Source organism: Nocardioides sp. zg-1308 (genome assembly GCF_013155375.1).
Lineage (GTDB): Bacteria > Actinomycetota > Actinomycetes > Propionibacteriales > Nocardioidaceae > Nocardioides > Nocardioides renjunii.
Genome location: NZ_JABJQY010000002.1, coordinates 450,358 through 505,423, shown reverse-complemented (window position 1 = coordinate 505,423; position 55,066 = coordinate 450,358). Strand labels below are relative to the sequence as shown.

Below are 55,066 nucleotides of genomic sequence, written 5' to 3'. Positions count from 1 at the left end.
TTGCTCCACGAGCACGGGCGCAGCGTCACCACCAAGCAGATCGCCGACGCCGCGGGGGTCGCCGAGGGCACCATCTTCCGCGTCTTCGACTCCAAGGACGACCTGGTCACCGCGGCCGTGGAGAAGGCCATGGACATGGAGCCGTTCCTCGCCGACCTCGAGTCGATCGACCTCGACCAGGACCTGCGTGGTCGGCTCACCGAGCTCTGCACCCACCTGCAGGACCGGTTCCGCGGCATGTTCCTGCTGATGAGCGCGATGGGCATGGTCGGACCGCCCAAGGCGCACCGGCACATGGAGGACGGTCGCCGGCGGGCCGAGAAGATCATGGTCGCCGTGGTCGAGACCGACGCCGACCACCTCACCTGCACCCCGGTCCAGCTCGTCCACATGCTCCGGATGCTCACCTTCTCCGGCACCCACCCCCACATCAGCGACGGCCACGTCCTCACGCCCGCCCAGATCGTCGGGACGCTGCTCGACGGCGTGCTGAAGAAGGAGTCCTGATGCTGCTGCGTCTCGTCCGCACCTACCTGCGGCCCTACGCCGCTCCGCTCGCCGCCGTGGTGGGGCTGCAGTTCGTCGGCACGATGGCCGCGCTCTACCTGCCGAGCCTCAACGCCGACATCATCGACCGTGGCGTCGTCACCGGCGACACCGCCTTCATCATCAGCCACGGCGGGCTGATGCTGGCCGTCTCGCTGGTGCAGATCGTCTGCTCGATCGCCGCGGTGTGGTTCTCGGCGCGCAACGCGATGGGCTTCGGCCGCGACCTGCGCGCGGCGATCTTCCACCGGGTCGGCACCTTCTCGGCCCGTGAGGTCCAGCAGTTCGGTGCGCCGTCGCTGATCACGCGCGAGACCAACGACGTCCAGCAGGTGCAGATGCTCGTGCTGATGGGCGGCACGCTGATGGTCTCGGCCCCGATCATGATGGTCGGCGGGATCATCATGGCCGCCCGCGAGGACCTCGGCCTCTCCTGGCTGGTGCTCGCCGTCGTGCCGGTCCTCGGCCTCTCGATCGGCTTCATCGTCCGCCAGATGGTGCCGAGCTTCCGGCTGATGCAGGAGCGCATCGACGAGGTCAACCGGCTGCTGCGCGAGCAGATCACGGGCGTACGCGTGGTGCGGGCGTTCGTCCGCGAGGAGCACGAGGCGCGGCGCTTCGGCGACGCCAACGCGCAGCTCACCGACGTGGCGATCCGGGCCGGTCGCTGGCAGGCCGCGGTGTTCCCGACGGTGATGATCGTCGCCAACGTCGCCACGGTCGCGGTCGTCTGGTTCGGTGGGCACCGCGTCGAGGGTGGCCACATGGAGGTCGGCGCGCTGACCGCCTACATCTCCTACCTGATGCAGATCGTCATGTCGGTGATGATGGCGATGTTCATGCTGATGATGGTGCCGCGGGCCGCCGTCTGCGCCGAGCGCATCACCGACGTGCTCGACACCGAGTCGTCGGTCGTCCCGCCGGCCGACCCGGTCGGCGAGCTGCCCGAGCGGCTCTCCCTCGAGCTCGACGGCGTGACGTTCTCCTATCCCGGCGCGGAGGAGCCCGTGCTCCGCGACGTCCGGCTGACCGCCCGGCCCGGCGAGACGGTGGCCGTGGTCGGCTCGACCGGCGCCGGCAAGTCGACGCTCGTCAACCTGGTGCCCCGCCTGTTCGACGCCACCGGCGGTGCCGTCCGCATCGGCGGCGTCGACGTGCGCCGCATCGAGATGGAGACGCTGTGGTCGCGCCTGGGGCTGGTGCCGCAGAAGGCCTTCCTCTTCCGCGGCACCGTGGCCGACAACCTGCGCTACGGCAAGCCCGACGCCACCGAGGAGGAGATGTGGGCGGCCCTCGAGATCGCCCAGGCGCGGGAGTTCGTGGAGGCCATGCCCGACCGCCTCGACGCCGAGATCTCGCAGGGTGGCTCGAGCCTCAGCGGCGGCCAGCGCCAGCGCATGGCGATCGCCCGGGCGGTCATCCGCCGTCCCGACATCTACCTCTTCGACGACTCGTTCTCCGCGCTCGACCTGACGACCGACGCCCGGCTGCGGGCGGCGCTGAGACCGGTCACCCGGGACGCGACGGTGGTGATCGTGGCGCAGCGCGTCGCGACCATCCGCCACGCCGACCGGATCGTGGTGATGGAGGACGGCGCCGTCGTCGGCACCGGCACCCACGAGGAGCTCCTCGAGAGCTGCTCGACCTACCAGGAGATCGTCCGGTCCCAGCTGACCGCGGAGGAGGTGGCATGAGCACAGACGCAGAGGCCAAGCCCGGCACCCAGCCCGGCACCCAGCCCGGCACCCTGAAGGAGACCGAGCGCGTGCAGTCCGGTCCCGGGCCCGGCCGGGGACCGATGGGCGGCGGCATGATCGGGCAGAAGGCCGACACGTTCTGGCCCTCGCTCAAGCGGCTGCTCGCCCGGTTGCACCCCGAGCGCCACAAGTCGTACGCCGTCCTGGTCCTAACGGTGCTCAGCGTCGCCGCCACCGCCGTGGGTCCCTGGATCCTCGGGCGGGCCACCGACCTCGTCTTCGCGGGACTCATCGGCAAGGACGTCCTCGCCGGCGGCGCCACGCAGGAGCAGGCCGTCGAGGCGCTCCGCGCGCAGGGCGAGGACGACCGTGCGGAGATGCTCGAGTCGATGACGCTGACCGACGGCGTCGACTTCGCCGCCGTCGCCGACGTGCTGCTCGTGGTGCTCGCGGTCTACGTCGCCGCGTCGCTGCTCGCGTGGCTCGGCGGCTACCTGCTCAACGACGTCGTGCAGGGCACCGTCCTGCGGATGCGCTCGGAGGTCGAGGACAAGGTCCACCGGCTGCCGCTGGGCTACTTCGACAAGCAGCCGCGCGGCGAGCTGCTGAGCCGCGTCACCAACGACATCGACAACATCAGCCAGACGCTCCAGCAGACGATGAGCCAGATGCTCAACTCGCTGCTGACCGTCGTGGCGGTGCTCGGGATGATGTTCTGGATCTCGCCGCTCCTCGCGATGGTGGCGCTCGTGTCGGTGCCGATCTCGATGGTCATCACCGCCGCGGTGATGAAGCGGTCCCAGGGGATGTTCATCCAGCAGTGGCGCCGCACCGGGACGCTCAACTCCCACATCGAGGAGACCTTCTCCGGGCACGCCATCGTCAAGGTCTACGGCCGGCAGGCGGAGTCCGAGCGGGTGTTCGCCGAGCAGAACGACGAGCTCTACGAGGCGTCGTACGGCGCCCAGTTCGTCAGCGGGCTGATCATGCCGATCATGATGTTCGTCGGAAACCTCAACTACGTCGTCATCGCGGTGCTCGGCGGGCTCCGGGTCGCCAGCGGCACGATGTCGCTGGGTGACGTCCAGGCGTTCATCCAGTACTCCCGCCAGTTCACCCAGCCGCTGACGCAGGTCGCCTCGATGCTCAACCTGCTGCAGTCCGGTGTCGCGTCCGCCGAGCGGGTCTTCGAGCTGCTCGACGCCCCGGAGGAGTCGGCCGACGCCGACGGCCTGCCCGCCACCGGCGCCGCGGCACGGGGTGAGGTGCGCTTCGAGGACGTCTCCTTCTCCTACGACCCGGAGCGCCCGCTCATCGAGGGCCTGTCGCTGGTGGCCCGACCGGGCAGCACCGTCGCGATCGTGGGCCCGACCGGGGCGGGGAAGACGACCATGGTGAACCTCGTCATGCGGTTCTACGACCCCCAGGCCGGCCGGATCCTCATCGACGGCGTCGACATCACCTCCGTCCCGCGCGGCGTGCTGCGCAGCCGGATCGGGATGGTGCTGCAGGACACCTGGCTCTTCGCCGGGACGATCCGGGACAACATCGCCTACGGCCGGCCCGACGCGACGGAGGAGCAGATCCTCGAGGCGTCGCGCGCCACGTTCGTCGACCGCTTCGTGCACTCGCTGCCCGACGGCTACGACACGGTCATCGACGAGGACGGCTCGAACCTGTCGGCCGGCGAGCGCCAGCTGGTCACCATCGCGCGAGCCTTCCTGTCCGACCCGGCGCTGCTGATCCTCGACGAGGCGACCTCGTCGGTGGACACCCGCACCGAGCTGCTCCTGCAGCGGGCGATGGCGGCCCTGCGCTCGGACCGCACGTCGTTCGTGATCGCGCACCGGCTCTCGACGATCCGCGACGCCGACCTGATCCTGGTCATGGAGGACGGCTCGATCGTCGAGCAGGGCTCGCACGACGAGCTGCTCGAGGCGGGCGGCGCCTACGCCCGGCTGCACCGCTCCCAGTTCGAGGCCCCGGCCGAGGAGGCGGTGGGCTGAGGCCCGCGCGAATATCCCATTGAGTGGCCCCGCTCGGCGACGTACGGTGGTGGCACACGGAAAGGAGGTGGTCCGAAGAATGAGTTCTTTTCGGATGAGTGAGGTGGCTGCCCGCTAGGCAGCCCCGGCATCGCCGACAGCTGCCGGCGAATCCACTGCAGCCACCCGACCCGCAGGCCCCCGGTGTCATCCCCCGGGGCTCCTCACCCGAGGAGCAGCAGGCCTGCGGGTCGCTGCATGTCCGGAGGACGTACACGCTCCTCGCCCGCCCTCCGCCCCGTCGCCCGCCTCCGAGTATGCCGCGACACGCCCGGACTACGCGTTGAGTCTCTGGGCGACTCAGGGCCGAGGGAACGCCGCGACACCCCCGGGCTACGCGTTGAGTCTCTGGACGACTCAGGGCCGAGGGAGCGCGGCGACACGCCCGGACTGCACGTTGAGTCTCTGGGCGACTCAAGGCGTAGGACGGCCCCAACGGTGTGTCCCAGGTCTCGCCGAAGTCGGCTGGCGGTGCCGCGACGACAGGCATATAGTTGTTGAATACAACCATTGCGGTACGCAACCACTATCGAAGGAACGCAGTGACCCAGGCTCCCACCGTCAGCGCCGAGCAGAACGGCGTGATGACCCACCGCCAGGTGCTCGAGGCCCTGAGCGGCCTCCTCCTCGCGATGTTCGTCGCGATGCTCTCCAGCACGATCGTCAGCAACGCGCTGCCGACCATCGTCGACGACCTCGAGGGCAGCCAGACCGGCTACACCTGGGTCGTCGTCGCGACGATGCTCGCGATGACCGCGACCACCCCGATCTGGGGCAAGTTCGCCGACCTCTTCGACAAGAAGCTGCTCGTGCAGTCCGCGCTGGTCATCTTCTCGATCGGCTCGCTCATCGCCGGCTTCGCGCCGTCGATGGAGGTGCTCATCGGTGCCCGCGTGGTCCAGGGCCTCGGCGTCGGTGGCCTCACCGCGCTCGTCCAGGTCGTCATCGCCACGATGGTCTCCCCGCGCGAGCGCGGCCGCTACAGCGGCTACATCGGCGCCGTGTTCGCGCTCGCCACGGTGAGCGGCCCGCTCGTCGGCGGCGTGCTGGTGGACACCGTCGGCTGGCGCTGGTGCTTCTTCGCCGGGCTCCCAGTCGCCGCTCTCGCCTTCGTCGTGCTCCAGAAGACGCTGCGCCTGCCGGTGGTCAAGCGTGACGTCTCCATCGACTACCTCGGTGCCTTCCTGCTCGTCGGCGGCATCTCGATCCTGCTGGTCTGGGTCTCGCTCGGCGGTCAGAGCTTCGACTGGGTCTCGTGGACCAGCGGCCTGCTCGTCGCCGCCTCGATCGTCGTCATCGGCGCTGCCGTGCACGTCGAGGCCAACGTCGCCACCGACCCGGTCATCCCGCTGCGGCTCTTCCGCGACCGCACGCTGACCCTCGCCACCGTCGCGTCCGTGCTGATCGGCCTCGCGATGTTCGGCTCGACGGTCTACCTCAGCCTCTACTTCCAGCGCGCCAAGGACATGACCCCGACCGGGGCCGGCCTCATGTCGATCTGCATGGTCGGCGGCCTGCTCGTCTCGAGCATCCTGAGCGGCCGGATCATCTCCCGCACCGGCGTGTGGAAGCGCTGGCTCGTCGGCGGCATGGTCGCCGTCATCGCCGGCATCGCGCTGCTCTCGACGATCGACGCCAGCACGCCGCTGTGGCGCACCGGGCTCTTCATGGCCGTCCTCGGCCTGGGCCTCGGCGCCACCATGCAGAACCTCGTCCTCGCCGTGCAGAACACCATCGCCCTGTCCGACATGGGCGCCGGCTCCTCCGTGGTGGCGTTCTTCCGCTCGCTCGGCGGCTCGGTCGGCATCGCCGCCCTGGGGGCCGTGCTGGCCCACCAGGTCGCCGACGCGGTCGAGTCCGGCCTGCGCAAGCTGGTCGCCCAGCACCCCGAGCTCGCCTCGCAGGCCGGCCACGACACGGGTGGCATCCCCGACGTCTCGGACATGCCAGCCCCCATCCGCGCCATCTTCGAGAGCGCCTTCGGTGACGCGACCGGTCACATCTTCCTGGTGGCGCTGCCCTTCGCCGTCGGTGCACTCATCGCCGTGCTCTTCATCAAGGAAGTCCCCCTGCGCACGTCGGTGAAGCGCGAGGATGAGCTCATGGCCGAGGCAGACTCCCAGCGATGAGCACCCGCGCCGACGACCTGCGTCGCATCGAGGCCGAGGTCGGCACCCTCATCCGCCGCGTCAAACGGGTGATGGGGGAGCGGGCCCGCGAGGTCCACCCCGACCTGCACCCGATGACCTACTTCATCCTCAGCCACCTGGCCGCCAACGGCCCCATGCGCGGCGCCGACCTGTCCGACGCCTTCGACATGGACAAGGGCGGCGTGAGCCGTCAGGTGCAGACGCTGGTGGACCTCGGCCTCGTCGAGCGCAAGCCCGCTCCCGAGGACCGGCGCGCGATCTTGCTCGACGCGTCCGACGAGGGCCGCAAGCGGCTCGCGCACATGATCCAGGTCCGCAGCGAGCGATTCGACGAGCGGCTCGCCGACTGGACCGACGCCGACCTGGCGCTGTTCGCCCGCCAGCTGGCGACCTACAACACCGCGCTCAGCGACGACTGAGGCTCAGCGCAGCCAGGCGGCGGTGTCGGGCGGCAGCTTGTCGTCCACCGGACCGCTGGCCAGCAGCAGGTCGCCCGCGGGGAGCTCGACGGCAGCGTCGCCGCAGTTGAGCACCACCGTGAGCAGACCGCGCCGGAAGGCGAGCACGTCGGCGCCGAGGTCGAGCACCTCGACCTCGTCGCCCGCCGACCAGGCGAACTCGCGCCGCACCCGCAGGGCCTCGCGGTAGAACGCCAGGGTCGACGACGGGTCAGCGGCCTGCGCCTCCACGGTGAGCGCCGCCCAGTCCGCCGGCTGCGGGATCCACGGCTGCGACGTCCCGGGCCCGAAGCCGTACGGCGCCTGAGTGCCGCTCCACGGGATCGGGACCCGGCAGCCGTCGCGCCCCGGCTCGCCGGTGCGCAGGTAGGACGGGTCCTGGCGGTGCTCCGGGGCGACGTCGACCTGCTCGAGGCCGAGCTCCTCGCCCTGGTAGAGGTAGCTCGAGCCGGGCAGCGCAAGCATGGTGAGCGTCGCGGCGCGGCCGCGCGCGAGGCCCTGCTCGCCGCCGCCGTAGCGGGTCACGTGGCGTACGACGTCGTGGTTGCTGAGCACCCACGTCGGCGAGGCGCCGACCGGCTTCACGGCCTCGAGCGTGCTGGTGACGACCTCGGAGAAGGCGGCGGCCGACCAGTCCGCGAGGAGCCAGGCGAAGTTGAAGGCCTGGTCGAGCTCGTCGGGGCGGGTGAAGGCGACGGTCGACTCGGGCGTCTGGGTCCACGCCTCTGCCACGGCCATCCGGTCCGGGCCCACCTCGTCGAGGATGTCGTGCCACGAGCGGTAGACGTCGTGGACCTCGGGCTGGTCCCACATCGGCTCGTCCTTGAGCTCGCGGGCGACCATCGAGTGGTCGGTGTTGACCTGCCCCGAGCTCGCCGTGGCGCCCTCCGCGACGACCTGGTCGCGCAGGCTCGCCTCCTTGAAGAGGCCGTGCGCCACGTCGACGCGGAAGCCGTCGACGCCACGGTCCAGCCAGAACCGCAGGACGCCCTCGAACATGGCCGGCACCTCGGGGTTGCGCCAGTCGAGGTCGGGCTGGGTGGAGTCGAAGAGGTGGAGGTACCACTGGCCGTCGTCGACCTGGGTCCAAGCCGAGCCACCGAAGACCGAGCTCCAGTTGTTGGGCGGGCCGTCCTCGCTGTCGCGGAAGAGGTAGCGCGCACGCTCCGGGCTGCCGGGCCCGGCAGCCAGGGCCGCCCGGAACCACGCGTGCTCCTCGGAGGTGTGGTTGGGCACGAGGTCGACGACCACGCGCAGGCCCAGCTCGTGGGCCCGGGCGACGAGGTCGTCGGCGTCGGCGAGCGTGCCGAAGAGCGGGTCGACGTCGGTGTAGTCCGCGACGTCGTAGCCGTGGTCGTGCTGCGGCGAGGTGTAGAACGGCGTGATCCAGAGCGCGTCGACGCCCAGCTCGGCCAGGTGCGGCAGCCGCGAGGTGATGCCGGGCAGGTCGCCGACGCCGTCACCGTCGCTGTCGGCGAAGCTGCGGACGTACACCTGGTAGACGACGGCGTTGCGCCACCAGTAGGTCCTTGGATCGTTCAAATCGGCCATGCCGTCATCCTCTCAACAGGCACCGGGAGCGGGTCAACTGCCGGAGACGGGCGTCCGCCCACCGAACAGCGCCGGGTCCACGGCGATCCAGGTGTGCTCGGCCGTGGCGACGACCCGGCCGTCCGTGTCGTAGAGGGTCGAGGCGGTGAAGGTCTTGCGGCCGTCCCGGCCGCGGCCCTCGCCGACGACGACGTGCGGCTCCCCGATCACCGGCAGGGTGTCGACCCGCGCGGTCATCCGGCCGAGGACCATCAACCGTTCGGTGAGGTCGCCGGCCCAGCCGCCGACGCAGTCGAGGGACGCCCAGGTTGCGGCCACGGAGGCGCGCGGGTGCTCGTCGACGTACGCATGCCAGTCCTCGTGCAGGCTGCGGTGTGGCGTCCAGGTGGCGGCGACGAGGTCGCCCGCCGGGCCCGCGCCGACGCGGCCGGGGAAGATCCGCAGCCCGTCGCCCTCCTCCCGCGCCGTACCGCAGGCGAAGCAGGTGGGGAAGGGGTGGAAGTCGTGGCCCGGGTACGACGCCTCGGCGGCCGCCGCGGTGGCCGGGTCCACCGGCTCGACCTCGGTCAGCGCTCGCTCGACCCGCTGCGCCGTCGCCACTGCCACGCCGGCGACGGCCGCGGTCGTCACGCCGGCGTCCTCACTGACGGCGAAGGGAGTGTCGAGGGGCGGGGGCTGGCGCAGCGACACCTCGATCGCCGGCCACCCGTCGGACCGGTCGGCCGGGGGACCGGCGTCCACCAGCGCGGCCAGGGCGCCCGCCGTCCAGCCGCCGTTGCCGGAGTCGGGAGGCCCGCAGAAGCGGCGCGGCACGATCATCTCGGTCACCCGCCTCACTGTGCCACGGCCGGCGGGTGGGCGGGTGGGAGGAGCCGGTTGCCGCATGGGACACAATGACCGGTGTGAGTGACCTGATCGACACCACCGAGATGTACCTGCGCACCATCTTCGAGCTGGTGGAGGAGGGCATCGTCCCTCTGCGGGCGCGCATCGCCGAGCGCCTGCACCAGTCGGGGCCGACGGTCTCGCAGACCGTGGCGCGGATGGAGCGCGACGGGCTGCTCACCGTCGAGGGCGACCGCCACCTCGAGCTGACCGAGGAGGGCCAGCGCCTCGCCGTCCGTGTGATGCGCAAGCACCGGCTGGCCGAGCGGCTGCTCACCGACGTCATCGGCCTCGACTGGGAGCTCGTCCACGCCGAGGCGTGCCGGTGGGAGCACGTGATGTCCGAGACCGTCGAGCGCCGCCTGCTCGACCTGCTCGACCACCCCACCGAGTCGCCCTACGGCAACCCGATCCCGGGCCTCGACGAGCTCGGCGACGTCGCCGGCGAGGACTTCATGGACAACGTCGAGCCGCTCTCGGGCGCCGCGGTGTCCGAGGACCAGCGCGTCCACGTCAAGCGCATCTCCGAGGAGATGCAGAAGGACGAGGAGCTGATGGGGCTGCTGCGCCGGGTCGGCGCCCTGCCCGGCAAGACCGTGACCATCGCGAGGACCGACGAGGGGATCCTCATCGGGTCCGGCGGCGAGACCGCCGAGCTGGTGGTCGAGGCCGCCGAGCACATCTTCGTGCGCCGCTGAGGTCGCCCCTGGCCGTCCCGGTGGTTTCCCCGCCTATGCGGGGAAACCCGAACTTCTCGAGGCGTGCACGCCCCCAGAAGTTCGACCTTCCCCGCCTATGCGGGGAAACCAGAGGCGCCCGACACCACCGACACCCGCCCAGCAAGCGCGGTCAGGAAGTCGCTGCACCCCACCTCGAGCTTGTACGACGCCAGTGGGTCGCCGCGGGTCGCGCCACGGTTCACGATGACGATCGGCGTGCCTCCCTGGGCCGCGCGCTTGACGAACCGCAGGCCGCTCATCACCGTCAGCGACGAGCCGGCCACGAGCAGCGCGCCGCCGGTGCCCAGCGCCTCGACGGCGGCGTAGCAGCGGGCGACCCGGTCGGGTGGCACGTTCTCGCCGAAGAAGACGACGTCGGGCTTGAGCGGGCCGCCGCACGCGCACGCCGGCACGACGAAGTCCGCCGTGTCGTCGAGGTCGACGTCGCCGTCGGGGTTCGACGCGACCGACGCGTGCCGCTCGACCCAGTCGGGGTTGAGCTCGTCGAGCACGCGCTCCAGCTCGGCGCGCGAGGACGTGCTCCGACAGCCCAGGCAGACCACGTCGGCGACCCGGCCGTGCAGCGCGACCAGTCGTCGCGAGCCGGCGGCCTCGTGCAGGCCGTCGACGTTCTGGGTGATGAGCATGAGCGGGTCGACCGCGGCCAGCGCCCGGTGACCGTCGTTGGGGACGGCGTGGCCCATCCGCTGCCAGCCCACGTGGCTGCGCGCCCAGTAGCGCCGCTGCGCCTCGGGCGTCGCCACGAACTCCTGGTAGGTCATCGGTGCCCGCGCCGGTGCGCCCGGCCCGCGGTAGTCCGGGATGCCGGAGTCCGTCGACAGCCCGGCCCCGGTCAGCACGACGACCGGCCGCGTGGCGAGCAGGTCGAGCGCCGCCTCCACCGCGGCCGGGTCGACCTCCGTGGCTGCGTCGCGTCGCTCGGCGGGCGCGTCGGCGTACGCCGAACGGCTCAGGGTCACGCGCCGTACCGCACCTGCGCGCGGGCCCGCGCCTTCGCCGCCTCGACCTCGCGGTTCTTCGGCGGAGCGCCGGTCACCAGGTCGTCGAGCAGGTGCTCGGTGATGTGGGCGATCTCCTTGACGGCGGCGTAGAACACCTCCTCGTTGGCCTGCGACGGCTTGGTCGTGCCGGCCACCTTGCGGACGTACTGCAGGGCGGCGGCGGTGACCTCGTCACGTGTCGCGGGCGGCTCGAAGTTATTGAGCGGTCGGATGTTGCGGCACATGCCACGAGCGTACGCATCTCGCGCTAGACGGTGAAGAAGCTCACGTCGTCGCCGGTCACCAGCGCCACCTTGCCCGACGCGAGCGGGACCAGGCGCACGTCGGCGACGTCCGTGCCGTGCTCGACCTCGACCATCCGGTTGGTCATCGACCCGTCGTCGAGCGACAGCACCGACACCCAGCCGGTGGTGCCGGTCCAGCCCTGCGACACGACGGTGAGGGCGACCCGCTGCTCGGGCAGCCAGGTGAACTGGCGGGGATCGGTGCCCGCGCCGGCGAGGCTGTTGGCGGGGTAGCGGACCACGTCGACCTGGCGGGGCGAGGTCAGGTCGGTGACGTCGAAGAGGGCCGCCTGCGCGCCGCGGGTCACCCCCTGCAGCGAGGCGTCCTGGCCGACCCCGATCAGGCGCTGCTCGCCGAGCGGGTGGAGGTACTCCGAGAACCCCGGGATCTTCAGCTCGCCCAGCAGCGCGGGGGAGTCGGGGTCGGTGAGGTCGACGGCGTAGAGCGGGTCGGTCTGCCGGAACGTCACCACGATCGCGAGGTCGTCGAACCATCGCACCGACGTGATCTCCTCGCCGACGCCGAGGTCGTCGACCCGGCCCGCCTCGACGAGGTCGGCGCCCTCCTCGCGCAGGGTGAGGACGGAGTTGAAGTTGCCCGTCTCGCTGCTCGGGCCGACCGCGACGCGCAACGAGCCGCCGACCGCGTCCATCGACCAGCGGTCGGCGATCGTGCCCTCCACCTCGCCGGAGGCGACGTACGTCGCGTCCATGCCGTCGAGCGCGAACGCGAAGAGCGGCGTGGTGCCGGTCGCCGTGCTGCCGGCCCAGCGGCAGTCGAAGCAGTCGGTCCACGGCCCCCACCCGGGCGCGGCGGCGGCGAGGTAGAAGCGGTCGGTGGAGAAGTACGCCGTGTCGGAGTCCGTGGCGACGGCCGTCGAGGTCCGGGTCGTGGGGGCCGTCGGGTCGACGGCGAGCACGGTGGTGGTGCCGAGGGGGAGGTCCTCGTCCTCGGGGACCGCGACGTCCTCGCAGGCGACGAGCGGCCGGCCGTCGACGGTGGGCAGCCAGTCGGCGAGCGTGGTGTCGCGCACGAGCGAGCGGTTGCGCAGTCGCGAGCGGATCTCGCCGAACGTACCGTCGGGGTGGGAGAAGTCGAGCCTGGGCAGGGCGTTGTTGAGCACCACCCGCACCACGTCGCCGTGCAGGCGGACCGCCGACGCCCGTCCCCGGACGGTGGTGGCGTCCACCACGCTCGGAGCGGTGGGGTCGGCGAGGTCGACGGTCGTGATCGTCGTCGAGAGCCCGTCGCCCGAGGACCCGATCACGACGGCGCGACCGCCCACGAGGACCAGCTCGCCGCCCGGGTCGCCCACCCAGTCGTTGCCGCGGGCGTCGTCGAGGCGGGTCGTCGACAGGAGCGACGGCGCGTCGCCCGAGACGTCGTAGGCCAGCAGCTGGCCGTCGCGCATCCGCAGCAGCAGGGAGCCGGACACCTTGACGACGTCGGACTCGTCCACGCCGACCTCCTGCACGTTGGTGCCGGACGCGCCGCTCGTCGACCGGGACGTCGCGGCCGCCGAGCGCTCCACCCCGGACGACATGGCGTCCGAGCTCCCGGCGTCGCCGGACTCCATCGCGAAGACCGGCAGGTCGCCGCCCCAGCCATAGGGACCGACCTGCCCGAGCGCCCGGTCGACGTAGGAGTCGAGGAGCTCCTCGCAGCTCGCCGTGGCGACCAGGTCGGCGTTGGCCAACGCGATCGGGGGACCGGTGGGCGGGCGGTCGTCGCCGTCGGACCCGGTCCCCACGACGTAGCCGACGCCCGCGGCAGCGGTCAGGGTGGCGACGGCGGCGATGCCGGTGGTGATCGTGCGCAGGCTCATGGTCGTGGGACGAGGGGCCGGGACGCGCGGTTCCGCGTGGCACGATGGCGCGATGAGCGACGCCCCCGATCTCGCCCGTGGCTCCTCCCGTGAGCCCTCCCGTGAGCTGGACCTGGTGCTCTTCGGCGCGACCGGGTTCACCGGCGGCCTCACCGCCGACTACCTCGCCGCCCACGCTCCGGCCGACCTGCGGTGGGGGATCGCCGGGCGCAACGCCGACAAGCTGGACGCCGTACGACGGAGGCTCGGCGCGGACGTCGAGGTGCTGGTCGCCGACTCGACCGACGCCGCCGCGCTCGCCGACATCGCCCGCCGGGCCCGCGTGGTCGCCACCACGATCGGCCCCTACCTCGACCACGGCGGGCCGCTGGTCGCCGCGTGCGCCGAGGCCGGCACCCACTACCTCGACCTCACCGGTGAGCCGGAGTTCGTCGACCGGATGTTCCTCGAGCACCACCGCACCGCGCTGCGCACCGGCGCGCGCCTGGTGCACGCGTGCGGCTTCGACTCGGTCCCGCACGACCTCGGCGCCTACTACACCGTGCAGCAGCTCCCGTCCGACGAGCCGATCACCCTGCGCGGCGTGGTCCGCTCCGGCGGCACCTTCTCCGGCGGCACCTTCCACTCCGCGCTCAACCAGTTCGCGCGCGCCAAGGAGATGAGGAAGACGTACGCCGCCCGCCGCCGCGCGGAGGTGCGTCCCGAGGGCCGCTCGTCGCGCTCGGTCGGCGGCAAGCCGCACCGCGACCCGGTGCTCGGCTACTGGTTGCTCCCGCTGCCGACGATCGACCCGATCGTCGTCGCTCGCAGCGGCGCCGCGCTGGAGGCGTACGGCCCCCGGTTCCGCTACTCGCACTGGGCCGGCACGAAGACCCTGCGCTACGCCGCCGCCGGCGCCCTGGGGGTCGGCGCGCTCACCGTCGCGGCACAGGTCGGGCCGTTGCGCGAGCTGCTCAAGGACAAGGTTCCGGTCGGCTCGGGACCCGACGAGTCCAAGCGGGAGAGGTCATGGTTCACCGTCGACTTCGTCGGCGAGGCCGCCGGCACGACCGTGCACACCCGGGTCTCGGGCGGCGACCCGGGCTACACCGAGACCGCGAAGATGCTGTCCGAGGCCGCGCTGTGCCTGGCCCTCGACGACAACCCCGCGACAGCCGGCCAGGTCACGCCCGCCCAGGCGATGGGCGACGCGCTGCTCGCCCGGCTGCAGGCGGCGGGGATGCGCTTCGAGACCCTCTGACCCGGAGGCCGTGGTGGTGCCCCAGGCAAGAGTCGAACTTGCGACCTTTCGCTTAGGAGGCGGCTGCTCTATCCACTGAGCTACTGGGGCGGTGCCGCCTCGCCCTGAGGTGCTGCGGCGGGAAGCATCCTGCCACGAGCAGCCACGTCGACCCGCACCCGGCGGTGCCGGAGCCCGGATCGGGACGTGTCGCGAGCGCGGGAAAACTTGCGCGGTGAAGTAGGTTCAGTCCCGGTCATTACGTCAGCCCTGTGTCGAAGGTGAGCCCCGTGTCCGATGAGTCACGCCCGGAGGCTCCCGTCAGCGCGCCCAAGCGCAAGGGCAAGGTGGCTCGAAAGCACACCGTCGGGCGGGTCATCCTCGTCAGCGTCGTGGTGCTCGCACTGGTCACCGGCCTCGGCACGGTCTACCTGATCCGCCACCTCAACGGCAACATCGAGGGCGTCTCCCTCGACGCCCTCGGCGACGCCGAGCGGCCCGAGAAGGTCTACAACGGCAACGGCGAGGCGCTCAACGTCCTCGTCATGGGCTCGGACTCGCGCGAGTGCGAGGGGTGCGGCATCGACCAGGAGGGCGGCGGTGGGTCCGACACCACGATCCTCGTCCACCTCTCCGCCGACCGCAGCCGGGCGTACGCCGTCTCGATCCCGCGCGACTCGATCGTCACGCGTCCCGAGTGCAACGACGGCGACTCGCCGGCCGCGACCAACGTGATGTGGAACGCCGCCTACGGCGTCGGCGGCCCGGTCTGCACGATGGCGCAGGTCGAGGAGAACGCCGACGTCTACGTCGACCACTTCGTCTTGGTGGACTTCGCCAGCTTCGGCTCCATGGTCGACGCCGTCGGCGGCGTCCCGGTGTGCGTGCCCGAGGACATCGTCGACCGGCCGCGCCAGATCTTCGTGCCGAAGGGCAACCCGTCCGTCCTCACCGGCGACGAGGCGCTCGACTACGTCCGCGCCCGCTACGTCGGCGACCTGGTCGAGCAGAACGACATCTCGCGGATCCGGCGGCAGCAGGAGTTCATCGGCGCCCTCGTCCGCGAGGTGCTCTCCGCCGGCACGCTGTCCCGGCTCGACAAGGTCGTCCGGTTCCTCGACGCGGCCACCGAGTCGCTGACCACCGACGAGGAGTTCGCCTCCGTCACCCGCCTGGGCAAGGTGGCCATGCAGCTGCGCGGCATCGGGCTCGACGAGATCAAGTTCGTCACCCTGCCGACCGACTACTACCCCAGCGACTCTGAGTTCCGGGGCAAGGTCTTCTGGACGCCCGAGGCCTACGAGATCTGGGAGCTCATCAAGGCCGACAAGGAGATCCCCGCCCGGCTGCTGAAGGGCAACAGCACCAGCGCGGAGCCGCCGGCGAGCGCCGCCGAGACCGAGTCGCCGAGCCCGGAGACGCCGACCGGCAGCGAGTCCCCGTCCGAGACGCCGTCCGAGACCCCCAGCGAGACCCCGAGCGAGACCCCGAGCGAGACACCCGACGAGACCGCCTCGGAGTCCCCGACGGAGACCCCCGCCGAGACGACGCCGCCCGAGGAGCGCATCTTCGGGGTCTGCGCGTGAGCGCACCCCGCGACCCGCGCATCCCCGCCGAGGAGTGGGAGCGGCGTCGGCGCCTCGCCGCGGTCTTCGGTGACGCCGTGCCGGAGCAGACCAGCGACGACCGCGACTCCCGCGAGGACTCGGCCGGCAAGGGCGACGACTGGTACCGCGACCAGGTCCCGCCCCACCACGGCTGACCCCGCGCCGGGGTAGTCCGAATCGGAATGCTGGTCGGGGCCGGCCTCGCACCAGCCGTTCGACGCGGACTACCCCGAGGCTGGACGGAATGCCAGCGAGGGTCCCGGGTCAGACGGAGCCGTTGCGCGCCTTGAGCAGGTCGCGGATCTCCTCGAGGAGCGCGACGTCGGCGGGCGTGCCGGCCTCCTCCGTCGGGAAGTAGCGGTCCTTGGCCTTCGTGTAGGGCATGACCACGAAGAAGTAGACGACGGTCGCGAGGATGAGGAACGCCACGAGCGCGGTGAGGAACGGGCCCACCTCGATCTCGCCGGGGGCGTAGTCGTCGAAGTTGGGCTGCGCGCCGCCGGTGGCCTTGGCGATGGCCGAGAGCAGCATCCCGGTGAACGCGGTGACGACGGCGGCGAAGGCCGTGCCCATGATGACGGCCACGGCGAGCTCGACGAGGTTGCCGCGGAGGATGAAGTTCTTGAAGCCGCTCATGGTCGATTCCCTCTGGTCGGGCCCCGAGAGGCCGCGCGTGCGTGGACGCGGGTCACGCTAGCGGCTCCAGGAGACCGTGAGGAACTGCGACAGCGCGGCGCTGGCCACCTCGACCGCCTCCGTGGCGGACGTGCCGACGACGACCAGCGCGCCGCCGGACGCGCCGGCCGGCCCGTCGGGGACGCCCGTCGGCGTGGCCAGGACCCGGACGTCCTGCGCCACCACCGTCGAGGTGCCGTCGGCGGGGTCGGTCGCCACGAGGTCGACCTCGTCCCCGGCCTGCAGCAGCCCGGCCATCCCGGCGTCAGGCAGCCGGACCGGCAGCACCGTGTCGCCGGGCTGGGCGAGCGCGAGACCCGGGCCGACGACGCGTACGTCGGTCACGACCTCGCCGCGGGTGAGCGGGCCGGCGAGCACCCGGCCGGTCGCGTCGGACGCGGCACCGGTCGGCGCGAGCTCGCGCGGGAACGCCGGACAGCGAGGTCGTCGTCGTCCAGCACGGTGCCCGACGGCAGGTCGCGGGCGGCGACCAGGACCTCGACGGTGTCGGCCGGGGGCGGCGCGAGCGTGCGCAGCGCGCTCAGCGCCGCCGCGGCGGTCAGGGCGGCGGCGATCAGCCGGCGCCGGCGCCGCAGCTGGTGGCGCACGGCGCGCACGCGGCGGCGCATCGGTGGAAGTCCCGTGGCGAGCATGGCCCGACGCTAGGACGATCCGGGCCGGCCCGCTCCGCCTCTCCACAGGCTTCACGTGGCGCGCCGGGCGGGCCGGCCGGGTCTCAGTCCGAGGAGCTGCTCGAGCCGCTCGACGAGGACGAGCCGGAGGAGGACGAGCCCGACGAGGACGAGCCGGAGGAGGACGAGCCCGACGAGGACGACCCGGAGGAGCCCGACGAGACCGACGACTCAGAAGAGGACGACGACGAGCCGGACGAGCCCGACGCCGGCGCCGCGGACTTCGCACCCTCGCGGCTGTCGGTGCGGTAGAAGCCGGAGCCCTTGAACACCACGCCGACGGCGTTGAACAGCTTGCGCAGCCTGCCGTTGCACTCGGGGCAGACGGTCAGGGCGTCGTCGCTGAAGCTCTGGAACTGCTCGAAGGCGTGCCCGCACTCGGTGCAAGCGTACTGGTAGGTGGGCATGTGCGTCCTCGGGGTGCTGGCTCAGGGAGCGATCTGGGGGCGATCTGGGGGCGATCGGCCGGGCCGGCGCGACGCGCTGGCACTCGAGCCCTTCGACTGCCAATGGTACGGCACAATGGGCGACGCGATGAGCGAGCCGTCACCGACCCCCGCCCCCGACACCGCCGACCCGTCCCGGGCCGGCTGGTGGCAGACCGTCAAGCGCGCTCCCCGGGCGGTGAGGTGGACGGCGTGGATCGCCCTCGGCCTGGTGCTGCTGCTCGTCGTGCTCGCCGCCGCCGTCGTGGGCGTCGTACGCCGCCCGCTGCCGCAGGCCGACGGCGAGGCGGAGCTGCCGGGCCTCTCGGCCTCGGTCGAGGTGGTCCGCGACGAGCAGGGCATCCCCCAGGTCTACGCCGACACCGACGACGACCTGATGCGGGCCCAAGGCTACGTCCACGCCCAGGAGCGGTTCTTCGAGATGGACTTCCGCCGGCACGTGACCGCCGGCCGGCTCTCGGAGATCTTCGGCGCCGACACCCTCGAGACCGACAAGATGATCCGCACCATGGGCTGGCGCCGGGTCGCCGAGCAGGAGTGGGCGCTGATCGAGCCGGCGACGCGCGACGCGCTGACGTCCTACGCCGAGGGGGTCAACGCCTACATCGCCGACCGCTCGCCGTCCGAGCTGGCCGTCGAGTACAGCGTGCTCGGGCTCACCGGTCTCGACTACGCCCCCGAGGAGTGGGAGCCGATCGACTCCCTCGCGTGGCTCAAGGCAATGGCGTGGGACCTGCGCGGCAACATGGACGCCGAGGTCGACCGGGTGCTGCTCTCGCTCGACCGGACCGAGGAGGAGATCGCCACCCTCTGGCCGGACTACCCCTTCGACGACCACCCGCCGATCGTGTCCGGGGGCGGCGTCGTCGACGGCGTCTTCGAGCAGAACGCGTCGGGCAACGCCACCCGCAACCCGCGCCGGCCGGCGTACCCCCCGGGCGTCGTGGCCGCGCTGGAGCGGGTGCAGGACCAGCTCGCGGCGATGCCGGACCTCGTCGGCAAGGGGCGCGGCATCGGCAGCAACTCGTGGGTCGTCGACGGCGAGCGCAGCGCGACCGGCATGCCGCTGCTGGCCAACGACCCGCACCTCGGCATCAGCCAGCCGGGGATCTGGATGCAGATGGGGCTGCACTGCCGCGAGGCCGGCCCCGACTGCACGCTCGACACGTCGGGCTTCACGTTCTCCGGCGTCCCCGGGGTGATCATCGGCCACAACGCCGACATCGCCTGGGGCTTCACGAACCTCGGGCCCGACGTCACCGACCTGTTCCTCGAGCAGACCGAGGGCGACGACCGCTACGTCCGCGACGGCGCTGCCGAGGCGATGGACGTCCGCACCGAGACGATCGAGGTGCGCGGCGAGGCCGACGTCGAGCTCCGGGTCCGCGAGACCGTCCACGGCCCGCTGATCAGCGACGTGTCGACGGAGTTCGCCACCGTCGGCGCCAACGCCCCGACCGACGAGCCCGGCGTGCGCGGCAGCGGCTACGCCGTCGCGCTGGCGTGGACCGCCCTCGAGCCCGCCCCGACCGCCGACGCGATCCTCCAGCTCAACCGCGCCTCCGACTGGGACGAGTTCCGCGAGGCCGCCTCCCACTTCTCGGTGCCGGCGCAGAACCTGGTCTACGCCGACCGCGAGGGCCACATCGGCTACCAGTCGCCCGGCCGGATCCCCATCCGTCGGGCGGGCAACGACGGGACCATGCCGGTCGAGGGCTGGGTCAGCGCCAACGACTGGACGGGCGAGTTCATCCCCTTCGACGGGCTGCCGAGCGTGCTCGACCCGGAGGAGGGGTTCATCGCGACCGCCAACCAGGCCGTCGTCGACGAGCGCTACCCCTACCTCCTCACCCGGGACTGGGACTACGGCTACCGCTCCACCCGGATCCGCGAGGCCCTCCTCGCCGAGGGCGAGCTGTCCGTGCAGGAGATGGCCGACCTCCAGCTCGACTCGACCAACCCGATGGCCGAGACGCTCGTGCCCTACCTGCTCGACATCCAGGACCTCCCCTCGCCCTACTACCGCAACGCGCAGAACCTGCTCCGCGACTGGGACTTCACCCAGCCCGCCGACAGCGCCGCGGCGGCCTACTTCAACGTCGTCTGGCGCACCCTGCTCGAGATGACGTTCCACGACGAGCTGCGCCAGCGCACGTGGCCCGACGGCGGCGACCGCTGGTTCCTCGTGGTCAGCCGGATGCTCAGCGAGCCGGCCGGCGCGTGGTGGGACGACGTCGAGACCGACGAGGTCGAGCGGCGCGACGACATCCTGCGCGCGGCGATGCTCGAGGCGCGCGACGAGATGACCCGGCGGCAGGCGCGCGACCCGCGGCTGTGGGAGTGGGGGCGGCTGCACCGGATGAACCTCCACAACGCCACCTTGGGCGAGTCGGGCGTCGGGCCGGTCGAGCGGCTGTTCAACCGCGACGGCTGGGAGGTCGGCGGCGGTTCCTCGATCGTCGACGCCACGTCGTGGAACGCCGTCGAGGGCTTCGAGGTCACCGCGGCGCCGTCGATGCGGATGGTCGTCTCGCTGGCCGACTGGGACGACTCGCGCTGGATCAACCTGACCGGCGTCTCCGGGCACCCGGCGTCCTCGCACTACTCCGACCAGACCGAGCTCTACGTCGAGGGCGAGACGCTGCCGTGGGCCTACACCCGCGCCGCCGTCGAGGAGGCGGCCGAGGACCGGCTGGTGCTGGTCCCGGCCGGGTGAGGCCTCAGCCCAGGACCCGCACGCCGCGGTCGGTCAGGGCAAAGCCGACGCGTACGTCGTGCGGGTCGGTCGGCACGGCGAGCCCGACCTCGTCGTCGTGGAGCACGACCGCCACGGGCGTGCCGGGCACGACCCGGGGCAGCGCCCGGTCGTAGCAGCCACCGCCCTGGCCGAGCCGGTCGCCCGCACCCGAGACGGCCAGCCCCGGCACGAGGACGACGTCGGCCCGGCCGATCGCCTCGACCCCGAGCCGCGGTCCGGTCGGCTCGAGCAGCCCGCGGACGGCGGGGGCCAGGTCCTCGCGGCCGGTGTGGACGGCCCAGTCGAGGTCGAGCCCGCGCAGGACGACGGGGAGCAGGACGCGCTTGCCGGCCGCCAGCAGCGCGTCGAGCAGGAGGCCGGTGCCCGGCTCGCTGCCGACGGAGACGTACGCCGCCACGGTGGCCGCCCGGCGTACCTCGTCCCAGGCCAGGGCGACGTCCGCGACACCGGCCGCGAAGTCGGCCGCCTCGCCCAGCGGGCGGCGCTTGCGGGCGGCCCGCACCTGGTCGCGCAGGGCGCCCTTGGCCACCGTGCCGTCGGTCTCGGACCCGGTCCGATCGTCCCCGCCCCATGACGCGTCCACCTGAGCAGCCTACGATCGAAGCATGGCAAGCAAGGGCAACCCCCGCGGCCTCCAGCTCGCACGCGAGAAGATGCGACAGGCCGGCGTCGACGAGGTCGCGATCGACACCTTCGCGCACTACTACCGACTGCTCGAGCACGGTGAGACCGGCATGATCGCCGAGGACACCATCGAGCCGCTCGACATGGAGGCGCTGGCCGACGTCGACGTCCCCGGGGACACCGCGGCGGAGGCGATCCGCAGCACCGCGGTCATCAAGCTCAACGGCGGCCTCGGCACGTCGATGGGGATGGACCGGGCGAAGTCGCTGCTGTGCGTGCGCCGCGGCCTGAGCTTCCTCGACATCATCGCCCGGCAGGTGCTGCACCTCCGCCAGGAGTACGACGCCACCCTGCCGCTGCTCTTCATGAACTCCTTCCGCACCTCGGCCGACACCATGGCGGCGCTGGCCCGCTACGACGACCTGCCCGTCGAGGGCCTGCCGCTGGAGTTCCTCCAGAACAAGGAGCCCAAGCTCCTCGAGGCCGACCTCATGCCGGCCGCCTACCCCAAGGCGCCGGACCTGGAGTGGTGCCCGCCCGGCCACGGCGACATCTACACCGCGCTGCGTGGCACCGGCCTGCTGACCCGCCTGATCGACGCCGGCTACCGCTACGCCTTCGTCTCCAACTCCGACAACCTCGGCGCCGTCCCGGACGCGCGGGTGGCCGGCTGGTTCGCGGGCAGCGGGGCTCCCTTCGCCATCGAGGCCGTGCGGCGCACGCCCTCGGACCGCAAGGGCGGCCACTTCGCACGCCGCAAGCAGGACGGCCGGATCGTGCTGCGCGAGTCCGCGCAGACGCTCGACAGGGACCGCGAGGCGCTGGCCGACCTGACCCGCCACAAGTTCTGCTCGACCAACAACCTCTGGTTCGACCTGCAGGCGATGGTCGAGGCCCTCGACGCCCGCGGCGGCATCCTCGGCCTGCCGCTGATCCGCAACGTCAAGACGCTCGACCCGGCCGACCCGACGACGCCGAAGGTCATCCAGGTCGAGACCGCGATGGGCGCCGCGATCGAGGTCTTCGAGGGCGCGCGCACGATCGAGGTGAGCCGCGAGCGGTTCGTCCCGGTGAAGACGACCGACGACCTGCTCGTGCTGCGCTCCGACGTCTACCAGCTCGGTCGCGACTTCGTGCTCGACCAGTCGGGTGACGAGGTGCCCTACGTCTCGCTGGACGGCGACTTCTACAAGCTGGTCGGCGACTTCGACAAGCGGTTCCCCGAGGGTGCGCCGTCGCTGCGCGAGGCCGACTCGTTCACCGTCCACGGCGACTGGACCTTCGGGCGCGACGTGAAGGTCGTCGGCGACGTCACCCTGAGCGCCAAGGCGGCCAAGCGGGTCGAGGGCGGCACCGTCCTCGACGAGCAGGAGCAGCATGGCTGACGCGGTGCCCGGCCTGCTCCCCGTCGCCGACCACGTCGAGCGCATCCTCGCCACCGTCTCCCCGCTCCAGGCGTTCCCGCAGCCCCTCATGGAGGCCCTCGGGCTCGCGCTGGCCGAGGACGTCGTCGCGCCCATCTCGTTGCCGAGCTTCGACAACTCCGCGATGGACGGCTACGCCGTGGTCGCCGACGACGTGGCCGGCGCGAGCGAGGACGAGCCCGTGACGCTCCCGGTGGTCGGCGAGATCGGCGCCGGCCAGTCGTCCATCCTCGCGATGTCGCCCGGCACGGCGGTCAAGATCATGACCGGCGCCCCCGTCCCGGCGGGTGCGACCACCGTCGTCCCCTACGAGTGGACCGACCGCGGCGTGGTGAGCGTCCGCATCTCGCGCCCGGCCGTCCCCGGCCAGCACATCCGTCCGACCGGCGACGACATCACCGAGGGCGACATGCTGCTCGAGGAGGGCACGGTCCTCGGGCCGCGGCACCTCGGCATGCTCGCCGCCGTCGGGCGTGCGACCGTCCGGACGCGGCCGCGCCCCCGGGTGGTCGTGATCTCGACCGGCTCGGAGCTCCGCGACCCGGGCACCCCGCTCGGCCACGACTCCATCTACGACGGCAACTCCTACCTCCTCGCGGCCGCGGCGCGAGCCGCCGGCGCCATCGCCTACCGCGTCGGCATCGTCCCGGACGAGGCGCACGCCTTCACCGAGTCGCTGAGCGACCAGCTGGTGCGCGCCGACATCGTCGTGACCAGCGGGGGAGTGAGCGAGGGCGACTTCGACGTCGTCAAGGAGTCGCTGTCGCAGCACGGCACGATGTGGTTCGGCGGGGTCGGCATGCAGCCCGGCAAGCCGCAGGGCTTCGGCACGATCGGCGAGGACGACACCCCCGTCTTCACCCTGCCGGGCAACCCGGTCTCCTCCTACGTCTCCTTCGAGATGTTCGTGCTCCCGGCGATCCGCCGGATGATGGGCAAGCTGCCCTACGTCCGGCCCACCGCCCGGGCCCGCCTCACCCACGGCCTGTCCTCGCCCGCGGGCAAGGTGCAGCTCGTCCGCGGGCTCCACGAGACCGACCGCGGCGGCACCTTCGTCTCACCGGTCGGCGGCCACGGCTCGCACCTGATCGGGGACCTGGCCACGGCCAACTGCCTCATCGAGGTGCCCGCCGACGTCACCGCGATCCAGGCCGGCGAGATGGTCGCCATCCGCCGTCTCGACGAGGAGTTCTGATGGGGCCGTCCACGCCCGAGCGGCTGACGCACGTCGACGAGACGGGCGCGGCGCGCATGGTCGACGTCGGCGACAAGGCCGTCACCGCGCGTACGGCGACCGCGACCGGGCGGGTGCTCGTCAGCCCGGCGGTCGTCGAGCTGCTCCGCGGGGAGGGCGTGCCGAAGGGCGACGCCCTTGCGGTGGCGCGCGTGGCCGGGATCATGGGCGCCAAGCAGACCCCGGCCCTCGTCCCGCTCTGCCACCCGCTGTCCCTCTCGGGCGTCACGGTGGACCTGGCCGTCACCGACGCGTCGGTGGACATCACCGCGACCGTGCGCACCACCGACCGCACCGGCGTGGAGATGGAGGCCCTAACCGCCGTCTCGGTGGCCGCGCTGACCGTCGTCGACATGGTCAAGGCCGTCGACAAGGCCGCCGTGATCACCGACATCCGCGTCGAGGCCAAGAGCGGCGGCCGCTCGGGGGACTGGTCCCGGTGAGCCTGCGCGCCTGCGTCGTCGTCGCGTCCAACCGAGCCGCTGCCGGCGTCTACGCCGACGAGACCGGACCCCTGATCGCCGACTGGCTCCGCGGGCAGGGCTTCCAGTGCGACGATCCGGCCGTGGTCCCCGACGGCGACCCGGTGCGCGACGCGATCTCCGCCGCCGTCGCCGACGGCGCCCGGGTCGTGCTCACCACCGGCGGCACCGGCCTCACCCCCACCGACCGCACCCCCGAGGCCACCGCGCCGCTGCTCGACCGCCAGGTGCCGGGCATCGCGGAGGCCGTCCGGGCCGCCGGGCTCGCGAAGGGCGTCCCCACGGCGATGCTCTCGCGCGGCCTCGCCGGCATCGCGGGCGACTGCCTCGTGGTCAACCTGCCGGGCTCGCGCGGCGGCGTCAAGGACGCGCTGGGCGTGCTGGAGCCCGTGCTGGCCCATGCGGTCGAGCAGGTCGTCGGGAGCGACCACTGAGCGCGGCTCCCGGCTGGCCCGCCCGTCTCCAGTCGCAGGGCGTCGTGGTCCGGTCGCTGCGCAGGGCCGACGCCGACGAGTGGCGCGACGTCCGCGCCCGCAACCACGACTGGCTGCGGCCGTGGGACGCGACGGTCCCGCCCGGCGCGGCCCCGCGCCCGTCGTCGTACAAGATCGTCACCCGCTCGCTGCTCCACCAGGCCCGGCGCGGGCAGTGCCTGCCGTTCGTCATCGAGGTCGACGGCGCGTTCGCCGGCCAGGTGACGGTGAGCAACGTCGCCCGCGGCTCGGCCCAGTGGGGGTCGATCGGCTACTGGGTGTCCGCCGAGGTCGCCGGTCGGGGCGTGGCGCCCCGCGCAGTCGCGATGGTCATCGACCACTGCCTCGGGCCGGTCGGCCTGCACCGCCTGGAGGTCTGCGTCCGCCCGGAGAACACCAGCTCGCTGCGGGTGGTCGAGAAGCTCGGCCTGGAGCAGGTCGGCTACGCACCCCGCTTCCTGCACATCGACGGCGCCTGGCGCGACCACCGGATCTTCGCGGTCACGGCCGAGGAGGCACCGGAGGGTGTGCTGGCCCGGCTCCCGACACACCAGTCACACCAGTAGTTCTGCGACACACCACTTGACATCCGTCCCGGTCGTGCCCCGCGCTCCTACGCTTCGGGCGTGGACCTGAGCGCTCTCATCTTCGTCGCCCTTGCCGTGGCGTGGGCCGTCTACCTGATCCCCAAGGCCCTCAAGCACCACGACGAGGTCGTGCGCAGCCGGTCGGTCGAGAAGTTCTCCCACACCATGCGGGTCCTCGCGCGCCGTGAGCCCGTCGACCGGCGCAACGCCCGCCTCGTGGTCACCCCCACCCGCGCGGGCTCGCGCCCCCAGGTCGAGACCAAGGCCCGGGTGGCGCCCGACACCGTGGTCGCCGCGTCCGTGACCACCTCCGTGACCCGCTCGGTCGACACGACCGTCTCCGTCGCCCGCACGCCCTCGCCAATCACGCGCGCCTCCGCGCGCCGCGCCGCCAGGCGTCGCCGCACCGTGCTGGGACTGGTCGTCCTGGTCAACCTCGTCGTCATCGCCCTCGCCGCCGCCTCGGTCGTCGCCTGGCCCTGGGTCGCCGCCCCGGTCGCCCTCCTGGTCGCCTGGCTGGTGGCGTGCCGCGTCTCCGTCCGGGCCGAGCGCCACCGGCGCGACACCCGGTCCGCCATCGAGGTCGGCCGGCCGCGCATCGACGAGGAGCCCGGGGACGACGTCGACCTCACCGGCGAGCTCCCGGCGACCCCGTCGCAGCCGCGTACGCCCGACGCCCCCGCGCGGCCCGCCGAGGCGGGCCCGTCGGAGGTCCCGGCCCCGGCGGCGCAGACCCCGGCTGCCGAGTCCCCGGCGGTGACCACCGGCGAGATCCAGGTGGTCGGCGGCTGGGACATGGTGCCCACAACGCTGCCGACCTACGTCGGCAAGCCGGTCGCCCAGCGGCGTACGGTCTCGACCATCGACCTCGACTCCACGGGCGTGTGGTCCAGCGGCCACAACGACGAGGACTCGGCCCTGGCGCGCTCGGCCGAGCAGTCCGCCCGGGCGGCCCGCGAGGCCGACGGGACCCGCCGCGCGAGCGGTGCCTGAGCCGATTCGGTGAGCCCCCGAGGGCTCGTGTATCTTGGCGTCGCGCCGTGAGGCGCATGGGGCTGTGGCGCAGTTGGTAGCGCGTCTCGTTCGCAATGAGAAGGTCAGGGGTTCGAATCCCCTCAGCTCCACCACGCAAGGCAACGCCCCTCGCCGGGACTCCGGTCGAGGGGCGTGTTGCGTCGCGGCCCCGCCAGCCGCTCGGGGCGATCAGGGGCTGCCCGGGCCGGGCGACTCAGTCGTCGTGGTGGATCTCGATGATGACCCGCGCGAGCCGGCTCACCTGGACGCCGGCCCGGGCGGCCGAGTCCTCGAGCTGCTCGCGCGCGACCTCGACCGAGACCCGGCGGTGGGCGGCGAGGATCCCGGTGGCCGTCTCGACCAGCGCCTCCTCGCGCATCAGCGCCGGCGCCTGCTCGGCGACGAGGCGGGTGGAGAAGGCGAGGTCGGCGTTGGTGACCGCGCCCGGTGCCCACGCGCGGAAGACCTCGGCGAGGCGGGCGTGCTTGCCGTCGAAGGTGTGCTCGGAGCTGCCGTAGAGGTTCACGGTCCCGGTCAGGCGGCCTGCGCCTCCCATGATCGGGAACGTGAGCGTGCTGTGCACTCCGGCCGCTGCCGTGGCCTGGGCGAAGGAGCGCCACCGCGGCTCGCTGAAGAGGTCCTCGGAGGTCGTGGCGATCCCCTCGCCCGCGTCGGCGACGTCGACGCACGGCCCGCTGCTGAGGTACTGCACGCCGTCGAGCGCGGCGATCTCGTCGTCGGTCGCGACGAGGGTGAAGGTGAGCCCGTGCTCCCGGGAGGCGACGCTGGCGCCGACGAGACCGGGCGCGAGGCGCTGGGCGGACGCCGTGGCGCGGCAGAGGCCCACGAGGAGGGTGCCGTCGTCGTGGAGGGCGTCCAGCTCGGCGAGGGCCTCGAGCGTCTCGGGGATGGGCTTCATGGCGTGCCGTACCCCTGACCGGGTGCCCCATGTGGGGGTGACCGCCCCACGGTCAGCGATGACGCACCGATGGGCCAGGTCGTTCGCGGGCACCCTGGGCACCTGCGCTGCAGAGCCTACGGGCTGACGGGCGTCCTGTCCGGCGAACGCGAGGAACCACCTCGAGCGGGGAGACGCCCGGCGGGAGGCGTGGAGGGGGCGGCCCAGGTGCCCGCTTCTTGAGCACCCGGGCCTGGGCCTCCGGGCACCTGTTGCCGAACCCGGTGGCCTGCCGCGCCGTACCCGACGGCAGGTGGTCCGATGCCCGACTTTGGGATGAAGGCGCGGGCTCGTCCGCCGGTCCCGCTCCCGCTCGGCGACCGCCTCGGGTCCGGTGGACCCGGCCGGCGCATGTGGGGGACGGTGCCGGCCGGGCCCCGCGCGGCCGTGGCAGGGGGTGTGCCGGCTCGCGCATCCGAGGTGTAGCGGGGACCTCCATCGTGCCCCCGCCGCGGTCCCCCGTCCATACCTGCCGGGGTGAGCCGGCGACCGGGCCGATGGTCAGGGGCGGGTGCGGGTGCGCTGCCCCCGGTGGGAGGGCGCCTGCCGTGCCTTGTTCTGCGGGTCGATCGCGGTCAGGAGGACCAGCAGGGCCGCCAGCCCGGCCAGCACGCCGAAGACCATGAGCAGGCCGGCGCTGATGTCGTTCGCCATCGGGATCAACTTTCGCGGGAGGAGGATTCCTCCGCAGGTACCCGCGCCATCGGGGCACATGAAGCCCGCCCACCCGCAGGAAGGGACGCCGGCGCTCGTGGGGGTGAGCCCGGGGGGACCCCGCCGGCCGGCTGCTTGACCGGCGGGGTCGAGTGGGGCCCTCCCCCGGCGCGGTCGACGGTGGCCCGTACCCCGTCGCCGTCGTCGTACGCGTGGGGCCACCGGCGTCGAGGCGCGCGCGTCCCGGCGCTACGGTCGGGTCGTGGCCGACTTCCAGCGCATCGTCGTGGTCAGCACGCGGGCGAGCACTGCTGACGTCGACCGGGTGCGCGCAGGGCTGGGCTCGACGGCCGTGGTGCTGACGGCGCCGACGGCCGAGGCGAAGCGGGTGGTGCAGGGACTCGGCCGCGCGCCGGTGCCCGAGGTCGTGCTGACGCCGGTGAGCTATCCCGACGCCGACCGCGGGCACCGGCTCGACGCCGTCGTCCGGCTCCATGCGGTGGCGGACCGCTTCCGCGACGTCGTCGTGGTCGCCGACCCCGCGACGGTCGTCCTGCTGCTGCGCGCGCTCGCACCCGACCAGCTCGCCGAGGGCGGACCGGTCACCGAGGTCGGCCTCCCGCGCGGGCCTCGGCCCGTGCCGCTGGGCCCGGCGGCTGCCGGCGGCGTGGCGCTCGCCGTGGTCGCGGGCGTCGCGGGGCTCGTCGTCCCGGTCTGGCTGCTGCCGGCCCTCGTCGTGGCCGCCGGGCTGGTCCTGCTCGTCGTGCCGGGACGGCGTCACCTCGGGTACGCGCTGCTGATCGCGACCGGCGTGGCCGCGATCGTCACCCTGCTGGCCATCGCCGGGTCGGACCGGTTCCCCGGCGCCTGGTGACCCTGGGCCGGGCCGGGCTCAGCCCTTGCGGGGACCGAAGAGCAGGCCGCGCACGACGCTGCGGCGCGGTCGCGGGACGGCCGGTGCGGGCCACCAGTCGAGGCTGGCGTGACCGGAGCGGTTGAAGCCCTCGCGGTAGACGAAGTGGTCGCCGCACGCGCAGACCCAGCGCTCGCCGACCTCGCGGTCGACGCCGCGGGTCGGTGCTCCCTCGGTCTCCAGACAGATGTGGATGATCGTGGACTCCATCGCGGCCCCCTCCCGGCGTCGCTCCCGAGCTGCTCGGGTTTGTCCATGGTGCCGCCCCCGCCAGCCGGAGGGCCATGGGCGTCGGCAAAATTCCGGCCCACCTTGACGAAAACTCGGAAATCGCGCTCGCGGTGCACTAGGTGGTCTGGCCCGGTGGGTCCCCGCCGCCCAGGACGGCCGGTGCTGCCGGCGTCAGATCCAGCGCCGGAACCAGATCCGGGCGTCCCACTCCGGCTTGGTCAGCAGCACGTCGGTCCACACGGGCCAGAACCAGGCGAAGGCGATGAGAGCCAGCACGGTGTAGCTCCCGGCGACCACCACGCCGAAGGTGCGGCGGGGGGTGGGCACGTCCGAGCGTCCGATCAGGTGGCCCATCGCCAGGGCGACCGAGAGCACGAGGAACGGCAGACAGGTGATGGCGTAGAAGAAGAAGATCGGCCGGTCGTCGTAGAGGAACCAGGGCAGCCAGGTGCTGGCCAGGCCCATCACGGCGACGCCGTGGCGCCAGTCCCGGGCGCCGATCCACAGCAGGAGCGAGGCGACCATCGCCAGGCAGCCGCCCCACCAGACCACCGGGTTGCCGAGCAGCAGGACCTGCCGGATGCAGCTCGAGCCGCTCGGTGCGTCGCAGCCCTGCGACCCGGGCTGGATGTCGGTCTGGGCGTCGACCCCGACCGGTCGTCCCATGACGAGCCACGTCGACGGCCTCGACGCGTAGACGTGGGTGGAGTCGTCGAGGAAGTGGCTGTGGAAGGTGTAGACGTCCTGGTGGTAGGACCACAGCGACCGGAGCGACTGGGTGACCTCGCCGAGGCCCTCGGCGTCCGGCTCGCCGGCCGTCGGCCACGCCTGGCCGCCGCCGTACGACGTGTACTGCGTGTTGCTGAGCGCCTGCTCGTAGGCGTCGGCGTTCATCAGCCAGCCGGTCCACGAGGCGACGTAGGTGGCCAGTGCCACGCCGACGAGCGCCAGGAAGGCGGGGATCCCGTCGAGGATCACCGAGCGGAGCAGCGGTCGTCGCTCGCCGAACGCGCGACGCGCGCCCGCGCTCCACAGCCACGCCAGGAGGCCGAAGACGGCGAGCGCATAGGCCGCCGACCACTTGGTGCCGCACGCGAGGCCGAAGGCGACCCCGCCGGCGAGCAGCCACGGCCGCCACCACCCACGCGACCTGCCGGCCGCCAGCCGGTCGCGCAGCCACTGGCGGTCGGCGACCACGCAGTGCACGCCGCACAGGATGAAGAAGGCCAGGAAGATGTCGAGCAGGGCCAGGCGGGACAGCACCAGCTGCAGGCCGTCGATCGACAGCAGGAGCCCGGCGACGAGGCCCAGCACGGTGGAGCCCGTCACCCGCCGCACGAAGCGGCACATGAGGAGCACCATCAGGGCGCCCACGACCGCCGACGCCATGCGCCACCCCGACGGGTCCATCCCGAACGCCTTGATGCCCCCGGCGATGAGCCACTTGCCGACCTCGGGGTGGACGACCATCGAGGGCCCGTCCTCCCACAGCCCCATCGGGCTGCCGTTGAGGATCGTCTTGTCGGCGTCCTCGACGTAGGTGCGGACGTAGCCGAAGCGGAGCAGCGACCAGGCGTCCTTGGCGTAGTAGGTCTCGTCGAAGGAGAACTGGTGCGGGACGCCGAGGTGCCAGCGACGCAGGAAGAACGCCAGGCTCGCCAGGCAGATGGCGCCGACCCAGCCGAGCAGCGGGTCCTCGGACCGCCAGCGCGGACGGTTCCGCTCGGCGGCGCTCGGCATCACGACGCGAACTCTAGCCAGAGGCGCCCGGCCCACCGCGTCCGCGCGCGGACCGGGCTGTCCACGCCGGAGCGTGGCCCCTTGACGTGGCGCTGGTCACCTCGGAGACTCATCCAGGTTCAAGAGTGCGAACCGCGTTCGACATCGCGTATCGTCTCGGGAGGTCCTCATGCCACGCACCGCCAGATCAGCCGTCCGCCCGGGCCACGCGCTGCGCGCGGTCCTGGCCGCCCTGGCGCTGGTGTCGGCTGGCCTGGCCGGGGTCGTCGTCGCGTCGTCCTCCACCGCCCTCGTCACGGCTGCGGGCACGTCGGCGGACGTCGGGCGTACGTGGGTGGTGGACGCGGTCGACCCGCTTCCCAACGACGGCACCCTCAACCGCTGGGAGTCCGCCGACACCGGTACGTTCGTCGTCACCATCGCGGTCGGCGACACCGTCGAGTGGCAGTTCGACCGCGCCACCCAGGGCCACGACCTCACCTCGCAGCCTCCTGCGAGCACGACCGAGACCTCCTGGAGCCAGCCCCTCGCGGAGTACCGCGACCCCGGCGGGCAGCCGGTGCGTCGCACCTTCACCGAGCCCGGGACCTACCGCTACATCTGCTCGATGCACGGCTCGTCGATGTCCGGGCTGGTGATCGTGGTGCCCGCCGGCGACAACGCGTCGCCGACGGCCGCCCCGGTCGTCTCACCGACCTCGGGGGAGGCGCCGCTGGTCGTGCACGCGACCGCGAACGCAGCCGACCCCGACGGCGACGTCCCCACCGTCTCGTGGGACTTCGGCGCGGGTGGTCCGGTGGCCCACACCGACCACGCGATGTTCGAGTACCGCACCCCGGGCCAGTACGTCGCCCGCCTCCGCGTGAGCGACGGGCGAGGTGGCCTGCGGGTCGAGGAGTTCCCGATCACGGTCACCGGCGAGGGCGGCCCGACCGACCCCGAGCCGCCGCCGGGTGACGGTGCGCTGCCGACGATCGACGCCCTCGCCGCCCCGGCCCGGGGAGCCGCGCCGCTCGCGGTGGCCTTCTCGACGCAGGTGACCACCCGCGGCGCCCTGCACGCCTACTCGGTGGGTCTCGAGGCCTACCCCGCGCTGACCGGCGAGGCCGTCATGGTGCGGAGCCGGGGGAGGACCCACACGTCGCTGCAGGTCAGCGGCACCAAGCCGGGCGCCCGGCACGCGGCGGTGCACGTGCACGAGCGGGCCTGCGCCGACGAGCTCGGGGGCGCGCACTTCCGCTTCGACACCGACCAGCCGTTCGCCGAGCCCAACGAGATCTGGCCCCTCTTCACCTCCGACGCGGCGGGCGCGAGCGGCCTGGTGGAGGTCACCAAGCCGCTGCGGGCGGGGCCGTCGGCGGTGTCGCTCGTCGTGCACGACCCCGACAACGCGGCGCGGCGCATCGGGTGCGCGGACCTCGCACCCGGCACCGCCGACCTCACCTACAGCTGGAGCTTCGGAGACGGCACCACGGGCACCGGTGCGGACCCCGACCACACCTACGCGGCTCCCGGCACCTACACGGCCACCGTGACGGTGGGCCACGGGTCCGGCGCCCACTCCGGGCACGGGTCGGTGAGCGACAGCGTGCAGGTCGTCGTGGCCGGTGACGTGCCCCCGACGGTGACGCCGCCCGTCCCGCCCGTCGCCACCCCGCCGGTCCCGCCGGTCCCGCCGGTTGGGGTCACCCCACCGGTCGTCGACGCGGCCGGTCCCCGCATCACCCGACCCACCCCGCGCGGCACGGTCCGCTCCGCGCGGCCGACCGTCCGGGTGCGGGTCCTGGACCGGGAGTCGCAGCTGCGTCGGCGCGACCTCGTGCTGCGGCTCGACGGCCGACCCGTGGCCGGACTGGCGTACGACGCCGCGCGGCACGTGGTGCGGTGGCGGCCGGCGAGGGCGCTGGCCCCCGGGCGTCACGTCCTGCGGCTGGTGGCCCTCGACCGGGCCGGCAACCGGTCGACCGCCACGTGGAGGTTCGTCGTCCGCCTGCGATGATCGACCCATGGCTGGCGTCCTGGTCCTCGCGGGCACCCCGATCGGGCAGGCCGGCGACGCGCCGCCCCGGCTGGCCGCCGAGCTGTCCGGCGCCGACGTCGTCGCGGCCGAGGACACCCGCCGCCTCAAGCGCCTGTGCACCGACCTCGACATCACGCTGTCGGGGCGCGTCGTGTCCTACTTCGAGGGCAACGAGCAGGCCCGCACCCCGGCGCTGCTCGAGGCGCTGCTCGCCGGCGACCGCGTCGTGCTCGTCACCGACGCCGGCATGCCGAGCGTCTCCGACCCGGGCTACCGGCTGGTGGCTGCCGCGGTCGAGCACGACGTCCGCGTGACCGCGGTCCCCGGCCCGAGCGCGGTCCTCACCGCCCTCGCCGTCAGCGGCCTCCCGGTCGACCGGTTCTGCTTCGAGGGCTTCCTGCCGCGCAAGGCCGGCGAGCGCGGTCGCCGCCTCGCCGCACTGGCTTCTGAGGAGCGGACCATGGTGTTCTTCGAGGCGCCGCACCGCACCGAGGCCGCGCTCGCCGCGATGGCGGAGGCGTTCGGCGACGACCGCGCCGCCGCGGTGTGCCGCGAGCTCACCAAGACCCACGAGGAGGTCCGGCGGGGTCCGCTCGGCGACCTCGTCGGCTGGGCCGCCGACGGCGTGCGCGGCGAGGTGACCGTCGTGGTCGAGGGATCGAGCGGAGCGCCGGCCGTGGCGGGCGACCCCGGCTCGCTGCGCGCCGCGGTCGCCGACCTCGAGGCCGCCGGCTCCACCCGCAAGGAGGCCATCGCCGAGGTCGCCAAGCGCGCCGGGCTCCCCAAGCGAGAGGTCTACGACGTTGTCCACCGCTGACCCGGCCGAGCCCGGGGGCCCGACGCGCAGCCGCGCCGCCACCGAGGAGGGATCGGGCGCCCGCCGCGACCGGGAGCGCCCGCCGGCGCCCGAGCCGCTGCCGCACCCGGTCGTCGACAACCACTGCCACCTCGACATCGCCGACGGCGACTGGCTCGGCGTCGAGGACGCCCTCGCCGCCGCGACCGCCGTCGGCGTGCCCCGGATCGTGCAGATCGGCTGCGACCTGCCGGGCGCGCGGTGGGCGGTCGCCGCGGCGGCCGAGCACGACGCGCTCGTCGCCGGCGTCGCGCTGCACCCCAACGAGGCGCCCCGACTGGCCGCGACCGGCGACCTCGACGCGGCGCTCGAGGAGATCGAGCGGCTCGCCACGGCGCACGACAAGGTGCGCGCCATCGGCGAGACGGGCCTCGACCACTTCCGCACCGGCGAGGACGGCCGGGCCGCACAGGAGGAGAGCTTCCGCCGCCACATCGACCTCGCCAAGCGGCTCGGCAAGACGCTGGTGATCCACGACCGCGACGCCCACGACGACGTGCTGCGCGTCCTCGACGAGGAGGGCGCCCCGGAGCGCTGGGTGATGCACTGCTTCTCCGGCGACGACGCGTTCGCACGCCGGTGCCTGGACCGGGGCGCCCACCTCAGCTTCGCCGGGACCGTCACCTTCAAGAACGCCGCACCGCTGCGCAACGCCCTCGCCGTCACCCCGCGCGACCGGCTGCTGGTGGAGACCGACGCCCCCTTCCTGACGCCGACGCCGTGGCGGGGACGGCCCAACGCGTCCTACCTCGTGCCGCACACCGTGCGGGCCATGGCCGAGGTGCTGCACGCCGACCTGGAGGAGCTCTGCCGGGCGATCGACGCCAACACCGAGGCCGCCTTCGGCGGCTCCTGGTGATGGACGAGCGCCCCTCCTGCGCCCGCCCGGGTGACCCGGATCTCGCCCGATTTTGGCCGTTCGAGTTTGCGTCAGGGGGTCCGGTCGTTATCGTCTTGTGATTGTTGGCCGGGATCGGGACTGATGTCCGGCAGCACGAGGACCGGATCGGGCCGGTTCTGCGAGACCCCCGCTCGCACGTCGTACGGCGCCACCCGGCTGCCGCACACGCCCAGGTGGGGGCGTGCTGCCACCGAGGCCCGGGAAGAACGACGTTCGGAGAATCGTGCGCTCTCGTCTCGCGCAGCTCAGCAGGTCCAGGACCGTCCTGGCGACCCTCGTGGCGGTCGTCGCCGCAGCGGTCGTCGGCACGACAGTCGGCTACTCGGCCCTCAGCAAGGACGTGACCCTCAGCCTCGACGGGCGCACCCTCGAGGTGAGCGCCTTCGGCGACACCGTCGGTGACGTGCTCGCCGCCGAGGGCATCGAGGTCACCGACAAGGACCTGGTCGCCCCGGCGGTCGACGAGGCCGTCCGCGACGGCTCGGCGATCGCCGTGCAGTTCGGGCGCCCGCTCGAGCTCTCCGTGGACGGTGAGTCCCGGACCTACTGGGTCAACAGCACCGACGTGGCCACCGCGCTCGGCGAGATCGGCCGCCGCTTCGAGGGCGCCGACCTCTCCGCCAGCCGCAGCTCGTCCATCGGTCGCAGCGGGCTCTCGCTCGCCGTCGTCACCCCCAAGGTCGTGCGCCTCAAGCTCGGCGGCAAGCAGCTGCGCCAGCGCAAGGTCACCGCGCTGACCGTCGGCGAGGTGCTGGAGTCCATGCGCTACGACCTCGACCGGCACGACAAGGTCACCCCCTCGCTCGGCACCGAGGTCGCCGACGGCGACAAGGTCGTCGTCACCGACATCCGCATCGCCACGAAGAAGGTGGGCCGCGAGATCCTCGACGCACCGGTCATCGAGCGCGAGGACGCCTCGATGCTCGAGGGCGAGGAGGAGGTCGTCCGCGAGGGCCGCGACGGCGTCCGCTCCGTCACCTACCGGCTGCGCTGGGTCAACGGCGACCTCGTCGCCCGCAAGGTCGTCCGCGCCGACCTCAAGGTCAAGGCCGTCCCGACGATCGTCGCCATCGGCACCAAGGAGGAGCCGGAGGAGCCGAGCTCGAACTTCGCCGGCGGCGACACGGTGTGGGACGCCCTCGCGCGGTGCGAGTCGGGCGGCAACTGGGCCATCAACACCGGCAACGGCTACTACGGCGGCCTCCAGTTCAGCCTCGGCACCTGGCGTGCCTACGGCGGCACCGGCTACCCCCACCAGGCCTCCCGCGAGACCCAGATCGCCGTCGCGACGCGCCTGCGCGACGCGACCGGCGGCTACGGATCGTGGCCCGGCTGCTCCGCCAAGCTCGGCCTGCCCCGCTGAGCCGACGGTCCTGCCGGCACGCCCCAGCCCCTAGGGTTCAGCCATGACGACCGACCCGGCTGGCCCGAGGCTCCTCGGGCCGGCCGAGGTGCGCAACCTCGCTGCCGAGCTCGACCTGCGGCCCACCAAGCAGCGCGGGCAGAACTTCGTGATCGACGCCAACACGGTGCGCCGGATCGTCCGCGAGTCGGGCATCACCGGCGACGACGTCGTCGTCGAGGTCGGCCCCGGCCTCGGCTCGCTGACGCTGGCGCTGCTCGAGGTGGCCCGGCGCGTGATCGCCATCGAGGTCGACCCGCTGCTCGCCGAGCGGCTGCCGGCCACCATCGCGTCGTACGCCCCGGCGCAGGCCGACCGCTTCGAGGTCGTGCTGGCCGACGCCATGCGGGTCGAGTCGGTGCCCGGCCCGCCGCCCACCGCGCTGGTGGCCAACCTGCCCTACAACGTGTCGGTGCCCGTGCTGATCCACCTGCTCACCCTGCTGCCGTCCCTCGAGCGCGGGCTCGTCATGGTGCAGGCCGAGGTCGCCGATCGGCTCGCCGCCGGTCCCGGGTCGAAGACCTACGGCGTGCCGAGCGTGAAGGCGGCCTGGTTCGCGGACGTACGCCGTGCCGGCGCGATCGGGCGCAACGTGTTCTGGCCGGCGCCCAACGTCGACTCCGGCCTGGTCGCCTGGACCCGCCGGGAGCCGCCGGTGACGACCGCGACGCGCGAGCAGGTCTTCGCCGTCGTCGACGCGGCGTTCGCGCAGCGGCGCAAGCAGGTCCGCGCCGCCCTGCGCGGCCTCGCCGGCTCGGCGGAGGCGGCCACCGCTGCGCTCGAGATCGCCGGCGTCGACCCCACGGCGCGGGGCGAGGTGCTCGACGTCGGCGACTTCGCCCGCATCGCCGAGGGGCTCTCCGCCGTGGGCGTCGCGTGAGCATCACGGTCCGGGCGGCCGCGAAGATCAACCTCCACCTCGGGGTCGGCCGCGCCCGGGAGGACGGGTTCCACCCGCTCGACACGGTCTACCAGGCGATCGGCATCCACGACGACCTCACCCTGACCGCGGCGGACGACCTCGGTGTCACGACCCACGTGGCCGCCCACATCGACCCGGCCGCCGTGCCGGACGGCCCCGACAACATCGTGCTCCGGGCGGCCCGGCTGCTCGCCGGGCACGCCGGAGTCCCCGCGACCGGCGCGTTCGAGGTGCGCAAGGACATCCCCGTCGCCGGCGGGATGGCCGGCGGCTCCGCCGACGCCGCGGCCGCGCTCGTGGCGTACGACCGCCTCCGTGACCTGCACACCTCCGACGACGACCTGCTCGCACTGGCCGCCGAGCTCGGCAGCGACATCCCCTTCTCGCTGGTCGGCGGTACGGCGCGCGGGACGGGACGCGGCGAGCAGGTGACGCCGGTCGAGGACCTGCACTCCTGGTGGTGGGTGGCGGTGCCGACGACCGAGGGGCTGTCCACGCCGGCCGTCTACGCGCACTTCGACCGGCTCCGGCCGGACGCGCCCGTCGTACCGGCCTCGGCCGAGCCGGTGCTCGCCGCGCTCGCGACGGGCGAGCCGCTGCGGCTCGCCCGGGCGCTGCACAACGACCTGCAGGAGCCGGCGATCGACCTGCGCCCCGAGCTCGGCGACCTCATCGCCCTCGGCGAGGCGGAGGGTGCGCTGCGCGGGATGGTCAGTGGCTCGGGGCCCACGGTGGTCTTCCTCTGCGACTCCGCGGACGGGGCCCGCGCCACGGCCGCCAGCCTGACGGGTGCGGGGCACGGGGTCGTGCTGACGGCCACCGGACCCGTCGCCGGCGCCCACGTGGTCGCCTGATCCGAGCCGGTTGGCATGAACTCCCGCCGACGGGGAAGCATGCCGCTATGTTGTCCGCGACACTCACGTCGCAGCGACCGGGGGGAGGCAACGTGACCGTGTTCCTGGTGGTCGGCGCGCTCGGCGTCGTGCTGCTGCTCGTGGCGCTCCTCGTCGGTGACGTCCTCGACGGTGCGCTGGAGGGCCTGGGCGCCGGGTTCTTCTCGACCGAGGCGCTCGCCGGCTTCCTCGGCGCCCTCGGCTTCGGCGGCGCCATCGCGCTCGAGGTCACCGGCTCCACGTCGCTCGCCGTGGTCGTCGGCGTCGTGCTGGGCGTGCTCCTCGCCGTGGCCGCCGCGAAGGCGTCGAGGTTCCTGCACGGCAGCGGCGAGACCGACACCGTCCGCACCTCCGACATGGTCGAGAAGATCGGCTCGGTCGTCAGCGCGATCCCCGACGGCGGCTTCGGTGTCGTCTCGATCAGCGTCGGCGGCCACATCACCCGCCTCAACGCCCGCTCGAGCACCGCCGTGCCCGCCGGCACCCAGATCAGCGTCACCCAGGTCATCTCGCCCACGGCCGTGCAGGTCGAACCGCTCTTCCTGCCCTGACCCGCCCCAGCCGCCCCACCCACTGCGCCCTCAAGGAGCACCGCACATGTTCGGACTGTCCCCGATCGTCACCGCCGTGATCGGCCTCGTCGTCCTCCTGGCGCTGCTCGCGCTGCTGGTGACGACGCGCTACAAGGTGGCCGGGCCCAACGAGGCGTTCATCATCACCGGACGCAAGGGCAAGGGCGAGGTGCGCAACCCGGAGACCGGCGAGATCTCCACCGACCTGTCCGGCCAGAAGGTCGTCATGGGCGGCGGCGTGTTCGTCATCCCGTTCGTGCAGCGGCTGGCCACGCTCGACCTGTCCTCACGGCGGATCTCGGTGCAGATCCGCGGCGCCGTCTCGGGCCAGGGCATCAAGCTCAACCTCGACGGCGTCGCGCTGGTCAAGGTCGGTGGCAACGAGGACTCGATCCGCGCGGCCGGGCAGCGATTCCTCAGCCAGCAGGCCGACATCGAGACCTTCACGCAGGAGGTCCTCGCCGGTGCGCTGCGCTCGATCGTCGGCTCCATGTCGGTCGAGCAGATCATCCGCGACCGCGCGGCCTTCGCCCAGCGCGTCGCCGAGGAGTCCGAGTCCTCGCTGACCGGCCAGGGCCTCGTGCTCGACACGTTCCAGATCCAGGACATCACCGACGACGGCTCCTACCTCGCCGACCTCGGCCGCCCCGAGGCCGCCAAGCTCAACCAGCTCGCGTCGATCGCCGAGGCCAACGCCCGGCAGGCCGCCGAGCAGGCCCGCATCGCCGCCGAGCAGGAGATCGCCGTCACCCAGCGGGCGCTCGCGCTCAAGAGCGCCGAGATCAAGGCCGAGACCGACGCCGCCAACGCGCAGGCGGCCGCCGCCGGACCGCTCGCCCAGGCCGACCGCGACCAGGCCATCCTCCTCGAGCAGGAGAAGGTCGCCGTGCGCCAGGCCGCCCTCAAGGAGCGCCAGCTCGACACCGAGGTCCGCAAGCCGGCCGACGCCGAGCGCTACCGCGTCGAGACCGAGGCCCAGGGTCGCCGCAGCTCGGCGATCCTCGAGGCCGAGGCCCGCAAGGCCGCGTCCATCGCCAACGCCGAGGCCGAGGCCGAGAAGGCGCGGCTCACCGGTGAGGGCGAGAAGTCCCGCCGGTCCGCCCTCGCCGAGGCGGAGGCCATCGAGGGCGCCAAGCGCGGCGAGGCCGAGAAGGCCCGCCGTGTCGCCGAGGCCGACGCCCTCCGCGCCGAGGGTGAGGCCCAGGGCGCCGCGATCCTGGCCGCCGGGCAGGCCGAGGCGGAGGCCATGGACAAGAAGGCAGCCGCCTTCGCCGGCTACAACGAGGCCGCCGTGCTGCAGATGCTGATCGAGGTCATGCCCAAGGTGGCCGCCGAGCTGGCCCGCCCGATGGGCCAGATCGACAAGCTGACCGTGATCTCCTCCGACGGGGCCGGCGAGCTGCCCAAGCAGGTGACCACCAACCTGGTCCAGACGATGGAGCTGCTCAAGACCACCACCGGGCTCGACGTGGAGTCGCTGATCGAGAAGTACTCCGGCACCAACGGCTCGACGGCGAGCTTGGCCGCGGCGCCCCCGGCCGGTCCGGTGGGTCCCGCCGCCGACTGACGAGGTCGCCGGTGCGGCGCGCCGGGGGTTCGCCTGAGAGGATCGCCCCGACATGGCGAACCTCATCAACCTCGAGCGGGTCTCGAAGTCCTACGGCGTCCGGCCCCTCCTCGACAACGTCTCGCTCGGCATCTCGGTGGGGGAGCGGGTCGGCGTCGTCGGCCGCAACGGTGACGGCAAGACCACGCTCCTCGAGGTGATGACCGGGCTCGAGGAGCCCGACTCGGGCCGGGTCTCGCGCACGCGCGGCGTCGAGATCGGCTACCTCCACCAGGGCGACGAGCTCGTCGACACCCACACCGTCCGCGAGGCGGTGCTGGGCGGTCGCGCCGACCACGAGTGGGCGGCCGACACGACCACCCGGCAGGTGGTCGAGGAGCTGCTCGCCGGCGTCGCCCTCGACCGGGAGGTCGTCGGGCTGTCGGGCGGTGAGCGCCGCCGGTGCGCCCTGGCCGCCCTGCTGCTCTCCCGCCACGACCTGGTCGTGCTCGACGAGCCGACCAACCACCTCGACGTCGAGGCCGTCGCGTGGCTCGCCTCGCACCTCGTCAGCCTGCCCAGCGCGTTGATCGTCGTCACCCACGACCGGTGGTTCCTCGACGAGGTCTGCCAGACCACGTGGGAGGTCCACGACGGCGCGGTCGACTCCTACGAGGGCGGCTACGCGGCGTACGTGCTGGCCAAGGCCGAGCGCCAGCGCCAGGCCGCCGCGTCCGAGACCCGGCGGATGAACCTGGCCCGCAAGGAGCTCGCCTGGCTGCGGCGCGGCCCGCCGGCGCGTACGTCGAAGCCGAAGTTCCGCATCGACGCGGCCAACGCCCTCATCGACGACGTACCTCCTCCGCGCGACCGGATGGAGCTCCAGCGCTTCGCCAGCCAGCGGCTCGGCAAGGACGTCGTCGACATCGAGGACGTCGACCTCGCGCGCGGGGAGAAGGTGCTGCTCGAGCACGCCACGTGGCGCATCGGTCCCGGCGACCGGGTCGGCATCGTCGGCATCAACGGCGCCGGCAAGACCTCGCTCCTCTCGTTGATCTCGGGTGCGCTGCCGCCCGACGTCGGTCGCGTGAAGCACGGCCGCACCATCGCGATGCAGTACCTGACCCAGGCGCTCGACGAGATCGACCCCGAGGCCCGGGTGCTGCCGACCGTGGAGTCGATCCGGCGGGTGACGAAGACGCTCGACGGGCAGGAGCTCACCGCGACGTCGATGCTCGAGCGCTTCGGGTTCACCGGCGACCGGCTGACTGCCCGGCTCGGTGACCTGTCCGGTGGCGAGCGCCGCCGCTTCCAGCTGCTCAAGCTGCTGCTCACCGAGCCCAACGTGCTGTTGCTCGACGAGCCGACCAACGACCTCGACATCGACACGCTCAACGTGCTCGAGGACTTCCTCGACTCGTGGCCCGGCACGCTCGTCGTGGTCTCCCACGACCGCTACTTCCTCGAGCGGGTCACCGACTCGGTGTGGGCCCTGCTCGGCGACGGGCAGGTCTCGATGCTCCCGCGCGGGGTGGACGAGTACCTCGAGCGGCGGTCCGCGATGCAGGCCGCCGCCGACGCGGGTGGTGGCGGCACCTCGCAGCCTGCAGGCCCCGCGACGCGCGAGGTGCCGCCACCCTCCGCGGGTGGTGGCGGCACCTCGTCGTCGCCGAGCGCCTCCACGGGCGATGTGCCGCCACCCCCGGGCAAGGCGCGTCCCGGCAGCGCGGAGGACCGCGCCGCCCGCAAGATCCTGGCGCGGGTGGAGAAGCAGCTCGAGCGCATCGCCGTACGCGAGGCGGAGCTGCAGGCCGAGATGGAGGCCAACCTCACCGACTACGACCTGCTGGCGCGTGTCGGCGGTCAGCTCTCCGAGCTGGCGGCGGAGAAGGAGGAGCTCGAGCTGGAGTGGCTCGAGGCCTCCGAGGTCGTCGAGTAGGGGCCGACGCCGGTCCGTCTCCACCCCCGGGCAGAGGCACAGATCTGTCCGTGAGCCGATGCGTCCGGGCGGCGGGACGCGAAGCATGGGGGCATGACCTCCACTGATCCCGTGGTCGCCGTGCGCGGCCTCACCAAGTCCTACGACGGCCGGGTCGTCGTCGACCACCTCGACCTCGACGTCCGCCCCGGCGAGGTGGTCGGGCTGATCGGCGCCAACGGCGCCGGCAAGACCACGGCCGTCGAGTGCATCCAGGGCCTGCGCCGCCCCGACGGCGGCACCATCCGGGTGCTCGGGCTCGACCCGGTCCGGGACGCCGGCACGCTGCGCCCGCTGATCGGCAGCCAGCTGCAGAGCTCCGGGCTTCCCGACCGCCTGCGCGTCGCCGAGGCCGTCGAGCTGTTCTCCGGCCGTCGCGCACGCGACGGCGACGCGCTCCTCGAGCGGTTCGGCCTCGGCCACCGCCGCCGCTACGCCTTCGGCACCATGAGCGGCGGCGAGCGACAGCGACTCTTCCTCGTGCTGGCCCTGCTCAACCAGCCGCGGCTCGTCATCCTCGACGAGCTGACCCAGGGTCTCGACCCGGCCGCCCGCCGGGAGGTCTGGAGCGCCGTGTCGCAGCTGCGCGACGCGGGCACCACGGTGCTGCTGGTGACCCACGAGCTGGACGAGGCCGAGGAGCTGTGCGAGCGCGTCGTCGCCATGCGTGCGGGCCAGGTCCTCGACGCCGGCACGCCCGCCGAGCTGGTGGCGCGGCACGCGAGCTGGGCCACGGTGCGGTTCGCGCTGCCCGCCGGCCGGGCCGCCGACGCGATGGCGACGCTGCGGGCGCTTCCCGGCGTCACGGACGTGGCGCGCCACGGCGACCAGGTCACCGTGCACGGCGACCGGGCCGTGATCGCCCACACCGGGGCGTGGCTGCTCGGCCGGGGCCGGGTCCCCGACGACCTGCGGGTCGAGGTCCCCGACCTCGAGACCGCCCTGCTCGCCCTCCTCGATGCCCCCGTCGTTGCCCGCCTCGATGCACCCCACGACCTGACCGGAGCCGCCTGATGTCCACGCCCACCCTTGCCCACGACGCCCCGCCCGCCGCCGCTGCTGCACCGGCCCGCCGGCACCGCTCGGCGACCCGGCGCCTGGTGACCGCGGAGCTCCGGCTCCTGCTGCGCGACCCGATGACCCTCACCTTCGTGCTCGTGTTCCCGGTGGTGACGATGCTGATCATCGGCGGCTCGTTCGGCACCGAGCCCGACGACGCCTTCCCGGTCAACCCGTCACACTGGTACGTCGCGTCGTACTTCACCGTCGTCATCGGCGCGACCGGGCTCATCATGCTGCCGGTCCACATCGCCTCCTACCGCGAGCGCGGCGTGCTGCGCCGCCTGGCCGCCTCCGGCTTCCCCCGGTGGTCCTTCGCGCTGGCCCAGCTCGTCGTCGCCCTCGTCGCGATCGCCGTCGCCGGCGCGCTGCTGCTGGCCGTCGCGGCACCCGTGTACGGCGTGCCGGACGTCGAGCAGCCGGTGCGGGCGGCGCTCGGAGTGCTGGCCGGGTCGGTGGCCTTCGTCAGCCTCGGCGTGCTGCTCGGGACCCTGCTGCCCTCGGCCCGCGCCGCGCAGGCGATCGGCCTGCTGATGTTCTTCCCCTCCTTCCTGCTCGGCGTGGGCGGTCCGCCGCCGGCGGTGATGAGCCCGGCGCTGCGCTCGCTGTCGGACTGGCTGCCGCTGGCCCTGGCCAACGAGGCGATCCGCCAGCCGTGGCTCGGCCTCGGCAACGCGACCGGCACGCTCGCCGTCGTGGTGGGGCTCGCCCTGGTCACCACGGCGCTCGCCGCGCGACGTACGGCGCTGTGACCGTAGGGTCGACGCCATGACGCACGTCGGGGCCAGCCCGTGATGGACGAGGCGGCGCGGCGAGCGGCGCCGCTGGTGGTCACGGTGCTCGTCGTCATCGGCGCCATCCTGAGCTCGCAGCGTCCCGCCGTCGCGCTCGCCGGAGCGACCGTGGCCATCCTGGTCACGGTCGCGCTGGCCGTCCGCGCGGCGAGCGGCTGGACGCTCGCCCTGGGCCTCTCGGTGGCGGCCGCCTGCGTGGCCGTGGTGTGCCACGACCATCCCGCCAACCTCGGCTGGTTCACCATCTGCGTCCTGGTGGGCTGGTGCGCGTTCGCCGCCCCGGCCGCGATCGCGCTGACCTTCGGCGGTGTGCTGATGCTCGGCTTCGTCGGCCAGTGGCTCGTCTACAGCGACGAGTCGGGGTGGGGGGCGTGGATCGCGGGCACGGCCTTCACCACCGTCGCCTGCATCTTCGCGCGTCGGCAGCGGGTGCTGCTCGACCAGCTGCGCGAGGCCCAGGCCGGGCTGGCGGACCGGACCCGTGCCGAGGAGCGCAACCGGATCGCGGCCGAGATGCACGACGTCATCGGGCACGCCCTGACCGTCTCGCTGCTGCACGTCAGCAGCGCCCGGCTCGCCATGGACGAGGAGCCGGCGGAGGCCCGGGCGTCCCTGGAGGAGGCCGAGCGGCTGGCCCGCCGGAGCCTCGAGGAGGTACGCGCGTCCGTCGGCCTGATGCGCTCGGGACCCGCCGATGCCGCGCCGCTGCCCGGCGCCGGCGACCTCCCGGAGCTCGTCGAGTCCTACCGCCGCGCCGGCGCGCCCGTGTCTCTGCGGGTCGTCGGCGACCCGGGTGCGCTGCACGCGACCGCCTCGCTGGCGACCTACCGCATCGCGCAGGAGGCACTCACCAACGCGGTGCGCCACGCGCCCGGCGCCCGGACCGAGGTCGAGCTCCGCGTCGAGGGCGACGCCACGCGACTCACGGTCGACAGCGACGGCCCGCCGGGGCGGCGTACGCCGGACGGGGTGGGGCTGGCGAGCATGCGCGAGCGCGCCGAGGCGGTGGGCGGCCGGCTCGCGGCCGGGCCCGCCGGCACCGGCTGGCGCGTCGAGGCGGTGCTGCCCGGATGAGCGACGTCGTGCGCGTGCTTCTCGTGGACGACCAGGAGCTGATCCGGACGGGGCTGCGCGGCATCCTGCGATCGCGGTTCGGCTTCGAGATCGTCGGCGAGCTGACCGACGGCGCCGGCGTCGTCGAGGCCGCCGCCTCGACCCGCCCCGACGTCGTGCTGATGGACGTGCGGATGCCCGGCGTGGACGGCGTCACCGCCACCCGGCGACTGCGGGAGGAGCCGGGTGGGCCGCCGGTGCTGGTCCTGACGACGTTCGAGGACGAGGAGGTGCTGGCCGGGGCGCTCCGGGCCGGTGCGGCGGGCTTCCTGCTCAAGGGGGTTCCCGCCGAGGACCTGCAGCGCGCCGTGCGGGAGGTCGCCGGGGGAGGCGCCTGGCTCGACCCGGCCGTGACCGCCCGCGTGCTGCGGGCCTACCGCGACGGCGGTCCCACGGCCGCGCCCGCTCCCGAGGCGGAGGTGCTGACCCCGCGCGAGCGCGAGGTGCTCGCGCTGGTCGGCGCGGGCCTGAGCAACACCGAGATCGCCCAGCGGCTCGTGCTGGGGGAGGGCACCGTGAAGACCCACATCGGCCACGTCTTCGCCAAGCTCGACCTCCGCGACCGGGCCGCGGCCGTGGTGTGGGCGTTCGACCACGGGCTGGTGCGGCCCGGCGGCCGCTGACGGCCGGAGCCGGCCGGCGCGCGGGTCAGCTGAACGGCGCGAGCAGCGAGCGCAGGAGGGCGGCCAGCCTGGTGCGCTCCTTGTCGGGCAGGTCGGCGAGCAGGTCGGCCTCGGCGGCCAGCAGTGCCTCGAAGGCGCCGTCGACCGCGGCCTTGCCCTCCGCGGTGAGCCGGACCAGCACGCCGCGCCGGTCGTGCGGGTCGGGCAGCCGCTCGACGAGCCCACGCCCGGTGAGCCGGTCGACGCGGTTGGTCATGGTGCCGCTGGTCACGAGCGTCTCGCGCAGGAGCCGGCCGGGGGAGAGCTCGTAGGGCTCCCCGGCCCGACGGAGGGCGGCCAGCACGTCGAACTCCCACGACTCGATGCCGTGGGCCGTGAAGGCGTCGCGCCGAGCGAGGTCGAGGTGGCGGGCCAGGCGGCTGATGCGCGAGAACACCTCGACGGGCGCGAGGTCGAGGTCCCCGCGTTCGCGGCCCCAGGCCTCGACCAGGTCGTCCACCTCGTCGCGCATGGCGCCATCCTGCCAGATCGGTCGAGAATCTTGACATCGAGAGAGATGTCCCGGAGGGTGAGGGGTATCTCGACGTCAAGACACTCGTGGGGGTAGTCCAGTGAGAATTGGTGGCCCGGGGGACCGATCCGCAGCCGAAGCCCACTGGACTACCCCCCTGAGCACTGGACCACCCCCTGAGCAGCGAAGGAGCCGACATGAGCGACAGCTGGGACCCCGACCGCTACCTGGCCTACGCCGACGAGCGCGGCCGGCCGTTCGTCGACCTGCTCGCGCGGGTGCCCGCCGAGACGCCGCACGTGGTGGTCGACCTCGGCTGCGGGCCCGGCAACCTCACCGCCCTGCTGGCCGACCGGTGGTCGGGTGCGTCGGTCGTCGGCATCGACAGCAGTCCCGAGATGATCGCCGCGGCGCGCGAGGTCGAGGGCGTCACCTGGGAGGTCGGCGACCTGCGCGACTGGGCGCGGCCGGACCCCGCGGCGCTGCGGGCGCCCGTCGATGTCCTCGTCTCCAACGCGACGCTGCAGTGGGTGCCCGAGCACTTCGAGCTGCTGCCCGGGCTGGTCGACCGGGTCGCACCCGGCGGCTGGTTCGCCTTCCAGGTCCCCGGCAACTTCGACGAGCCGAGCCACACGATCCGCACCGACCTCGCCGGCCAGGCGCCGTACGCCGAGCACGTCCGCGGCGTCCGCGTGCCGACCAGCCACAGCCCGCACGACTACGCCCGCCTGCTCCTCGACCTCGGCTGCGAGGTCGACGCGTGGGAGACGACGTACCTCCACGTCCTGACCGGGCCCGACCCGGTGTTCACGTGGGTGTCCGGCACCGGCGCGCGGCCGACCCTCCAGGCGCTGCCCGACGACCTGCGCCCGCTCTTCGAGGAGGAGTTCCGTGCGCTGCTGCGCGAGGCCTACCCCGCCGACGCGTCCGGACGCGTCGTCCTGCCGTTCCGGCGCATCTTCGTGGTGGCGCGCAAGCCCGCGACGACCACGGCGGTCGGGGTCTGATGCGCCTGCACCACGTGCAGGTCGCCTGCCCGGCCGGGGGCGAGGACGACGCCCGCCGCTTCTGGGCCGAGGGCCTCGGGATGACGGAGGTGGACAAGCCGGCCGACCTGGCGGCGCGCGGCGGCTGCTGGTTCCGGGCGTACGACGACGCCGGTGGCGTCACCGCCGAGCTGCACGTGGGTGTCGAGGAGCCCTTCACCCCGGCGCGCAAGGCGCACCCGGCCTTCGTGGTCGCGGACCTCGACGAAGTGGCCGACCGGCTGCGTGGCCTCGGGTTCGAGGTGGACGATAGCCAGCGCGACTCCTTCCCGGGGCACGTGCGCCTGCACACCTCCGACGCCCACGGCAACCGGGTCGAGGTGCTGGCGCCGACGTCCTGATGGCCGAAGTTACCGACTGGTAATCTGACGCCATGCCTGCCGTCCTCGACCTCTGGAAGAAGACCTCCGCGCTGCCCCTGGGCGACCGGCTCTTCTCGCTCGCCTTCAGCCAGAAGGCCCCCTACTTCGCCTCGATCCGGCCGCGGTTCACCGTGCTCGAGCCGCACCGCGCCGAGCTGGTGATCCGCAAGCGGCGCCGCGTGCACAACCACATCGGCACCCTCCACGCGATCGCCCTGTGCAACGGCCTCGAGGCCGCCATGGGCGCCATGGCCGAGGCGAGCATCCCGCGCGAGCGCCGGTGGATCCCGAAGGGGATGGAGGTGTCCTACACCGCCAAGGCCGACTCCGACGTCACCTGCATCGCCGAGACGGACCCCGAGCAGTGGACCGCCGAGGTCTGCGACGGGTACGACCTCCCCGTCCGCGTGCGCGGCGTGCGCGCCGACGGCACGGTCGTCATCGAGGGCGTCATCAACCTCTGGCTGACGACGAAGCGCGGAGCGTAGCGACGCGCCGCGGACCTCCTAGGCCGTGTTGTCGCCGCCCTGCAGGTTGCCGACCCGGCTCAGCTCGAGCGGGCTCTTCTCACCCACCAGCCGCTTCTGCACGAGCGTGGCGATCCAGGTGAGGATCAGGTTGACGACGACGTAGAGCGACGTGATCACGATGGCGGCCGGCACCTGGTTGTTGAACTCGAGGTAGATCGGCTTGGCCACGGCCGTGAGGCCCGGCGCGAGGATGTAGTAGCCGAGGCTGGTGTCCTTGAGCGCCACCACCATCTGGCTGATGATCGCCGGCAGCATGATCTTGACCGCCTGCGGGAGGAGCACGGCGTTCATCACCTGCGACTTCCGCATGCCGATGGCGTACGCCGCCTCGGCCTGGCCGCGCGGCACGGCGTTGACGCCGGCGCGGAACACCTCCGCCAGCACGGAGCCGTTGTAGAGGGTCAGGGCGATGACGACGCACCAGAACGACGACAGCGGTCCGTTGCCGATGGCGAGCAGGAAGAACGCGAACACCATCAGCAGCAGGACGGGCACGGCACGGAAGAACTCCACGACGAGCCAGGCCGGCCACCGCACCCAGGCGCGGTCGGACAGCTTGGCCACGCCGAACACCAGGCCGAAGACGACGGCGAAGATGATCGAGAAGAACGCCATCTTGAGCGTCTCGAGGAGGCCGTCGACGAGCAGGTACTCGACGTAGTCGGGCGTGACGAAGGGCTCCCAGAGCTCGTACTCCAGCTGGCCCGCGTCGTAGAGCTTCCACACGGCGAGGGCGACCAGCGCGAGCAGCGCCACGACGCTCACGACGGAGTAGACGCGGTGCCGGGCGATCGTCCGGGGGCCCGGAGCGTCGAAGAGGACCGATGCGCTCATCGCGCCACCTTGACCTTGCGCTCGACGAGGTAGGACGACAGCGAGATGACCTCGACGACGACGATGTAGCCGATCGCGAACGCGAGGAAGATGCCGATCCGCTGGTCGGCGTTGTCGTTGGTGAAGCCGCGCATCGTGGCCGTGGCCTCGGCGAGGCCGAAGGCCGCCGCCACCGAGGTGTTCTTGGCCAGGGCGATCAGCACGCTGGTCATCGGCGGGATCACGGCCCGCGCCGCCTGGGGCAGGATGACGAGGGACATCGACTGCGCGAAGGTGAACCCGATCGCGCGGCCGGCCTCGGCCTGGCCGAGGGGTACGGCGTTGACGCCCGACCGCATCGCCTCGCAGACGAAGGCCGAGGTGTAGAGGGTCAGCGCCAGGCAGGCGCGGAAGAAGAAGGCGGAGACGTTCCAGCCGGCGATCTCGAAGCCCTCGACGAACTTGAAGTTGTAGCCCAGCACCGGCATCGCGATGAAGACGAAGATGAAGATCATCAGCAGGGGCGTGTTGCGGAACAGGGCGACGTAGACGGCTGCCGCCTTGTTGAGGACCGAGACGGGGCCGACCCGGAGGACGGCGAGGATCGTCCCCCACACCAGTGAGGCGATGCCGGAGACGACGAACAGCCCGATCGTCAAGCCGAACGCCGCGAGGTACTCGTCGAAGCTCGAGAACACCGCATCCATGGGCGGAGGACTCCTCTCTGCGAGAAGCCGGCGGGCCGAAGGGCCCGCCGGCGTCCCGATCAGGTGGGGTGGTGGAGCGAGGTCAGGCGGCCGGGCACTCGTCCATAGCCGGGGGCTCGGGCGTCTCCACGCCCGACTGCCCCAGGGTGGCCGCGAAGGCGTCGTCCCAGGTGCCCTCCTCCTGCGCCTCGGTCAGCGTGTCGACGATCCACTCGCACATCTCCGGCTTGTCGAGGCTGTAGCCGACGCCGTAGCGCTCCTCGGAGAACGGCTCCACGACGACCTTGAGCTCGTCGGGGTTCTCGGCGGCGTAGCCGAGCAGGATCGCGCCGTCGGTCGTCATGGCGTCCACCGTGCCGCTGAGCACCTGGTCGACGCACTCGGAGTAGGTGTCGAACCCGCGGGGCTTCGCGCCCTCGGCCTTGATGTTCTCCAGCGAGGTCGAGCCGGTCACGGAGCAGACCTCGGTGCCGGCGACGTCCTCGAGGGACTCGATGTCACTGTCCGCGGCGACGAGGAGCTGCTGGCCCGTGACGTAGTAGGGGCCGGCCTGGCCGACGACCTGGCGACGCTCGTCGGTGATCGAGTAGGAGGCGATGACGAGGTCGACCTCGCCCTCCTGGAGGAACGGCTCGCGGTTGTCGGAGATCGTCTCCTTCCAGGTGATGTCCTCCGGCGCGATGCCGAGGTCGGCCGCGAGGATCTTGCCGATCTCGGGGTCGAAGCCCACCGGCATGTCGTCGGTCGCGCCCTTGAACCCGATGCCGGGCTGGTCGTACTTGACGCCGATGGTGATCTCGCCGGACTCGGCGAACTCCTTCATCGCCGTGCCGTCGTCGAACTCGTCGGCGGCGTTGTCGGCGACCTCGACCTCGGGGGCCTCGCCGCCGTCGTCACCGGCGTCGCCGCAGGCCGCCAGCGCGAGCGCCAGTCCGGCCGTCGCGACGACGGCCTTGGTACGGATGAATCGCATCTGCATCTCCCTTGTCTGTGGTGCGGGAATCGTGTCTCGGACGGCTCTAGTGCTTGAGGATCTTGCCGAGGAAGTCCTTGGCGCGGTCCGAGCGCGGGTTGGTGAAGAACTCCTCGGGGGTGCCCTCCTCGACGATGGCGCCGTCGGCCATGAAGACCACGCGGTCGGCCGCGGTGCGGGCGAAGCCCATCTCGTGGGTCACCACGACCATCGTCATGCCCTGCTGCGCGAGGTCGACCATGACGTCGAGGACCTCCTTGATCATCTCCGGGTCGAGCGCCGAGGTGGGCTCGTCGAAGAGCATCACCTTGGGGTCCATCGCCAGCGCGCGGGCGATCGCGACGCGCTGCTGCTGGCCGCCGGAGAGCTGGGCGGGGTACTTCTCTGCCTGGTGCCCGACGCCGACCCGGTCCAGCAGCTCGCGGGCCTTCCGCTCGGCCTCGTCCTTCTTGATGCCCCGGACCTTGATGGGGCCGAGGGTGACGTTCTCGAGGATCGTCTTGTGGGCGAACAGGTTGAAGCTCTGGAAGACCATGCCGACCTCGGCACGCAGGGCGGCGAGCGCCTTGCCCTCCTGCGGCAGCGGCTTGCCGTCGAGGGTGATGGTGCCCTCGTCGACGGTCTCGAGCCGGTTGATGGTGCGGCACAGCGTCGACTTGCCCGAGCCGGACGGCCCGATGACGACGACGACCTCGCCCCGCTTCACGGTGAGCTCGATGTCCTTGAGTGCGTGGAGCTGTCCGAAGTGCTTCTGCACACCGTCGAGCACGACGAGCGGCTCGCCCCTGCCGGCGCTGACGGGGGCCGTTTCCTGCGCGGTCATAGGCGCAACCTATCCACAGGTGGACCGTTCGGGCCATGCGGCCCGGCCCGGACGGGCCATCACGAAGTGGTGACGATTCCGGCGTCCGGGTCCCACCGGCGCAGCGTCGTGAGGGTGATCACCACGTCGTCGTGGCCCAGCACCTCGAGGGCGCGCGACACGTCGGAGCGGTCCATCCGGCGGGCCAGGGTGACGTGGGGCAGCCATCCCGGGTGCTGCACGTCGGCGACCCGTGCGCGCAGCTCGAGCACGGCTCGCACGACGGTGTCCGGCACCTCGACCAGCCGCACGAGCGTCACCCGCCTGCCGCCGAGCAGGGCGATCCCCGCCGCCCGTGCCCCCGTCGGGAGCAGCGGGCCGAGGAGGTCATACGCCTCCTGCTGGTCCTCTGCCCGCAGCACCGGCGCGGCCACCACCGTCACGTGCGGGCTGTTGGTCGCACCGCGGTGGTCGAGCTGCGAGGGCAGCCCGGCGTCGCGCAGCGCCTGCCAGTCGCGGCGTACGACGTCGTGGCCGGCGTCGTCGGGCAGCAGCTCCAGCGCGTGCAGGCGAGGCATGGCCGGAGCCTAGGCGCCCGGCCACACCCGGCTCAGTGAGCCGTGCGGCCCACCGACACCTTGGACGCCTGGTGCGAGGTGGCGTCGAAGACGCGGACCCAGTCGACCTGGGCGGTGTCGCCCAGCTCATCGGCGGTGAGCTCGTCGAGCTCGTAGTCGGAGGTGAGGTTGGACAGCACCAGGTACTGCGGCACCTGGGAGACGGCCTTGGCCTCGCGGTAGTACTCGCGGCCGTCGACGCGGAAGACGTACTCGCGATCGGTCCACTCGACCGAGAAGACGTGGAACTCGTCCCACCAGCTGCGGCCCTTGCCGAGCGAGCGACGCGTGCTGGGGAAGTAGTCGCCGAGGCTGACCTTCTCCCAGTTGGCCTCGTAGTAGTGGACGTGCGAGCCGATGGCCTCGGTGCCGCGGCCGTTCTCGCCGAAGAACTCCATCACGTCGATCTCGGTGCCCTGCGCGGGTGCGCCGTCGACGTACGTCGTGCCGCTGGGGAGCAGCCAGAAGCCGGAGTGCATCCCCTTCGCGCGCTGCGGCTTGATGCGGGCGGCGACGATGCCGTGGCGGAACGAGCGGGTGTACTCGGTGGCGACCTGGCTGTTGAGCAGGTAGCGGCTGGTGCCGGCCACGCCGTTGCTCGTGTACTGGCACGGCATGCCCGCCCGGGCGGGGTCGTCGGCGACACCGAGGTGGAGCACGCCGCCCTGCACCCGGCGGGCCGCGGCGTCGACGCGGGCGCAGGTGCGCGGGGCGTAGACGCTCTCGTGCTCGCGACGCTGGTCGTTCCACACCGAGGAGTCGAGCGAGGCGCCCGAGAACGTGTCCTCGAACTCGGGGGTCCACCGGTCGGTGGTGACCGTGCCGGTGGTCCACGTGCGGCCCGAGGAGGTGGTGCGGGCGCGGTAGGTGCCGCGGCGGGGGGAGAAGGCCGCGGAGCCCCAGGCGTCCTCGACGGCGGTGGCCTCGACCTTCCAGCCACGGGAGGTCTTCCGCTCGAGCGTGACCCTGCCGCCGGGGTGGGCGGGTGCGAAGGTGGCGATCAGGCTGCCGGTGTCCTGCGGGGCCGCGGCGGAGGCGCCGGGCTGCACGATCGGCGGGAGGGACGCGAGGGTGCCGCGGACGGTGCCCGCCCGCTTGGCCTGGGCCGCGGCCTGGGCGGTGGCCTGAGTGGTGGCCTCAGTGGTGGCCTGGGCGGTGGCCGGCACGAGGCCGAGGAACAGGACGGTAACAACCAGCGCGGACAACCCCCGGCCGAGGGTGCGGACGGACTTGGAACGATCAAGTGCGCTGCCGGTGTGCATGACTTCCCCTCCGTGACTGAGCTGGCTCCCGCGATGCCGAGTCGAGCGGAGGAACCCCAGTGTTACCGATTTGTGGATGACGTGGGCGATCTTGGAGCAGTCGCGTGGCAAAAACATCGGCTGCCGAGCTGAACCACTCGATCGGTCCACACAAATGGCCCGGACGGGCTAGGGGAAGGTTTGTCCAGGGTGGCCCGCGAGGCCGAGCCCGGACACGCCAGGAGGCCCGCCGCGCGGTGCGCGGCGGGCCTCCTGGGTTCTCTGTGTCAGCCGGTGCGGGACCGGCTCGGGTCACTGCTCGCAGGCCACCCGGACCTCCGCCACGCAGGTGTCGTTGCCGAGGCCGGCGTCGGCGGAGTCGGTGCCCTCGCCGCCGTCAAGGAGGTCGCGGACGCGCACCTCACGGTGCGCGTCGCTCTCGTGGACGACGCTGCGGAAGGTCGGGACCAGGAGCCTGCTGACGAGCGTGTCGTCGCCCGCGTCGCCGTGGACCTCCGACGTCCGCGCGCAGTCTTGACCCAGCACGGTGAGGATGAATGACTCGTCCGTCGCCTCGGACCCCACCCGCAGCCGGTCGTCGCCCGGTCCGCCGCGCAGCACCACCCGGCAGGCGTTGGCCTCGAGGGTGTTGTCGAGCTCGTCGCCCTCGAGCTCGGCCGTCGTCTCGCCGTCGATGAACACTGTGCGGGACGCCAGCCCCTCGAACCCCGTCGCCGGGACCTCGGCCCGTGCGCCGGACACGTCGGTGAGCACGACGCGGTCGGTGACGAGGCTGCCGGTCACGCCGACGGCGTCGCTCAGCACGCGCAGCTGGTCGTGCCCGTCGCCGGGGTCGAGGTCGTAGGCGGTGCGCGCGCGTACGGCCGCACCGCCGGTCCCTCGCCGTGCCGGCAGGTGTCGGGACAGGAACCGGCTCAGGGCGCCGTCCAGGGCGTCGGGACCGGTGGTCGAGTCGGACAGGCGGGCCCTGAGGTTCCCCGAGGCGCTGGCCAGCACCGTGACCGTGTCGTCCCCAGCCAGCAGGTCGGCCGAGACGGCGTTGCCAGCGAGGGTCACGTCGTCCTCGCCCTCGGTGCCTCGGAAGAGGACTCGTGCGCCGGCCACGACGTGGGACTCGAAGCCGTTCCACGTCGCGTGCGCACGGCCACGGTAGGTCGCCCGCTCGGCGGCCGCGTCCACGAGGACTGCTCCGCGGCCGGCGCCGATCGTGAGCGTGTCGTCGCCGGTGCCGGCCGACAGTGCTGCTCGCCGGCTGCTCCCGGCCCCACCGAGGAGGAGGTGGTCGTCGCCGGCGCCGAGCCGGATCCGGTCGTCGTTGCGCTGGCCGCGGGGCAGGCCGGAGAGCACCTCGTCCCTGCCGGGACCGCCGACGTAAGTGTCCGATCCCTGCCGCAGATCGGTGAAAGCGACCTTGCGAGCCTCGATCCGCACCCGGTCGTCACCGCGACCCGGGTCGACGAACGCGACGCCCCTGCGACCGCGTACGCAGATCGTGTCGTCGCCGGCGCGCGACGCCACCTCGGCGGCCGGGCGCGTCGTCACGATGACGTCGTCACCCGGCGTGCCGCGGACCTGCTCGTCGTCGCTGACGATCGTCGCCGCCTCGCCCCAGCACGTCACCGGCGCAGCCTGTGCCGGTCCGCCGAGTGCCAGCGCAGGAAGCATCCCCGCAGCGCACACCAGCGCGGCCAGCCCGCGCGTCCCCCGCTTGTCCATCGTCGTTCCTCTTCCGTCCCTCGTGCCCAGTGGTCGGCGGAACGTAGCAGGGCCGGCGCGCACGGCGGGGGATCCGCTGGGACGCCGGGCGTGCGATTCGGGCGGCCCCGGCCCGCCGCCGTACCCTTGACCCG

General features: G+C 72.9%; 55 protein-coding genes and 2 tRNA genes (1 of these 57 cut by a window edge). 34 read left to right on the top strand and 23 right to left on the bottom strand.

Going from position 1 to position 55,066, the window contains the following annotated elements; all coding sequences use genetic code 11:
- The 5 genes from HN031_RS04210 to HN031_RS04190 form a co-directional block, all read left to right on the top strand.
- A protein-coding gene (locus HN031_RS04210) for a TetR/AcrR family transcriptional regulator (RefSeq protein WP_172266764.1) crosses the window boundary here: on the top strand, window positions 1–507 show its 3' portion. 69 nt of this gene lie to the left of the window's left edge; 507 of the gene's 576 nt are visible here — the last part of the coding sequence; its start codon lies off the left edge, out of view; the stop codon is at window positions 505–507.
- Complete coding sequence (locus HN031_RS04205) at window positions 507–2,240, top strand: ABC transporter ATP-binding protein (protein WP_172266761.1); 1,734 nt, start codon at window positions 507–509, stop codon at window positions 2,238–2,240. The genes HN031_RS04210 and HN031_RS04205 overlap by 1 nt, the downstream gene beginning before the upstream one ends.
- Window positions 2,237–4,249 carry an ABC transporter ATP-binding protein gene (locus HN031_RS04200; RefSeq protein ID WP_172266758.1) on the top strand — a complete coding sequence of 671 codons (2,013 nt, stop codon included), beginning with the start codon at window positions 2,237–2,239 and terminating at the stop codon, window positions 4,247–4,249. The genes HN031_RS04205 and HN031_RS04200 overlap by 4 nt, the downstream gene beginning before the upstream one ends.
- A 581-nt stretch (window positions 4,250–4,830) precedes the next feature.
- Window positions 4,831–6,417, top strand: coding sequence for an MDR family MFS transporter (locus tag HN031_RS04195; protein WP_367650645.1), 1,587 nt, complete (start codon window positions 4,831–4,833; stop codon window positions 6,415–6,417).
- A complete protein-coding gene (locus HN031_RS04190; RefSeq protein ID WP_172266755.1) occupies window positions 6,414–6,857 on the top strand; it encodes a MarR family winged helix-turn-helix transcriptional regulator in 444 nt (147 codons plus the stop codon). Before HN031_RS04195 ends, HN031_RS04190 begins: the two co-directional genes overlap by 4 nt.
- A gap of 3 nt (window positions 6,858–6,860) precedes the next feature.
- Here the strand turns inward: HN031_RS04190 and HN031_RS04185 are convergent, their stop codons facing one another.
- Together HN031_RS04185 and HN031_RS04180 are read right to left on the bottom strand one after the other, a co-directional pair.
- Window positions 6,861–8,447, bottom strand: coding sequence for a glycoside hydrolase family 13 protein (locus tag HN031_RS04185; protein WP_172266752.1), 1,587 nt, complete (start codon window positions 8,445–8,447; stop codon window positions 6,861–6,863).
- Window positions 8,448–8,480: 33 nt separating this feature from the next.
- On the bottom strand, window positions 8,481–9,266 hold the full coding sequence (locus tag HN031_RS04180) for a hypothetical protein (protein ID WP_172271240.1): 786 nt from the start codon (window positions 9,264–9,266) through the stop codon (window positions 8,481–8,483).
- An 83-nt stretch (window positions 9,267–9,349) separates the two neighbouring features.
- On the opposite strand from HN031_RS04180, the gene HN031_RS04175 reads away from it, so the two are divergent.
- Window positions 9,350–10,030 (top strand): metal-dependent transcriptional regulator, encoded by a 681-nt coding sequence (locus HN031_RS04175; protein WP_172266749.1) that lies wholly within the window; start codon window positions 9,350–9,352, stop codon window positions 10,028–10,030.
- A 95-nt stretch (window positions 10,031–10,125) separates the two neighbouring features.
- Here HN031_RS04175 and HN031_RS04170 read toward each other — a convergent pair whose 3' ends face one another.
- Genes HN031_RS04170 through HN031_RS04160 form a run of 3 tightly spaced genes read right to left on the bottom strand, consistent with a single transcriptional unit; the run spans window position 10,126 to window position 13,183 of the window.
- Window positions 10,126–11,031, bottom strand: coding sequence for a Sir2 family NAD-dependent protein deacetylase (locus HN031_RS04170; protein WP_367650644.1), 906 nt, complete (start codon window positions 11,029–11,031; stop codon window positions 10,126–10,128).
- On the bottom strand, window positions 11,028–11,297 hold the full coding sequence (locus HN031_RS04165) for a DUF2277 domain-containing protein (RefSeq protein WP_172266746.1): 270 nt from the start codon (window positions 11,295–11,297) through the stop codon (window positions 11,028–11,030). The genes HN031_RS04170 and HN031_RS04165 overlap by 4 nt, the downstream gene beginning before the upstream one ends.
- A 23-nt stretch (window positions 11,298–11,320) precedes the next feature.
- Window positions 11,321–13,183 (bottom strand): beta-propeller domain-containing protein, encoded by a 1,863-nt coding sequence (locus HN031_RS04160; protein WP_172266743.1) that lies wholly within the window; start codon window positions 13,181–13,183, stop codon window positions 11,321–11,323.
- 52 nt (window positions 13,184–13,235) lie between these two features.
- On the opposite strand from HN031_RS04160, the gene HN031_RS04155 reads away from it, so the two are divergent.
- Window positions 13,236–14,423, top strand: coding sequence for a trans-acting enoyl reductase family protein (locus tag HN031_RS04155; RefSeq protein ID WP_172266740.1), 1,188 nt, complete (start codon window positions 13,236–13,238; stop codon window positions 14,421–14,423).
- 14 nt (window positions 14,424–14,437) lie between these two features.
- Here HN031_RS04155 and HN031_RS04150 read toward each other — a convergent pair.
- A tRNA-Arg gene (locus HN031_RS04150) sits at window positions 14,438–14,513 on the bottom strand.
- 179 nt (window positions 14,514–14,692) lie between these two features.
- Between HN031_RS04150 and HN031_RS04145 the strand changes: the two genes are divergently transcribed.
- Together HN031_RS04145 and HN031_RS04140 are read left to right on the top strand one after the other, a co-directional pair.
- The gene (locus HN031_RS04145; RefSeq protein ID WP_172266737.1) at window positions 14,693–15,988 is read left to right on the top strand and encodes an LCP family protein; all 1,296 of its coding nucleotides are present in this window, start codon (window positions 14,693–14,695) and stop codon (window positions 15,986–15,988) included.
- The gene (locus HN031_RS04140; RefSeq protein ID WP_172265507.1) at window positions 15,985–16,164 is read left to right on the top strand and encodes a hypothetical protein; all 180 of its coding nucleotides are present in this window, start codon (window positions 15,985–15,987) and stop codon (window positions 16,162–16,164) included. Before HN031_RS04145 ends, HN031_RS04140 begins: the two co-directional genes overlap by 4 nt.
- Before the next feature lie 109 nt (window positions 16,165–16,273).
- On the opposite strand, the gene HN031_RS04135 is transcribed toward HN031_RS04140, so the two are convergent.
- The 4 genes from HN031_RS04135 to HN031_RS04120 all read right to left on the bottom strand — a co-directional run bounded on the left by HN031_RS04135 (window position 16,274) and on the right by HN031_RS04120 (window position 17,783).
- Window positions 16,274–16,645, bottom strand: coding sequence for an MscL family protein (locus HN031_RS04135; RefSeq protein WP_172266734.1), 372 nt, complete (start codon window positions 16,643–16,645; stop codon window positions 16,274–16,276).
- Between the two features lie 57 nt (window positions 16,646–16,702).
- Window positions 16,703–17,062, bottom strand: a complete 360-nt coding sequence (locus HN031_RS04130) for a hypothetical protein (RefSeq protein ID WP_172266731.1) — start codon at window positions 17,060–17,062, stop codon at window positions 16,703–16,705.
- Window positions 17,026–17,337 carry an SAF domain-containing protein gene (locus HN031_RS04125; RefSeq protein WP_172266728.1) on the bottom strand — a complete coding sequence of 104 codons (312 nt, stop codon included), beginning with the start codon at window positions 17,335–17,337 and terminating at the stop codon, window positions 17,026–17,028. Before HN031_RS04125 ends, HN031_RS04130 begins: the two co-directional genes overlap by 37 nt.
- 83 nt (window positions 17,338–17,420) lie before the next feature.
- Window positions 17,421–17,783 (bottom strand): FmdB family zinc ribbon protein, encoded by a 363-nt coding sequence (locus tag HN031_RS04120; RefSeq protein WP_172266725.1) that lies wholly within the window; start codon window positions 17,781–17,783, stop codon window positions 17,421–17,423.
- 127 nt (window positions 17,784–17,910) lie between these two features.
- On the opposite strand from HN031_RS04120, the gene HN031_RS04115 reads away from it, so the two are divergent.
- Complete coding sequence (locus HN031_RS04115; RefSeq protein WP_172266722.1) at window positions 17,911–20,538, top strand: penicillin acylase family protein; 2,628 nt, start codon at window positions 17,911–17,913, stop codon at window positions 20,536–20,538.
- A 4-nt stretch (window positions 20,539–20,542) separates the two neighbouring features.
- Here the strand turns inward: HN031_RS04115 and HN031_RS04110 are convergent, their stop codons facing one another.
- A complete protein-coding gene (locus tag HN031_RS04110) occupies window positions 20,543–21,163 on the bottom strand; it encodes a 5-formyltetrahydrofolate cyclo-ligase (RefSeq protein ID WP_172266719.1) in 621 nt (206 codons plus the stop codon).
- Window positions 21,164–21,185: 22 nt separating this feature from the next.
- Between HN031_RS04110 and HN031_RS04105 the strand changes: the two genes are divergently transcribed.
- The 7 genes from HN031_RS04105 to HN031_RS04075 all read left to right on the top strand — a co-directional run bounded on the left by HN031_RS04105 (window position 21,186) and on the right by HN031_RS04075 (window position 26,531).
- Window positions 21,186–22,589, top strand: coding sequence for a UTP--glucose-1-phosphate uridylyltransferase (locus HN031_RS04105; protein ID WP_172266716.1), 1,404 nt, complete (start codon window positions 21,186–21,188; stop codon window positions 22,587–22,589).
- The gene (glp, locus tag HN031_RS04100; RefSeq protein WP_172266713.1) at window positions 22,582–23,823 is read left to right on the top strand and encodes a gephyrin-like molybdotransferase Glp; all 1,242 of its coding nucleotides are present in this window, start codon (window positions 22,582–22,584) and stop codon (window positions 23,821–23,823) included. Before HN031_RS04105 ends, glp begins: the two co-directional genes overlap by 8 nt.
- On the top strand, window positions 23,823–24,305 hold the full coding sequence (gene moaC, locus HN031_RS04095; RefSeq protein WP_172266708.1) for a cyclic pyranopterin monophosphate synthase MoaC: 483 nt from the start codon (window positions 23,823–23,825) through the stop codon (window positions 24,303–24,305). The genes glp and moaC overlap by 1 nt, the downstream gene beginning before the upstream one ends.
- Window positions 24,302–24,778 (top strand): molybdenum cofactor synthesis domain-containing protein, encoded by a 477-nt coding sequence (locus HN031_RS04090; RefSeq protein WP_172266705.1) that lies wholly within the window; start codon window positions 24,302–24,304, stop codon window positions 24,776–24,778. The genes moaC and HN031_RS04090 overlap by 4 nt, the downstream gene beginning before the upstream one ends.
- Window positions 24,779–24,822: 44 nt before the next feature.
- Complete coding sequence (locus HN031_RS04085) at window positions 24,823–25,383, top strand: GNAT family protein (RefSeq protein WP_322423179.1); 561 nt, start codon at window positions 24,823–24,825, stop codon at window positions 25,381–25,383.
- 60 nt (window positions 25,384–25,443) lie between these two features.
- Window positions 25,444–26,397: a hypothetical protein gene (locus HN031_RS04080; RefSeq protein WP_172266702.1), complete on the top strand. Its 954-nt coding sequence runs from the start codon at window positions 25,444–25,446 to the stop codon at window positions 26,395–26,397.
- 58 nt (window positions 26,398–26,455) lie between these two features.
- A tRNA-Ala gene (locus HN031_RS04075) sits at window positions 26,456–26,531 on the top strand.
- A 101-nt stretch (window positions 26,532–26,632) separates the two neighbouring features.
- On the opposite strand, the gene HN031_RS04070 is transcribed toward HN031_RS04075, so the two are convergent.
- Entirely contained in the window at window positions 26,633–27,337 is a 705-nt protein-coding gene (locus HN031_RS04070; RefSeq protein ID WP_172266699.1) for a GAF domain-containing protein, read from the bottom strand.
- Window positions 27,338–27,877: 540 nt separating this feature from the next.
- Window positions 27,878–28,030 (bottom strand): hypothetical protein, encoded by a 153-nt coding sequence (locus tag HN031_RS04065; RefSeq protein ID WP_172266696.1) that lies wholly within the window; start codon window positions 28,028–28,030, stop codon window positions 27,878–27,880.
- Window positions 28,031–28,292: 262 nt separating this feature from the next.
- Between HN031_RS04065 and HN031_RS04060 the strand changes: the two genes are divergently transcribed.
- Window positions 28,293–28,904, top strand: a complete 612-nt coding sequence (locus HN031_RS04060) for a hypothetical protein (RefSeq protein ID WP_172266693.1) — start codon at window positions 28,293–28,295, stop codon at window positions 28,902–28,904.
- Between the two features lie 18 nt (window positions 28,905–28,922).
- Here HN031_RS04060 and HN031_RS04055 read toward each other — a convergent pair whose 3' ends face one another.
- Together HN031_RS04055 and HN031_RS04050 are read right to left on the bottom strand one after the other, a co-directional pair.
- On the bottom strand, window positions 28,923–29,153 hold the full coding sequence (locus tag HN031_RS04055) for a hypothetical protein (protein WP_172266690.1): 231 nt from the start codon (window positions 29,151–29,153) through the stop codon (window positions 28,923–28,925).
- A gap of 192 nt (window positions 29,154–29,345) precedes the next feature.
- The gene (locus tag HN031_RS04050) at window positions 29,346–30,914 is read right to left on the bottom strand and encodes a dolichyl-phosphate-mannose--protein mannosyltransferase (protein ID WP_172271233.1); all 1,569 of its coding nucleotides are present in this window, start codon (window positions 30,912–30,914) and stop codon (window positions 29,346–29,348) included.
- A 169-nt stretch (window positions 30,915–31,083) separates the two neighbouring features.
- Between HN031_RS04050 and HN031_RS04045 the strand changes: the two genes are divergently transcribed.
- The 13 genes from HN031_RS04045 to HN031_RS03985 all read left to right on the top strand — a co-directional run bounded on the left by HN031_RS04045 (window position 31,084) and on the right by HN031_RS03985 (window position 45,593).
- Window positions 31,084–32,913, top strand: coding sequence for a PKD domain-containing protein (locus HN031_RS04045; protein WP_172266687.1), 1,830 nt, complete (start codon window positions 31,084–31,086; stop codon window positions 32,911–32,913).
- Between the two features lie 7 nt (window positions 32,914–32,920).
- Window positions 32,921–33,751: a 16S rRNA (cytidine(1402)-2'-O)-methyltransferase gene (rsmI, locus tag HN031_RS04040; protein ID WP_172266684.1), complete on the top strand. Its 831-nt coding sequence runs from the start codon at window positions 32,921–32,923 to the stop codon at window positions 33,749–33,751.
- The gene (locus tag HN031_RS04035; protein ID WP_172266681.1) at window positions 33,738–34,649 is read left to right on the top strand and encodes a TatD family hydrolase; all 912 of its coding nucleotides are present in this window, start codon (window positions 33,738–33,740) and stop codon (window positions 34,647–34,649) included. Before rsmI ends, HN031_RS04035 begins: the two co-directional genes overlap by 14 nt.
- A gap of 265 nt (window positions 34,650–34,914) precedes the next feature.
- Window positions 34,915–36,054, top strand: coding sequence for a transglycosylase family protein (locus HN031_RS21830; protein ID WP_367650643.1), 1,140 nt, complete (start codon window positions 34,915–34,917; stop codon window positions 36,052–36,054).
- 43 nt (window positions 36,055–36,097) lie between these two features.
- A complete protein-coding gene (gene rsmA, locus HN031_RS21300; protein ID WP_172266678.1) occupies window positions 36,098–36,973 on the top strand; it encodes a 16S rRNA (adenine(1518)-N(6)/adenine(1519)-N(6))-dimethyltransferase RsmA in 876 nt (291 codons plus the stop codon).
- Window positions 36,970–37,869 (top strand): 4-(cytidine 5'-diphospho)-2-C-methyl-D-erythritol kinase, encoded by a 900-nt coding sequence (locus HN031_RS04020; RefSeq protein WP_172266675.1) that lies wholly within the window; start codon window positions 36,970–36,972, stop codon window positions 37,867–37,869. Before rsmA ends, HN031_RS04020 begins: the two co-directional genes overlap by 4 nt.
- Window positions 37,870–37,961: 92 nt before the next feature.
- Window positions 37,962–38,459: a hypothetical protein gene (locus HN031_RS04015; RefSeq protein ID WP_172266672.1), complete on the top strand. Its 498-nt coding sequence runs from the start codon at window positions 37,962–37,964 to the stop codon at window positions 38,457–38,459.
- A gap of 46 nt (window positions 38,460–38,505) precedes the next feature.
- Window positions 38,506–40,047 (top strand): flotillin family protein, encoded by a 1,542-nt coding sequence (locus tag HN031_RS04010; protein ID WP_172266669.1) that lies wholly within the window; start codon window positions 38,506–38,508, stop codon window positions 40,045–40,047.
- Between the two features lie 52 nt (window positions 40,048–40,099).
- Window positions 40,100–41,965, top strand: a complete 1,866-nt coding sequence (locus tag HN031_RS04005; protein ID WP_172266666.1) for an ABC-F family ATP-binding cassette domain-containing protein — start codon at window positions 40,100–40,102, stop codon at window positions 41,963–41,965.
- Between the two features lie 93 nt (window positions 41,966–42,058).
- A complete protein-coding gene (locus HN031_RS04000) occupies window positions 42,059–43,018 on the top strand; it encodes an ABC transporter ATP-binding protein (protein ID WP_172266663.1) in 960 nt (319 codons plus the stop codon).
- Complete coding sequence (locus HN031_RS03995) at window positions 43,018–43,815, top strand: ABC transporter permease (protein WP_172266660.1); 798 nt, start codon at window positions 43,018–43,020, stop codon at window positions 43,813–43,815. Before HN031_RS04000 ends, HN031_RS03995 begins: the two co-directional genes overlap by 1 nt.
- A gap of 42 nt (window positions 43,816–43,857) precedes the next feature.
- Window positions 43,858–44,931 (top strand): sensor histidine kinase, encoded by a 1,074-nt coding sequence (locus HN031_RS03990; protein WP_253943142.1) that lies wholly within the window; start codon window positions 43,858–43,860, stop codon window positions 44,929–44,931.
- Window positions 44,928–45,593, top strand: coding sequence for a response regulator transcription factor (locus HN031_RS03985; RefSeq protein ID WP_172266654.1), 666 nt, complete (start codon window positions 44,928–44,930; stop codon window positions 45,591–45,593). Before HN031_RS03990 ends, HN031_RS03985 begins: the two co-directional genes overlap by 4 nt.
- Window positions 45,594–45,618: 25 nt before the next feature.
- Here the strand turns inward: HN031_RS03985 and HN031_RS03980 are convergent, their stop codons facing one another.
- Window positions 45,619–46,104: a MarR family winged helix-turn-helix transcriptional regulator gene (locus HN031_RS03980; RefSeq protein ID WP_172266651.1), complete on the bottom strand. Its 486-nt coding sequence runs from the start codon at window positions 46,102–46,104 to the stop codon at window positions 45,619–45,621.
- 197 nt (window positions 46,105–46,301) lie between these two features.
- On the opposite strand from HN031_RS03980, the gene HN031_RS03975 reads away from it, so the two are divergent.
- The 3 genes from HN031_RS03975 to HN031_RS03965 are packed head-to-tail and all read left to right on the top strand — an operon-like array spanning window position 46,302 to window position 48,000.
- Window positions 46,302–47,111 (top strand): trans-aconitate 2-methyltransferase, encoded by an 810-nt coding sequence (locus tag HN031_RS03975; RefSeq protein WP_172266647.1) that lies wholly within the window; start codon window positions 46,302–46,304, stop codon window positions 47,109–47,111.
- Window positions 47,111–47,491 carry a VOC family protein gene (locus tag HN031_RS03970; RefSeq protein ID WP_172266644.1) on the top strand — a complete coding sequence of 127 codons (381 nt, stop codon included), beginning with the start codon at window positions 47,111–47,113 and terminating at the stop codon, window positions 47,489–47,491. The genes HN031_RS03975 and HN031_RS03970 overlap by 1 nt, the downstream gene beginning before the upstream one ends.
- A gap of 32 nt (window positions 47,492–47,523) precedes the next feature.
- Complete coding sequence (locus tag HN031_RS03965) at window positions 47,524–48,000, top strand: hotdog fold domain-containing protein (protein WP_172266641.1); 477 nt, start codon at window positions 47,524–47,526, stop codon at window positions 47,998–48,000.
- Window positions 48,001–48,018: 18 nt separating this feature from the next.
- Here HN031_RS03965 and HN031_RS03960 read toward each other — a convergent pair whose 3' ends face one another.
- The 7 genes from HN031_RS03960 to HN031_RS03930 all read right to left on the bottom strand — a co-directional run bounded on the left by HN031_RS03960 (window position 48,019) and on the right by HN031_RS03930 (window position 54,932).
- Window positions 48,019–48,876 (bottom strand): amino acid ABC transporter permease, encoded by an 858-nt coding sequence (locus HN031_RS03960; protein WP_172266638.1) that lies wholly within the window; start codon window positions 48,874–48,876, stop codon window positions 48,019–48,021.
- A complete protein-coding gene (locus HN031_RS03955) occupies window positions 48,873–49,562 on the bottom strand; it encodes an amino acid ABC transporter permease (RefSeq protein WP_172266635.1) in 690 nt (229 codons plus the stop codon). Before HN031_RS03955 ends, HN031_RS03960 begins: the two co-directional genes overlap by 4 nt.
- An 82-nt stretch (window positions 49,563–49,644) precedes the next feature.
- On the bottom strand, window positions 49,645–50,535 hold the full coding sequence (locus HN031_RS03950) for a glutamate ABC transporter substrate-binding protein (RefSeq protein WP_172266632.1): 891 nt from the start codon (window positions 50,533–50,535) through the stop codon (window positions 49,645–49,647).
- Between the two features lie 46 nt (window positions 50,536–50,581).
- Window positions 50,582–51,358, bottom strand: a complete 777-nt coding sequence (locus HN031_RS03945; RefSeq protein ID WP_172266629.1) for an amino acid ABC transporter ATP-binding protein — start codon at window positions 51,356–51,358, stop codon at window positions 50,582–50,584.
- Between the two features lie 59 nt (window positions 51,359–51,417).
- Window positions 51,418–51,915, bottom strand: coding sequence for a hypothetical protein (locus HN031_RS03940; RefSeq protein WP_172266626.1), 498 nt, complete (start codon window positions 51,913–51,915; stop codon window positions 51,418–51,420).
- A gap of 32 nt (window positions 51,916–51,947) precedes the next feature.
- The gene (locus HN031_RS03935; RefSeq protein WP_172266623.1) at window positions 51,948–53,216 is read right to left on the bottom strand and encodes a family 16 glycosylhydrolase; all 1,269 of its coding nucleotides are present in this window, start codon (window positions 53,214–53,216) and stop codon (window positions 51,948–51,950) included.
- 291 nt (window positions 53,217–53,507) lie between these two features.
- A complete protein-coding gene (locus HN031_RS03930; protein WP_172266619.1) occupies window positions 53,508–54,932 on the bottom strand; it encodes a hypothetical protein in 1,425 nt (474 codons plus the stop codon).
- Window positions 54,933–55,066 lie beyond the last annotated feature (134 nt).

What these genes read in the sequence shown, in the direction of transcription:
- HN031_RS04205 (WP_172266761.1), top strand. Translation starts at nt 507, where the DNA reads ATGCTGCTGCGTCTCGTCCGCACCTACCTGCGGCCCTACGCCGCTCCG.
- HN031_RS04200 (WP_172266758.1), top strand. Translation starts at nt 2,237, where the DNA reads ATGAGCACAGACGCAGAGGCCAAGCCCGGCACCCAGCCCGGCACCCAG.
- HN031_RS04190 (WP_172266755.1), top strand. Translation starts at nt 6,414, where the DNA reads ATGAGCACCCGCGCCGACGACCTGCGTCGCATCGAGGCCGAGGTCGGC.
- HN031_RS04185 (WP_172266752.1), bottom strand. Translation starts at nt 8,447, where the DNA reads ATGGCCGATTTGAACGATCCAAGGACCTACTGGTGGCGCAACGCCGTC.
- HN031_RS04180 (WP_172271240.1), bottom strand. Translation starts at nt 9,266, where the DNA reads ATGATCGTGCCGCGCCGCTTCTGCGGGCCTCCCGACTCCGGCAACGGC.
- HN031_RS04165 (WP_172266746.1), bottom strand. Translation starts at nt 11,297, where the DNA reads ATGTGCCGCAACATCCGACCGCTCAATAACTTCGAGCCGCCCGCGACA.
- HN031_RS04160 (WP_172266743.1), bottom strand. Translation starts at nt 13,183, where the DNA reads ATGAGCCTGCGCACGATCACCACCGGCATCGCCGCCGTCGCCACCCTG.
- HN031_RS04155 (WP_172266740.1), top strand. Translation starts at nt 13,236, where the DNA reads ATGAGCGACGCCCCCGATCTCGCCCGTGGCTCCTCCCGTGAGCCCTCC.
- HN031_RS04135 (WP_172266734.1), bottom strand. Translation starts at nt 16,645, where the DNA reads ATGAGCGGCTTCAAGAACTTCATCCTCCGCGGCAACCTCGTCGAGCTC.
- HN031_RS04125 (WP_172266728.1), bottom strand. Translation starts at nt 17,337, where the DNA reads ATGCTCGCCACGGGACTTCCACCGATGCGCCGCCGCGTGCGCGCCGTG.
- HN031_RS04120 (WP_172266725.1), bottom strand. Translation starts at nt 17,783, where the DNA reads ATGCCCACCTACCAGTACGCTTGCACCGAGTGCGGGCACGCCTTCGAG.
- HN031_RS04115 (WP_172266722.1), top strand. Translation starts at nt 17,911, where the DNA reads ATGAGCGAGCCGTCACCGACCCCCGCCCCCGACACCGCCGACCCGTCC.
- HN031_RS04105 (WP_172266716.1), top strand. Translation starts at nt 21,186, where the DNA reads ATGGCAAGCAAGGGCAACCCCCGCGGCCTCCAGCTCGCACGCGAGAAG.
- glp (WP_172266713.1), top strand. Translation starts at nt 22,582, where the DNA reads ATGGCTGACGCGGTGCCCGGCCTGCTCCCCGTCGCCGACCACGTCGAG.
- moaC (WP_172266708.1), top strand. Translation starts at nt 23,823, where the DNA reads ATGGGGCCGTCCACGCCCGAGCGGCTGACGCACGTCGACGAGACGGGC.
- HN031_RS04070 (WP_172266699.1), bottom strand. Translation starts at nt 27,337, where the DNA reads ATGAAGCCCATCCCCGAGACGCTCGAGGCCCTCGCCGAGCTGGACGCC.
- HN031_RS04065 (WP_172266696.1), bottom strand. Translation starts at nt 28,030, where the DNA reads ATGGCGAACGACATCAGCGCCGGCCTGCTCATGGTCTTCGGCGTGCTG.
- HN031_RS04055 (WP_172266690.1), bottom strand. Translation starts at nt 29,153, where the DNA reads ATGGAGTCCACGATCATCCACATCTGTCTGGAGACCGAGGGAGCACCG.
- HN031_RS04050 (WP_172271233.1), bottom strand. Translation starts at nt 30,914, where the DNA reads ATGCCGAGCGCCGCCGAGCGGAACCGTCCGCGCTGGCGGTCCGAGGAC.
- HN031_RS04045 (WP_172266687.1), top strand. Translation starts at nt 31,084, where the DNA reads ATGCCACGCACCGCCAGATCAGCCGTCCGCCCGGGCCACGCGCTGCGC.
- rsmI (WP_172266684.1), top strand. Translation starts at nt 32,921, where the DNA reads ATGGCTGGCGTCCTGGTCCTCGCGGGCACCCCGATCGGGCAGGCCGGC.
- rsmA (WP_172266678.1), top strand. Translation starts at nt 36,098, where the DNA reads ATGACGACCGACCCGGCTGGCCCGAGGCTCCTCGGGCCGGCCGAGGTG.
- HN031_RS04010 (WP_172266669.1), top strand. Translation starts at nt 38,506, where the DNA reads ATGTTCGGACTGTCCCCGATCGTCACCGCCGTGATCGGCCTCGTCGTC.
- HN031_RS04005 (WP_172266666.1), top strand. Translation starts at nt 40,100, where the DNA reads ATGGCGAACCTCATCAACCTCGAGCGGGTCTCGAAGTCCTACGGCGTC.
- HN031_RS04000 (WP_172266663.1), top strand. Translation starts at nt 42,059, where the DNA reads ATGACCTCCACTGATCCCGTGGTCGCCGTGCGCGGCCTCACCAAGTCC.
- HN031_RS03995 (WP_172266660.1), top strand. Translation starts at nt 43,018, where the DNA reads ATGTCCACGCCCACCCTTGCCCACGACGCCCCGCCCGCCGCCGCTGCT.
- HN031_RS03990 (WP_253943142.1), top strand. Translation starts at nt 43,858, where the DNA reads ATGGACGAGGCGGCGCGGCGAGCGGCGCCGCTGGTGGTCACGGTGCTC.
- HN031_RS03985 (WP_172266654.1), top strand. Translation starts at nt 44,928, where the DNA reads ATGAGCGACGTCGTGCGCGTGCTTCTCGTGGACGACCAGGAGCTGATC.
- HN031_RS03980 (WP_172266651.1), bottom strand. Translation starts at nt 46,104, where the DNA reads ATGCGCGACGAGGTGGACGACCTGGTCGAGGCCTGGGGCCGCGAACGC.
- HN031_RS03975 (WP_172266647.1), top strand. Translation starts at nt 46,302, where the DNA reads ATGAGCGACAGCTGGGACCCCGACCGCTACCTGGCCTACGCCGACGAG.
- HN031_RS03970 (WP_172266644.1), top strand. Translation starts at nt 47,111, where the DNA reads ATGCGCCTGCACCACGTGCAGGTCGCCTGCCCGGCCGGGGGCGAGGAC.
- HN031_RS03965 (WP_172266641.1), top strand. Translation starts at nt 47,524, where the DNA reads ATGCCTGCCGTCCTCGACCTCTGGAAGAAGACCTCCGCGCTGCCCCTG.
- HN031_RS03960 (WP_172266638.1), bottom strand. Translation starts at nt 48,876, where the DNA reads ATGAGCGCATCGGTCCTCTTCGACGCTCCGGGCCCCCGGACGATCGCC.
- HN031_RS03955 (WP_172266635.1), bottom strand. Translation starts at nt 49,562, where the DNA reads ATGGATGCGGTGTTCTCGAGCTTCGACGAGTACCTCGCGGCGTTCGGC.
- HN031_RS03950 (WP_172266632.1), bottom strand. Translation starts at nt 50,535, where the DNA reads ATGCGATTCATCCGTACCAAGGCCGTCGTCGCGACGGCCGGACTGGCG.
- HN031_RS03945 (WP_172266629.1), bottom strand. Translation starts at nt 51,358, where the DNA reads ATGACCGCGCAGGAAACGGCCCCCGTCAGCGCCGGCAGGGGCGAGCCG.
- HN031_RS03940 (WP_172266626.1), bottom strand. Translation starts at nt 51,915, where the DNA reads ATGCCTCGCCTGCACGCGCTGGAGCTGCTGCCCGACGACGCCGGCCAC.
- HN031_RS03935 (WP_172266623.1), bottom strand. Translation starts at nt 53,216, where the DNA reads ATGCACACCGGCAGCGCACTTGATCGTTCCAAGTCCGTCCGCACCCTC.
- HN031_RS03930 (WP_172266619.1), bottom strand. Translation starts at nt 54,932, where the DNA reads ATGGACAAGCGGGGGACGCGCGGGCTGGCCGCGCTGGTGTGCGCTGCG.